The organism is Nakamurella aerolata, assembly GCF_013002705.1.
In the GTDB taxonomy this organism is placed as follows: domain Bacteria; phylum Actinomycetota; class Actinomycetes; order Mycobacteriales; family Nakamurellaceae; genus Nakamurella; species Nakamurella aerolata.
On the sequence record NZ_JABEND010000001.1, the window covers coordinates 634386 to 689612 of the forward strand.

General features: G+C 69.7%; 58 protein-coding genes, 1 other RNA gene and 2 riboswitches (2 of these 61 running past the window's edge). Of the genes, 26 read left to right on the forward strand and 33 right to left on the reverse strand.

What is annotated here, in order from left to right:
* The 9 genes from HKD39_RS02720 to HKD39_RS02760 all read right to left on the reverse strand — a co-directional run.
* On the reverse strand, window positions 1-201 hold the start of the coding sequence (locus tag HKD39_RS02720) for an ROK family protein (RefSeq protein WP_212753799.1). Its footprint begins 771 nt before the window's first position; only the first 201 of its 972 coding nucleotides appear in the window; it begins with the start codon at window positions 199-201; its stop codon lies beyond the left edge, outside the window.
* Complete coding sequence (locus HKD39_RS02725) at window positions 198-506, reverse strand: hypothetical protein (RefSeq protein WP_171197815.1); 309 nt, start codon at window positions 504-506, stop codon at window positions 198-200. The genes HKD39_RS02720 and HKD39_RS02725 overlap by 4 nt, the downstream gene beginning before the upstream one ends.
* On the reverse strand, window positions 503-1681 hold the full coding sequence (locus tag HKD39_RS02730; protein WP_171198253.1) for an ArsA family ATPase: 1179 nt from the start codon (window positions 1679-1681) through the stop codon (window positions 503-505). Before HKD39_RS02730 ends, HKD39_RS02725 begins: the two co-directional genes overlap by 4 nt.
* The gene (locus HKD39_RS02735; protein WP_171198254.1) at window positions 1678-2124 is read right to left on the reverse strand and encodes an SRPBCC family protein; all 447 of its coding nucleotides are present in this window, start codon (window positions 2122-2124) and stop codon (window positions 1678-1680) included. The genes HKD39_RS02730 and HKD39_RS02735 overlap by 4 nt, the downstream gene beginning before the upstream one ends.
* Window positions 2125-2143: 19 nt before the next feature.
* Window positions 2144-2974: a metallophosphoesterase family protein gene (locus HKD39_RS02740; RefSeq protein ID WP_171198255.1), complete on the reverse strand. Its 831-nt coding sequence runs from the start codon at window positions 2972-2974 to the stop codon at window positions 2144-2146.
* Between the two features lie 30 nt (window positions 2975-3004).
* On the reverse strand, window positions 3005-4129 hold the full coding sequence (locus HKD39_RS02745) for a glycosyltransferase family 4 protein (protein ID WP_171198256.1): 1125 nt from the start codon (window positions 4127-4129) through the stop codon (window positions 3005-3007).
* Window positions 4130-4174: 45 nt separating this feature from the next.
* Window positions 4175-5752: an NlpC/P60 family protein gene (locus tag HKD39_RS20250; protein ID WP_171198257.1), complete on the reverse strand. Its 1578-nt coding sequence runs from the start codon at window positions 5750-5752 to the stop codon at window positions 4175-4177.
* 91 nt (window positions 5753-5843) lie between these two features.
* On the reverse strand, window positions 5844-7235 hold the full coding sequence (locus tag HKD39_RS02755) for a C40 family peptidase (RefSeq protein ID WP_171198258.1): 1392 nt from the start codon (window positions 7233-7235) through the stop codon (window positions 5844-5846).
* 12 nt (window positions 7236-7247) lie between these two features.
* Window positions 7248-7391, reverse strand: a riboswitch (cyclic di-AMP (ydaO/yuaA leader).
* 297 nt (window positions 7392-7688) lie between these two features.
* Window positions 7689-9059, reverse strand: coding sequence for an NYN domain-containing protein (locus tag HKD39_RS02760; protein WP_171198259.1), 1371 nt, complete (start codon window positions 9057-9059; stop codon window positions 7689-7691).
* A gap of 65 nt (window positions 9060-9124) precedes the next feature.
* On the opposite strand from HKD39_RS02760, the gene HKD39_RS02765 reads away from it, so the two are divergent.
* Window positions 9125-10906, forward strand: a complete 1782-nt coding sequence (locus HKD39_RS02765; protein WP_343074538.1) for a DEDD exonuclease domain-containing protein — start codon at window positions 9125-9127, stop codon at window positions 10904-10906.
* Window positions 10907-11010: 104 nt separating this feature from the next.
* Window positions 11011-11577 carry a VOC family protein gene (locus tag HKD39_RS02770; RefSeq protein ID WP_171198260.1) on the forward strand — a complete coding sequence of 189 codons (567 nt, stop codon included), beginning with the start codon at window positions 11011-11013 and terminating at the stop codon, window positions 11575-11577.
* Here HKD39_RS02770 and HKD39_RS02775 read toward each other — a convergent pair.
* Entirely contained in the window at window positions 11564-12352 is a 789-nt protein-coding gene (locus tag HKD39_RS02775) for an amidohydrolase family protein (RefSeq protein ID WP_171198261.1), read from the reverse strand. The genes HKD39_RS02770 and HKD39_RS02775 overlap by 14 nt on opposite strands.
* A 76-nt stretch (window positions 12353-12428) precedes the next feature.
* Here HKD39_RS02775 and HKD39_RS02780 point away from each other — a divergent pair, with 76 nt between their 5' ends.
* On the forward strand, window positions 12429-12710 hold the full coding sequence (locus tag HKD39_RS02780; protein ID WP_171198262.1) for an Lrp/AsnC family transcriptional regulator: 282 nt from the start codon (window positions 12429-12431) through the stop codon (window positions 12708-12710).
* A gap of 49 nt (window positions 12711-12759) precedes the next feature.
* Here HKD39_RS02780 and trpD read toward each other — a convergent pair whose 3' ends face one another.
* Both trpD and HKD39_RS02790 read right to left on the reverse strand, forming a co-directional pair.
* Window positions 12760-13854, reverse strand: a complete 1095-nt coding sequence (gene trpD, locus HKD39_RS02785) for an anthranilate phosphoribosyltransferase (protein WP_171198263.1) — start codon at window positions 13852-13854, stop codon at window positions 12760-12762.
* Complete coding sequence (locus tag HKD39_RS02790) at window positions 13854-14285, reverse strand: response regulator (RefSeq protein ID WP_171198264.1); 432 nt, start codon at window positions 14283-14285, stop codon at window positions 13854-13856. The genes trpD and HKD39_RS02790 overlap by 1 nt, the downstream gene beginning before the upstream one ends.
* Window positions 14286-14427: 142 nt before the next feature.
* On the opposite strand from HKD39_RS02790, the gene ctaE reads away from it, so the two are divergent.
* The 5 genes from ctaE to HKD39_RS02815 all read left to right on the forward strand — a co-directional run bounded on the left by ctaE (window position 14428) and on the right by HKD39_RS02815 (window position 19599).
* Window positions 14428-15060 (forward strand): aa3-type cytochrome oxidase subunit III, encoded by a 633-nt coding sequence (gene ctaE, locus HKD39_RS02795; RefSeq protein WP_343074539.1) that lies wholly within the window; start codon window positions 14428-14430, stop codon window positions 15058-15060.
* Between the two features lie 29 nt (window positions 15061-15089).
* Window positions 15090-15929 carry a cytochrome bc1 complex diheme cytochrome c subunit gene (gene qcrC, locus HKD39_RS02800; RefSeq protein WP_171198265.1) on the forward strand — a complete coding sequence of 280 codons (840 nt, stop codon included), beginning with the start codon at window positions 15090-15092 and terminating at the stop codon, window positions 15927-15929.
* The gene (gene qcrA / locus HKD39_RS02805; protein ID WP_171198266.1) at window positions 15926-17035 is read left to right on the forward strand and encodes a cytochrome bc1 complex Rieske iron-sulfur subunit; all 1110 of its coding nucleotides are present in this window, start codon (window positions 15926-15928) and stop codon (window positions 17033-17035) included. The genes qcrC and qcrA overlap by 4 nt, the downstream gene beginning before the upstream one ends.
* Complete coding sequence (qcrB, locus tag HKD39_RS02810; protein ID WP_171198267.1) at window positions 17035-18666, forward strand: cytochrome bc1 complex cytochrome b subunit; 1632 nt, start codon at window positions 17035-17037, stop codon at window positions 18664-18666. Before qcrA ends, qcrB begins: the two co-directional genes overlap by 1 nt.
* Window positions 18667-18795: 129 nt before the next feature.
* On the forward strand, window positions 18796-19599 hold the full coding sequence (locus tag HKD39_RS02815) for a hypothetical protein (protein ID WP_171198268.1): 804 nt from the start codon (window positions 18796-18798) through the stop codon (window positions 19597-19599).
* Here the strand turns inward: HKD39_RS02815 and pnuC are convergent.
* Together pnuC and HKD39_RS02825 are read right to left on the reverse strand one after the other, a co-directional pair.
* On the reverse strand, window positions 19559-20332 hold the full coding sequence (gene pnuC, locus HKD39_RS02820; protein ID WP_171198269.1) for a nicotinamide riboside transporter PnuC: 774 nt from the start codon (window positions 20330-20332) through the stop codon (window positions 19559-19561). The two genes, HKD39_RS02815 and pnuC, sit on opposite strands and share 41 nt — an antisense overlap.
* 98 nt (window positions 20333-20430) lie before the next feature.
* A riboswitch (FMN riboswitch) is annotated at window positions 20431-20574 on the reverse strand.
* Window positions 20575-20597: 23 nt separating this feature from the next.
* Complete coding sequence (locus HKD39_RS02825; RefSeq protein ID WP_171198270.1) at window positions 20598-21476, reverse strand: LysR substrate-binding domain-containing protein; 879 nt, start codon at window positions 21474-21476, stop codon at window positions 20598-20600.
* Between the two features lie 94 nt (window positions 21477-21570).
* Here HKD39_RS02825 and HKD39_RS02830 point away from each other — a divergent pair, with 94 nt between their 5' ends.
* The gene (locus HKD39_RS02830; RefSeq protein ID WP_171198271.1) at window positions 21571-22800 is read left to right on the forward strand and encodes an MFS transporter; all 1230 of its coding nucleotides are present in this window, start codon (window positions 21571-21573) and stop codon (window positions 22798-22800) included.
* A gap of 7 nt (window positions 22801-22807) precedes the next feature.
* On the opposite strand, the gene HKD39_RS02835 is transcribed toward HKD39_RS02830, so the two are convergent.
* From HKD39_RS02835 to ctaC, 3 genes are all read right to left on the reverse strand, one after another.
* Complete coding sequence (locus HKD39_RS02835) at window positions 22808-23206, reverse strand: VOC family protein (protein WP_212753800.1); 399 nt, start codon at window positions 23204-23206, stop codon at window positions 22808-22810.
* Between the two features lie 3 nt (window positions 23207-23209).
* Window positions 23210-23611, reverse strand: a complete 402-nt coding sequence (gene ctaF, locus HKD39_RS02840) for an aa3-type cytochrome oxidase subunit IV (RefSeq protein WP_171198436.1) — start codon at window positions 23609-23611, stop codon at window positions 23210-23212.
* A gap of 76 nt (window positions 23612-23687) precedes the next feature.
* On the reverse strand, window positions 23688-24770 hold the full coding sequence (ctaC, locus tag HKD39_RS02845) for an aa3-type cytochrome oxidase subunit II (protein WP_343074540.1): 1083 nt from the start codon (window positions 24768-24770) through the stop codon (window positions 23688-23690).
* Window positions 24771-24925: 155 nt separating this feature from the next.
* Between ctaC and asnB the strand changes: the two genes are divergently transcribed.
* The gene (gene asnB / locus HKD39_RS02850) at window positions 24926-26896 is read left to right on the forward strand and encodes an asparagine synthase (glutamine-hydrolyzing) (protein ID WP_425488406.1); all 1971 of its coding nucleotides are present in this window, start codon (window positions 24926-24928) and stop codon (window positions 26894-26896) included.
* A 3-nt stretch (window positions 26897-26899) separates the two neighbouring features.
* Here the strand turns inward: asnB and HKD39_RS02855 are convergent, their stop codons facing one another.
* Both HKD39_RS02855 and HKD39_RS02860 read right to left on the reverse strand, forming a co-directional pair.
* A complete protein-coding gene (locus HKD39_RS02855) occupies window positions 26900-27916 on the reverse strand; it encodes a PfkB family carbohydrate kinase (protein ID WP_171198273.1) in 1017 nt (338 codons plus the stop codon).
* 82 nt (window positions 27917-27998) lie between these two features.
* Complete coding sequence (locus HKD39_RS02860; RefSeq protein WP_171198274.1) at window positions 27999-28358, reverse strand: HesB/IscA family protein; 360 nt, start codon at window positions 28356-28358, stop codon at window positions 27999-28001.
* A 201-nt stretch (window positions 28359-28559) separates the two neighbouring features.
* On the opposite strand from HKD39_RS02860, the gene HKD39_RS02865 reads away from it, so the two are divergent.
* Together HKD39_RS02865 and HKD39_RS02870 are read left to right on the forward strand one after the other, a co-directional pair.
* On the forward strand, window positions 28560-29237 hold the full coding sequence (locus tag HKD39_RS02865; RefSeq protein WP_171198275.1) for a DUF3043 domain-containing protein: 678 nt from the start codon (window positions 28560-28562) through the stop codon (window positions 29235-29237).
* 7 nt (window positions 29238-29244) lie between these two features.
* The gene (locus HKD39_RS02870) at window positions 29245-29796 is read left to right on the forward strand and encodes a TetR/AcrR family transcriptional regulator (RefSeq protein ID WP_171198276.1); all 552 of its coding nucleotides are present in this window, start codon (window positions 29245-29247) and stop codon (window positions 29794-29796) included.
* Between the two features lie 17 nt (window positions 29797-29813).
* Here the strand turns inward: HKD39_RS02870 and gltX are convergent, their stop codons facing one another.
* Genes gltX through HKD39_RS02885 form a run of 3 tightly spaced genes read right to left on the reverse strand, consistent with a single transcriptional unit; the run spans window position 29814 to window position 32897 of the window.
* Window positions 29814-31385, reverse strand: a complete 1572-nt coding sequence (gene gltX / locus HKD39_RS02875; protein ID WP_171198277.1) for a glutamate--tRNA ligase — start codon at window positions 31383-31385, stop codon at window positions 29814-29816.
* Between the two features lie 12 nt (window positions 31386-31397).
* The gene (locus HKD39_RS02880) at window positions 31398-32657 is read right to left on the reverse strand and encodes a citrate/2-methylcitrate synthase (RefSeq protein WP_171198278.1); all 1260 of its coding nucleotides are present in this window, start codon (window positions 32655-32657) and stop codon (window positions 31398-31400) included.
* A gap of 48 nt (window positions 32658-32705) precedes the next feature.
* On the reverse strand, window positions 32706-32897 hold the full coding sequence (locus tag HKD39_RS02885) for a hypothetical protein (protein ID WP_171198279.1): 192 nt from the start codon (window positions 32895-32897) through the stop codon (window positions 32706-32708).
* Between the two features lie 93 nt (window positions 32898-32990).
* On the opposite strand from HKD39_RS02885, the gene HKD39_RS02890 reads away from it, so the two are divergent.
* The 4 genes from HKD39_RS02890 to HKD39_RS02905 are packed head-to-tail and all read left to right on the forward strand — an operon-like array spanning window position 32991 to window position 36513.
* Entirely contained in the window at window positions 32991-33890 is a 900-nt protein-coding gene (locus HKD39_RS02890) for a LysR family transcriptional regulator (RefSeq protein ID WP_171198280.1), read from the forward strand.
* Window positions 33891-33895: 5 nt separating this feature from the next.
* Entirely contained in the window at window positions 33896-35080 is a 1185-nt protein-coding gene (locus HKD39_RS02895) for a citrate synthase (protein ID WP_171198281.1), read from the forward strand.
* 15 nt (window positions 35081-35095) lie between these two features.
* On the forward strand, window positions 35096-35449 hold the full coding sequence (locus HKD39_RS02900) for an ArsR/SmtB family transcription factor (protein ID WP_171198282.1): 354 nt from the start codon (window positions 35096-35098) through the stop codon (window positions 35447-35449).
* The gene (locus tag HKD39_RS02905; RefSeq protein ID WP_171198283.1) at window positions 35446-36513 is read left to right on the forward strand and encodes a cation diffusion facilitator family transporter; all 1068 of its coding nucleotides are present in this window, start codon (window positions 35446-35448) and stop codon (window positions 36511-36513) included. The genes HKD39_RS02900 and HKD39_RS02905 overlap by 4 nt, the downstream gene beginning before the upstream one ends.
* Window positions 36514-36535: 22 nt before the next feature.
* On the opposite strand, the gene HKD39_RS02910 is transcribed toward HKD39_RS02905, so the two are convergent.
* A complete protein-coding gene (locus HKD39_RS02910) occupies window positions 36536-38065 on the reverse strand; it encodes an HNH endonuclease (RefSeq protein WP_171198284.1) in 1530 nt (509 codons plus the stop codon).
* A gap of 220 nt (window positions 38066-38285) precedes the next feature.
* On the opposite strand from HKD39_RS02910, the gene HKD39_RS02915 reads away from it, so the two are divergent.
* Entirely contained in the window at window positions 38286-38579 is a 294-nt protein-coding gene (locus tag HKD39_RS02915) for a hypothetical protein (RefSeq protein ID WP_171198285.1), read from the forward strand.
* A 12-nt stretch (window positions 38580-38591) separates the two neighbouring features.
* Here the strand turns inward: HKD39_RS02915 and HKD39_RS02920 are convergent, their stop codons facing one another.
* On the reverse strand, window positions 38592-39071 hold the full coding sequence (locus HKD39_RS02920; protein WP_171198286.1) for a GNAT family N-acetyltransferase: 480 nt from the start codon (window positions 39069-39071) through the stop codon (window positions 38592-38594).
* A 430-nt stretch (window positions 39072-39501) separates the two neighbouring features.
* Between HKD39_RS02920 and HKD39_RS02925 the strand changes: the two genes are divergently transcribed.
* Together HKD39_RS02925 and HKD39_RS02930 are read left to right on the forward strand one after the other, a co-directional pair.
* A complete protein-coding gene (locus tag HKD39_RS02925; RefSeq protein WP_171198287.1) occupies window positions 39502-39909 on the forward strand; it encodes a YciI family protein in 408 nt (135 codons plus the stop codon).
* Window positions 39910-39913: 4 nt separating this feature from the next.
* The gene (locus HKD39_RS02930; protein ID WP_171198288.1) at window positions 39914-41110 is read left to right on the forward strand and encodes an RNA polymerase sigma factor; all 1197 of its coding nucleotides are present in this window, start codon (window positions 39914-39916) and stop codon (window positions 41108-41110) included.
* Here HKD39_RS02930 and HKD39_RS02935 read toward each other — a convergent pair.
* Together HKD39_RS02935 and glnA are read right to left on the reverse strand one after the other, a co-directional pair.
* Window positions 41077-41451 (reverse strand): MGMT family protein, encoded by a 375-nt coding sequence (locus HKD39_RS02935; RefSeq protein ID WP_171198289.1) that lies wholly within the window; start codon window positions 41449-41451, stop codon window positions 41077-41079. The genes HKD39_RS02930 and HKD39_RS02935 overlap by 34 nt on opposite strands.
* A 6-nt stretch (window positions 41452-41457) precedes the next feature.
* Complete coding sequence (gene glnA, locus HKD39_RS02940; RefSeq protein WP_171198290.1) at window positions 41458-42798, reverse strand: type I glutamate--ammonia ligase; 1341 nt, start codon at window positions 42796-42798, stop codon at window positions 41458-41460.
* Window positions 42799-42861: 63 nt separating this feature from the next.
* Between glnA and HKD39_RS02945 the strand changes: the two genes are divergently transcribed.
* The 3 genes from HKD39_RS02945 to HKD39_RS02955 are packed head-to-tail and all read left to right on the forward strand — an operon-like array spanning window position 42862 to window position 46076.
* Window positions 42862-43938: an alpha/beta hydrolase gene (locus tag HKD39_RS02945; RefSeq protein ID WP_171198291.1), complete on the forward strand. Its 1077-nt coding sequence runs from the start codon at window positions 42862-42864 to the stop codon at window positions 43936-43938.
* A complete protein-coding gene (locus HKD39_RS02950; RefSeq protein ID WP_171198292.1) occupies window positions 43935-44684 on the forward strand; it encodes an esterase family protein in 750 nt (249 codons plus the stop codon). The genes HKD39_RS02945 and HKD39_RS02950 overlap by 4 nt, the downstream gene beginning before the upstream one ends.
* 51 nt (window positions 44685-44735) lie before the next feature.
* Window positions 44736-46076 carry an ATP-grasp domain-containing protein gene (locus HKD39_RS02955; RefSeq protein ID WP_212753801.1) on the forward strand — a complete coding sequence of 447 codons (1341 nt, stop codon included), beginning with the start codon at window positions 44736-44738 and terminating at the stop codon, window positions 46074-46076.
* Here HKD39_RS02955 and HKD39_RS02960 read toward each other — a convergent pair.
* Genes HKD39_RS02960 through HKD39_RS02970 form a run of 3 tightly spaced genes read right to left on the reverse strand, consistent with a single transcriptional unit; the run spans window position 46031 to window position 49407 of the window.
* On the reverse strand, window positions 46031-47665 hold the full coding sequence (locus HKD39_RS02960) for an alpha/beta hydrolase (protein WP_171198293.1): 1635 nt from the start codon (window positions 47663-47665) through the stop codon (window positions 46031-46033). The two genes, HKD39_RS02955 and HKD39_RS02960, sit on opposite strands and share 46 nt — an antisense overlap.
* 29 nt (window positions 47666-47694) lie before the next feature.
* Window positions 47695-47937 carry a hypothetical protein gene (locus tag HKD39_RS02965; RefSeq protein ID WP_171198294.1) on the reverse strand — a complete coding sequence of 81 codons (243 nt, stop codon included), beginning with the start codon at window positions 47935-47937 and terminating at the stop codon, window positions 47695-47697.
* A 33-nt stretch (window positions 47938-47970) separates the two neighbouring features.
* On the reverse strand, window positions 47971-49407 hold the full coding sequence (locus HKD39_RS02970; RefSeq protein WP_171198295.1) for an RNB domain-containing ribonuclease: 1437 nt from the start codon (window positions 49405-49407) through the stop codon (window positions 47971-47973).
* Between the two features lie 51 nt (window positions 49408-49458).
* On the opposite strand from HKD39_RS02970, the gene rnpB reads away from it, so the two are divergent.
* Window positions 49459-49859, forward strand: an RNA gene (rnpB, locus tag HKD39_RS02975) — RNase P RNA component class A.
* A 27-nt stretch (window positions 49860-49886) separates the two neighbouring features.
* Here the strand turns inward: rnpB and HKD39_RS02980 are convergent.
* Complete coding sequence (locus tag HKD39_RS02980; protein WP_171198296.1) at window positions 49887-50615, reverse strand: CT398-like coiled coil hairpin domain-containing protein; 729 nt, start codon at window positions 50613-50615, stop codon at window positions 49887-49889.
* Window positions 50616-50696: 81 nt separating this feature from the next.
* On the opposite strand from HKD39_RS02980, the gene HKD39_RS02985 reads away from it, so the two are divergent.
* The 3 genes from HKD39_RS02985 to HKD39_RS02995 are packed head-to-tail and all read left to right on the forward strand — an operon-like array spanning window position 50697 to window position 53259.
* On the forward strand, window positions 50697-51221 hold the full coding sequence (locus HKD39_RS02985; RefSeq protein ID WP_343074541.1) for a low molecular weight protein-tyrosine-phosphatase: 525 nt from the start codon (window positions 50697-50699) through the stop codon (window positions 51219-51221).
* 17 nt (window positions 51222-51238) lie between these two features.
* Entirely contained in the window at window positions 51239-52108 is an 870-nt protein-coding gene (locus HKD39_RS02990; protein ID WP_171198297.1) for an SURF1 family cytochrome oxidase biogenesis protein, read from the forward strand.
* Window positions 52108-53259, forward strand: coding sequence for a glycoside hydrolase family 76 protein (locus HKD39_RS02995; RefSeq protein WP_171198298.1), 1152 nt, complete (start codon window positions 52108-52110; stop codon window positions 53257-53259). Before HKD39_RS02990 ends, HKD39_RS02995 begins: the two co-directional genes overlap by 1 nt.
* A gap of 8 nt (window positions 53260-53267) precedes the next feature.
* Here HKD39_RS02995 and HKD39_RS03000 read toward each other — a convergent pair whose 3' ends face one another.
* The 3 genes from HKD39_RS03000 to HKD39_RS03010 form a co-directional block, all read right to left on the reverse strand.
* Window positions 53268-53831, reverse strand: coding sequence for a hypothetical protein (locus HKD39_RS03000; RefSeq protein ID WP_171198299.1), 564 nt, complete (start codon window positions 53829-53831; stop codon window positions 53268-53270).
* 34 nt (window positions 53832-53865) lie between these two features.
* On the reverse strand, window positions 53866-54510 hold the full coding sequence (locus HKD39_RS03005) for a prepilin peptidase (RefSeq protein WP_171198300.1): 645 nt from the start codon (window positions 54508-54510) through the stop codon (window positions 53866-53868).
* Window positions 54511-54573: 63 nt separating this feature from the next.
* Window positions 54574-55227, reverse strand: the 3' portion of a protein-coding gene (locus HKD39_RS03010; RefSeq protein WP_171198301.1) for a shikimate dehydrogenase. 201 nt of this gene lie beyond the right edge of the window; the window shows 654 of its 855 coding nt (coding positions 202-855); its start codon lies beyond the right edge, outside the window; its stop codon occupies window positions 54574-54576.

Consider the following 55227-nt stretch of genomic DNA (forward strand, 5'->3'; position numbering starts at 1 on the left):
GCCCACCGCCTGCACCGGATGCGACGCCCGCAGTTGCTGCACCAGGTCGACCAGCAGCTCTTCGGTTGCCTGCGTTGTACGCGGGGTCGGCGCCCTGACCGCGGTCAGTACCTGACCTTCGGTATCGACCACCGCCGCCCGCACCGAGGTGCCGCCGATATCGATGCCGACGGTGAGCTCAGCAGACTCGTTGCCGCTCAACTGATGTCGATCCGCTCGGGACGGTTGCCGCGGCGTTCCGGCGGTGCCGCCGGCGCGTCTGCCGGCGGTGCCGCCGACGGGTCCGCGGGGGCGGCGGCGCCGGTATCGGAGGTGTCGGCCGGGGCCGGAAGAAGCGTGCGAATGCCGTCAAGCAGGGCCAGCGCGCCCGACCAGAGGCCGTCAAGGGGGTCGGGCCGATCGTCCTCGGCGAGCTGCCGACCGCGGCGCTGCGCCCGCGTGACGCCCACCCGCGCGGCGTCCAGCAGCCGTGCCAGTTCGGTGCGCACCTCGAGTCGCTCGCTCATCCCCCAGCCTCGCCGGTCGCACCGTTGCCATTACCGTTGCCGCTAGCGCTGGTGATGTGGCCATCGTCACCGGCGAGCAGCGCCTGCGGCCACTTCGCGGGGTCGGGCGCGAAGCGCACCAGCAGTCCGGCGTCGGTGTGCTGAGCGCCGAGCACCGTGCAGCGGGTCAGCACCGAAGGCAATTCCACCCGGCGAGTATGCCCGACCACGGTGAGCAGAATGTCGTCGCCGGACCGGGACAGCGCGAGTTCGTCCTTGCCGGCACCCGGCAGGCCGATGGTCCACCACCATTCGCCGTCCGGCCCGCGAGCCGGCTCCGCCTCCGGCCCCGGCGGAGCATCGCCGGCACCGGACGGCTGTTGGCCATCGGTGCCGGACAGCAGCGGCGGGCAGGACGCGGCCAGCGCCGCCAGGGCGGCCCCGACCGGCTCGGTGGGCTGCCGGGGGATGCTGACGCGCCGGGCCGGCTGCCCGTACATGGCCGCCAGCAACTCCAACCGGCGGGTCAGCCGGTCCCGCAGCGGCGAACTCCCGGCGACCAGCAGCAGCCGGCACAGCCGTGGGTCGGTGAGGGCGGCATGCACGGCCAGCAGCCGGCCGATCAGCCGGTCGGCGGCGCTGGCGGCACGGGCACCTGTACCGCCGCGACGCAACGACCGCAGCAGCCGCAGCGGCGCCGGCAACAGCCGGTCGGCGAGCAACGCGAGCGTCTCCGGCAGCTGCAGCAGTTCCGGCAGCCGGCTGCCGGCATCCATTACAACGGCCGCGCCCTGATCGGTGCCGGCCGCGTCCAGTCGGCGCACCTCGTCGGCGACGGCCAGCAGCAGCGCCACCTCGGCGGCGCCGGGCAGCGCCGCCAGTTCGGACGCATCCACCGCGGCAGCCTGGTCGGCTGCGCCACCGGCCGTCAGGGAACCGAGCAGGTCGGCCAGCGATTCGCCGTCGGCCGCGGCGACCGGCTGCACCTCGTGCAGGCGCACCCCGGCGGCTTCATCGGGCAGGTCGCCGAGAATGTCGGCGGCCAGCGGATCGGCGGACACCAGCACCACCTCGCGGTGCTGCCCACCGGCCAGCTGCAGGGCGGTGAGCGCCGCCGTTGTGGTGCTGCCGCTGCCGCCGGGCCCCGCCACCAGCACCAGTCGCGGCTCCGCCGGCGTCGGCGCGGCAGCGCTCATGCCCGGCCGGGCGTCTCGACGCGCTTGCGCAACTCCTTCAACGCGGTGTCCATGATCACGCGTTCGGCGTTGCGCTTGAGCGGTCCGATCAGCGGAATGCTCAGCTGCACCGTGAGCCGGTAGGTGACGAGGGTGTCTGTTCCGTTGTCCTGCAACGTGTACGACCCGTTCTGCGCCTTCTGCAGCTTGCCCCGCACCAGCGTCCAGCTGACCGAGCGGCCATCGGCGGCCCAGTCGTACTCCAGCTCGTAGGTGTCCTTGATCATCCCGGCGTCCATCACGAACTCGACGCGCCGCGGACGAGCGCCGTCACCCGGGTCGGTGACCGTCACCTGCTTCACCGCTGGAGTCCACTCCGGGTAGGCCGCAACGTCGGCGATCGCGTCCATGATGGTGTCGGCGCTGGCGGCCATCGACAGGGATTTTTCGGAGCTGTCCGGCATGCAGCGAAGGTTACCGCCGTCAGCCGATGGTGATCCGGTACGGGTGCGGCCGGCGGGCGAAGTGCCCGACGTTGACGCACTGGGTGCGGCCGCGCGCCTGTCGCGGCGACAGTGGCTGATGCACGTGGCCGGACACCGCAAGCAGCGGTTGATGGCTGTCGATGGATTCCAGCAGGCCGGGCCCGTAGGCCTCAAGGCGCGCCGTCACCCGGTCGTAGCGCAGCATCGCGAGCCGCGGCGGCAGATGGCTGCACAGCACGTCCACCGCGCCCAGCCCGGCCACCGCGGCCGCGTACTCGTGCCGGTCGCGGACGTACGGCCGCCACGCCACGGCCCCGCCGGGCGCTGCGACAGCGGCCGAGGCGGATTCGGCCGCCGGCCGGGCCCGCCGCACTCCCCCGCCGACGAAGCCGAACCGCAGCCCGCCGAGCTCGACGACGGCGCCGTCGCTGGTGGCCAGCTCGGCACCGGCGACCCGGTCCCAGCTGGCGGCGACATCGACATTCCCCAGTATCAGCAAGGGTTTTCGGTCGGCCAGCTCCAGCGCTCCGCGCATCGCCAGGTAGCGCTCGTGCACCACATCGGACAGGGTGCCGACCGGGTCGGCGACGCTGTGCCAGAGCGCGGCGTTGTACCGGTTCAGCTCGTCGAAGTTGTTGGCCGCCCTGAGTTCACCGAACCGCCTCACCCGCTCGGCGCCGAAGACGGTGCCCAGAATGCCGGCACCGGGGTTGTGGTAGTCGACGTAGTCCAGCAGGTCACCGAGCACCACCAGCTGTTCGCTGCGCCGTGCGACATCGGCAAGGGCATCGACGTTGCCGTGGATGTCCGAGACGAAGTCGACCTGCACCCGCCAAGGTTAGCCGGGCCCGGTTGCGGGTCAGTCAGCGAGCAGTTGCGCCAGCCGGTCGGCCGATCCCTGCCAGGTCCAGTCGGTGCGCACCCAGCGCAGGCCGGCATCGCCGTAGCGGCGGCGCAACGCCGGCTCACCGAGCAGGCGGGTGCAGGCTGACGTCAGCGCGTCAAGGTCGCGACCCGCGACCACCAGCCCAGTTGTCTTGTCCCGCACCGCTTCCGGCGCGCCGCCGGAGTCGCCGGCGATCACCGGAAGACCGCATGCCGAGGCTTCGAGGTAGACGATGCCGAGGCCCTCGACGTCGAGGCCCTTGCCGCGGGTGCGGCTGGGCATCGCGAACACGTCACCGGCGTTGAAGTGGTCGGCGAGCTCGGCCGATGGCACCGCCCCGGTGAGGATCACCCGGTGGGCGACCCGATGCTGCCCGACCAGCGCCTGCAGCCGGTTGCGGTCTTTACCGCCGCCGACGATCAGCAACCTGGCTTCCGGGATCCGGCGCAGCACCTCTGGCCATGCCCTGACCAGTTGATCCTGTCCCTTGCGGGGCACCAGCCGCGACACGCACACAACGGTGGGATGCTCGGCAAGTTGGTAACGCTGGCGGATGCGTTGCCGCGCAACCGGATCGGGCCGAAACCTGCGAGTGTCGACCCCAGGGCGCAGTTCTTCCATCGCGGCTCTTGGCCCGAACGCCGTGGCGAACCTGCGCCTGGCGTACTTGCTCACATAGGTCAGGACGTCGACCTCATTGCCGATGCGGCGCAACAGTTGCCGGGCCGCCGGCAGCATCGACCACCCCACCTCGTGCCCGTGGGTGCTCGCCAGCGCCAGCACCGGGGCGTGCCGCCGCAGCGAGGGCGTCAGCAGCGCGAGCGGCGCCGCGGCGCCGAACCAGACCGCTTGTGCCGCTGTGGTATCCATCAGCTCAAGGGCGCGGCGCCTGACGGCCGGCCCCGGCAGCATCAGCGACGTCGGGTGCCGGTACACCGGGAACGGTTGTTCCGCGTCGAACTCGGCGGCACCGTCCCAGGCGGGCGCGTAGACGGCCAGCGCGCCGGCCGGCAGCCGGATCGCCAGCTCGTGCAGGTACGACTGGATGCCGCCGGCCCGCGGCGGAAAGTCGTTGGTGACCAGCAGGGTGCGGCGCATGGTGGGCGAGCCTAGCTGGCCCGTCCTGAACTGATCGTGGTGCGGTCAGCCCGGCCGGTGCGCGGTGGCGTCCGGCTTGTAGTACATCGCCTGAACCCGGACCGGGACGCCGGTCTGGGAGGCGTTCACGATCTGGTCGTTACCCACGTAGATGAAGACGTGATGCACCGGGGTGCCGTAGGTGACCAGGTCGCCGGGCTGCAGGTCGGACAACGGAACTTCCGGCAGGGTGGCTTGGCCACCGCTGGTGCGCGGAATGGTGACGCCGGCCTGCGCCCACGCCCACGACGTCAGACCGGAACAGTCGAACGAGCTCGGCCCGGCCGCGCCGTACACGTACGGCATGCCGACCCGCGACAGTGCGGCCTCGACCGCAATCTGGGCCTTGCCGCTCGCCGGCGCGGCAACGGGCGCCTGCTCGGTGGTCTGCTCCTCGGAGGTCTGTTCTTCGGTGGTCTGCTGCTCGGTGGTCTGCTGCTCGGTGGTCTGCTGCTCGGTGGTCTGCTCCTGAGCCGCCGTGCTCGGGGCCTCGGGCGCGGCGGCAGCCTGCTGCTGACCTCCGCCGGCCGGCTGCTCGGTGGTCTGATCCTGCGCGGCCTGGTTGGCCGCCTGCTGCTCGGCCTGGGCCTGAGCGGCGGCGGAAGCTTCAGAAGCCGCTGAAGCCTCCGAGGCCGAAGACGCCGATGCCTCGGACTGCCGGCTCTGCTCGGCTGCGCGCTCGGCGGCCTGCCGCCTGCGCTCGGCCTCTTGGGCGGCCAGCGCCTCCTGGCGCTCCTTCTCCGACAACGACTTGTAGAGCTTTTCCAACTCGGCGGCCTGCGTGCGCAGCGCCGATTCCCGTTGCTGGGCAGCGACTCTGGCCTGCTTGGCGGCGGAAGCGGCGGTGTCCGCCTCCTTCTTGGCCTGTTCGGCCTGCCGCAGCGCCGCAGCCGAGCGGCCCTGTGCGGCCTCGGCGTCGGCGGCTGAGGTCTTGGCGGTGCCGGCGGCGTCGGCGGCGGCGACACTGGCCCGCTTGGCGCTGTCAAGGGTCTGCTGCGACTGGTCGGCCACCACGTTGAGCTGGGCGGCCTTGTCCAGGAAGTCGTCCGGCGACTGCGCGGTGAGCAGCGCCGACATCGAGCCGAGCCGGGCACCGCGGAAGCTCGCCGACGCGAACTTCTCCACCTTGGTCTGCCACTGCTGGTTGACGGCGGCGGCCTGCTGCGAACGCTGCTGCGCTGTCTTCGCGGCGGCGTCTGCCTTTGCACTCTCGGCCGCCGCCTTGCTGGCCACCGACCGCTTGGTCTGCACCGCCTTGGCGGCGGCGGAGGCCTTCGCGCCGGCGGCCGCTTCGGCCTCCTTGGCCTGCAGCGACTGCTCGTTGAGCATGTCGGCCTTCTCGCCGGCGTCCAGCCAGGCCTGCTTGGCGTCAGCGGCGGTGTCCGGGGTGTCGCCGTTGAGGTCGGTGGGGGTGGCCGGCAGTGCAGCCGGCGTCGCCGGTCGCAAGACCGGCGCGGCAGCCGGGTGCGGTGCCGTCGGCTGCGCCGTTGCCGGCGCGGCCACCGCGGTGAAGGCCAGCGCCGGCACGCTCAGTGCCGCGACAGCGGAGATCAGACGGGCGTGCTTACGGTGTTGCTTGGCCACGCGGGCCACCTTCCTTAACTGGCTGGCTTGGGCGCGGGAGATGTTGCGCTGCAGCCGGATTCGGCGGTGCGGGTAGCGGACAAAGGACGGCTCAGCCAACCACTCGGTGGCCGGTCGGATTGTTTTTGTTGTAGTACATGCTCATCACCATGACCGGCTTCGACGAGGTCGATGCGTTCACGATCTGGCCGTTGCCGATGTACAGCGCGACGTGGCTCACCGGGCTGTAATAGGTGATCAGGTCACCCGGCTGCAGCTCACTGAGCGGCACTTCTTGCAGCGTCGCCTGGTCGGCGGAGGTACGCGGAATGGTGACACCGGCCTGTGCCCAGGCCCATGAGGTCAACCCGGAGCAGTCGAACGCGTCCGGCCCGGCTGCACCCCAGACGTAGGGAACACCGACCTTGGACAGCGCCGCCTCTACGGCGATCTTGGCCTTCCCGCTGGCGGGTGCGGATGCCGACGGCGTGTCCGGAGCCGCGGCTGCCTCGGCGCCGGCAGCACCCTCGGGCGCCAGGCTGCGACCGCGCGCCGCCAGCGACTGTCGCTCGGCGGCGACAGCAGCTTCAGCCTCAGCCTGCTGCGCGGCCAGGGCCTGCTGCCGCTCCTGTTCGGTCAGGCTGTTGTACAGGCCCTTCAGGCGAGCGGCCTCGGTCTTCAGATCCTGCTGCCGCTGCTTCACCGTGGCCGAGGCCTCAACGGCCTTCCGCAACGCATCGTCGGCGCCCCGCTTGGCCTGCTGGGCATTGGTCAGGGCCGTTGATGCCTTGGCCGCCACCGTCTTTGCCTTCTGTTGCGCCGCCTGCGCCCGCTGCGCCGCGGCGGCGGCGACGGTCTTGGCTTCAGCCGCCTTGTCCAGCACCTGTTGAGTCTCGCCGGCCACCACGTTCAGCTGAGAGGCGGTCTCCAGGAACTGGTCGGGCGAGTTGGAACTGAGCAGCGCAGAAAGCGATCCCAGCCGGGCACCACGGAAGCTGGCCGCTGCGAACTGTTGTGCCTTGGCGCGGTAGCCGGCCTCGTCGTCGGCGGCGACCCGGTACTCGGCCTGCGCCGCATCGGCCTCCGTCGACGCGGCGGCGCTTTCCTTCGCCGCCGCGGATGCGACAGCCTTGCGGTCGGCTGCGGTCTTGGCGGCGGCGGTGGCTTTGGATTTGGCCGCCTTTTGCTTCTCCTGCGCCTGCAAGACCAGTTCGTTGAGCGCACCGGCTTTCTCTTCAGCGGCCAGCCATGCTTTTTTGGCGTCGGCCGAGGAGTCGGGGTCGGCTGGGTTGGCCCGGTGACCGGGAGCGAGCGGCGCCGCGACGGCCCCTGCGGTCGGTACAGCGCGGGCCGGGCTGGCGAGTACCGGCAGCGTCAGCGCGCACGCGGCGGCGACCGAGGCCAGGCCGAGTCGTTTGATGACGCTGGGGTGCTTGACGAGGCTGCGGTGCTTGGTGGTGCTCTGCTCGGTGGTGCTGAGGGGTGACGTGCTGTGCTGCGCCAAGGCTCGGCGTGCCCTTTCTTCCCTTGCCGCCTACCGAGTTAGCTGACGGGTTCGGGCAAGGAAGTGCCCTCCCTCCACAAACGAAGGATTCACCCCAGATAACCGTGGGTCCCCGGCTCGACCACCCCGAAAAGGTCGACTCGGCGGTGACCTTCCTGATGCGGCGGGCGCCGGTTCAGCTGAGAAGGTCTCGATCAGGTTACGAGATGGCTACGGTCTGAGTCCAGCCAGGACTTCACCCGGTCGTGTTACCCCCATCACCCGCCGTACTGCCCGGTTTATGCAGGTCAGCGTCATACGCCTGACCTGACCCCACTTTGAGTATCGCCACTCCCGTCCCATGGGCCACAGAAATCACACTATGCACACCTGTGACTTCTGTTTGTTTTGTCACAAGAGACCCACTACGTCACTCCCGTCACAAGCGCGGGCGAACACAGCAGGAACCATCAGTCAGCCAAGCGGGTGCACAACGCGCAACAGCAGCTCGGACGGCACCACCTGGGCACCGGCGGCCGCAACGTCATCGGCGATGGCCCGATCGGAGGTGACCACCAACAGCGTGCGGCCGACGGGCTCGGCGGCGACCAGCCGCCGGATCACGTCGTCGGCGATCACCTCCGGCGGCGAGAAAAGCACCCTGATCTTGCGCCCGGCCGGCGGCGGGGTACGTACCGCGGCGCCGTCGAACACCACGGTGATCTCGGCGGAGGTGCGGGCGGCGAGCGCCGACAGCGACCGGATCAGCCGGTCACGCTGATCGGTCAGGGTCAGCTGCGGGTATCCGGTCTTGGTGACGTTGTAGCCGTCGACGATCAGGTGGGCACCGGGAACGGCCAGCAACTCGCTGACCTGTTCCACCCGGCTGACCGGCGCGGCCGGGCGGTGCCCGGCGCGCAGCTCGGCCGCCACCCGATCCCCCGGCAGTTCGCCGCCGGATTGCAGCGACCACTCGCGGCGCAGTCCGGTCACCGACTGCGCCAGGGCGGTAAGCAACAGCTCGATCCGGCGATCGGCCGCCCCGCGCTCCCGCTGCTGAGCCTCCCGCCCGGTGACTGTGGCGGTGTGCATGGCCTCGTTGCGCCGGTTCAGCATCGCGACCCGATCTTCCAGCCTTGCCACCTCGGCCTGCTGGCGGTCCCGCTGCTGGGCCGCGGTGTGCCGAAGCTCCTGCAGCTCGGCGCGGGCCGCCTCGGCCTCGTCCCTGGCCTGACGCAGCCGCACCCCCTGCTCCCGCAACCGCCCTTGCAGGTTCTGCGCCTGCGCCGCCAGTCGCGCCAGCTCGGCCGCAGAACCGTTGCTGCTGTTGGCATCCGGCCGGATGCCGGCGGACCCACCGGCCGCACTCTCCCCCGCCAGCCGCCCGGCCAACGCGTCGATCTCGCGCTCCAGCTCCGTGATCCGGCGACGGGCCGCAGCCAACGAATGCTGGTCCCGCAGCCTGCGCAGCGCCGCCTGCGGTACCTCAGCGCCGGCAAGGTAGGCCAGTGCCACAGCGGTGACGTCGTCCGCCTCGTCGGCGGCGGGACTGTCGGTGAGGGCGACAGGGGTGTCGGCGGCAGGGCGGTAGGCGCCAGGGCTGTCGGCGGCGGACGGTCCGGCGAGGTCGCGCACGGCGGTGGCCACCAGCGCGCGGAACCCGGCATCGGACTCCACCGCAGCAGCCAGCACCGCCGCGCCGCTGCGGGCTCGCTTGGCCGGAGCGAACCTCGCGACAGCGGCCACCGCGGCCGGGAGCTGCTCGATCGGCGCCGCGGCAACCGCCACCGCCGCGGCCGCGATCACCCGCGTCCGCACCGCCTCGGGAAGTTCGGCCAGATGCACCGCCCAATCATCCAGCACCGCGCGGCCGGCCCTGACTGTCGGAGGCGGCTCCTAGGGTCCGAGCTGTGACCTCCGTTGCGCCTGAGATTGCTGGGACTCGTGTTCCCACGCTACAGCCGAGCTTCGACGAGCTTTCGGAACCGCTGCGCGAGACCACTTTTGTGGTGGTCGACCTTGAGACAACGGGCGGGTCGGCGCGCACCGAACGGATCACCGAGATCGGCGCGGTCAAGGTCCGCGGCGGTCAGGTGCTCGGCGAGTTCGCAACCCTGGTCGATCCCGGCCGGTCCATCCCACCGAACATCACCATCCTCACCGGAATCACCAACGCCATGGTGGTCGGAGCTCCGCGCATCGACTCGGTGCTGCCCAGCTTTCTGGAGTTCTCCCGCAACTGCGTGCTGGTGGCCCACAACGCCGGGTTCGACATGGGCTTTCTGCGGGCGGCTTGTCAACGGCTGGGGCTGCCGTGGCCGGCCCCGCGGGTGATCGACACGGTGCGGCTGGCCAGGAGCGCGCTCAGCAAGGACGAGGCACCCAGCGTCCGGCTCGGTGCGCTGGCGCCGCTGTTGGGTGCCACCGTGAGGCCCGACCACCGCGCGCTGACCGACGCGAGGGCCACCGTCGACGTGCTGCACGCGCTGTTCGAGCGGCTCGGTGCCGTCGGCGTCCAGTCGATGGACGAGCTGGTGCACGCCCAGCGCCGGGTGTCAACCGCACAACGCCGCAAACGTCATCTGGCGCAAGGGCTTCCGGCGGCGCCAGGTGTCTACCTTTTCCGCGGCGCGAAGGACGAGGTGCTCTACGTCGGCACCTCGAAGAACCTGCGGCAGCGGGTGCGCAGCTACTTCGGCCGAAGCGAGCAGCGGCGGCGTATCCGGCACATGGTGACGCTGGCCGAGCGGGTCGATCATGTGGTCTGCGCGCACAGTCTTGAGGCGCAGGTGCGCGAGCAGCGGCTGATCGCGGCGCACCAGCCGCGGTACAACCGCCGGTCCAAGCAGCCGCATCGGGGCTGGTGGGTGGTGCTCACCAGCGAGGCCTTTCCTCGGCTTTCGGTGGTACCGGCGCAGTCGCCGCAGTTGGGCCGTACCGCAAACCCGTTGGGCCCCTTCTGGTCTCGGGCGGCGGCACTGGAGGCGGTGGACGCGTTGCACTCCGCGGTGCGGATCAGGCGGTGCACCCAGCGGATCCGCCGCCACGATCCGGATGGCACCGCCTGCGCGCTGGCCGAACTGGGCAAGTGTGGCGCGCCGTGCGCCGGGCTGGAGTCGGTCACCGACTACGCAGCCCACGTCATGCAGGTCACCGGCATGGTCGCCGGCAGCAACGACGACGTGCTGACCGGGCTGCATCAGCGGGTGGTGCAACTCGGTAGCGCCGGCCGCTTCGACGACGCCGCTACCGCGCGAGATCGGTTGGCAGCCTTGGCCTCCGTGCTGCATCGCGGTCAGCGGTTGGCCGCGCTGTGCGGCATCGCCGAGCTGGTCGCGGCCCGGCCGGACGGATCGGGCGGTTGGGAGTTCAGCGTCATCCGGCACGGCCGGCTCGCTGGGGCGGGAGTGGCGCGCCGGGGCGTCGCGCCGATGCCGATCGTGCACCTGCTGCAGGCTTCCGCCGAGACCGTGCGGCCGGCGGCGGGTCCGCTGCCCGCGGCCTCGGCCGAAGAGACCAGCACCATCCTTGCCTGGTTGGATCAGCCCGGCACCCGGCTGGTGTCCAGCACGCAGCCGTGGTCGCTGCCGGCCAGGGCGGCCGGCCGGTGGCAGCCGTTCGTCGACGCCGCGGCCGTCGCCAGGGGCAGTCTGAGCGGCGCCGACCTGCGCCGGCACGCCGTCACCGGCTGATTCCGGCGGCACCGATGAGTTCCCGGCGCGGCCGCGGTCTGAGTGGAGACAGCCGGCGAACCGCCGAATTGACGACCGCCGCAGCAAAGATCAAGGAGCAGATCATGACCACGTCAGCCTCAACCACACCCACATCGGCACCAGCATCCGCTGCCACATCCACGAAGCCGAAACTGGTGCCCTGCTTGTGGTTCAACATGAACGCCGAAGAGGCGGTGCAGTTCTACGCCGGGATCATCCCCGACACCAAGGTGATCGCCACCAGCTACTACACCGACAACATGCCGCTGCCGGACGGGACCGTGCTCACTGTTGAGTTCGAATTGGCCGGGCAGCGGTACACCGCTCTGAACGGTGGCGATCAGTTCCCCTTCACCGAGGCGATTTCACTGCAGCTGTACGTCGACGATCAGGCCGAGCTGGATCGGTACTGGGCGGCGCTCACCGCCGACGGCGGCAGCGAGGGACCGTGCGGCTGGCTGAAGGACAAGTACGGGCTCAGCTGGCAGATTGTGCCGACGGCCATCGAGCAGTGGATCAACGATCCCGATCGGGAGCGCGCCGCCGCCGTCGCCGGCGCACTGATGAAGATGCACAAGATCGATATCGCCGCCCTGCAGGCCGCGGCCGACAATGCCTCAGCGGCCTCAGCGCCGGTCAGCTCAGCCTGAACAGGGCCGCAGCGTTGTCGTGCAGCACCGCTCGCCGCACCGCCGACCCGGCACCGGACGCGGCCGCTTCGACGGTGGCCAGTGCCGCGGCCGGCACACCGTACGGGGTGTTGCTGCCGAACAGGCAGCGCTCGGGCAACTCACGGATCGCGGCGGCGACCACGAACGCCTGGAGCGCGCTGGAAAGGTCGAGGTACAGGTTCGGCTGCGCGCAGGCCAGCTCGACCGCAAGCATGGCGTGCAGCCCGCCGAATGCGCCGACGATCAGTGGCACCGTCCGGTACCGCTTGGCCAACGCGGCATAGCCGGCCAGGTCTGCCGCGGTGTTGGGCCAGAAACCATGCACCAGAACGGGTATGCCGCCGTGGTCGGCGGCCAGCGCCAGCACCGGCGCGATCGCGTCGGCACCGTCCGGTGATGGGGTGAGCTCGCCGATCCCGACGTAGCCGGGCTGGCGCAGCTGGGCTTCGACCACGTCGGCGAGTTCCGCCGGCGGCAACCACAGCGGCGCCGCGGCCAACGCCCTGGTGCGCGCCGGCCAGGCCTCGACGGCGCCGGCCAGCTCGGCGGCCGCGGCCTGGAACGAGCCGGCGGCCGGGTCACCGGCCACCACCTGCTGCAGCCGGCCGAACTCCGCCTGTACCTCGGCGGTGGTGCCGGTTCGTTCCGGATGCACCCTGGTGCTGGCGAGGACGGTCAGCTCGATGCCGAGCTCGGCGTCGGCCGTCAGCCTGCGGTCAAGATCGTCGGTGACGTGGGCGTGGATATCGATCACGTCTGCGCACGCTAAAGCTGTGCGCTGGTGTCAAGGTCAAGTCACGGCCTGCGACCAGACCATTAAGCTGAGCGCCATGGTGACCGCGATTGTCTTGATCTCAGCCAGCGCCGAGGCGATTCCGCAGACCGCGCAGGCGATCGCTGATCTGGACGGCGTGCAGGAGGTGTTCTCCTGCGCCGGCGACGTCGACCTGATCGCGATCGTCAAGGCGACCGATCACGAGGGCATCGCCGACATCGTGCCCAATCACATCTCCAGGGTGCCCGGCGTCGAACGCACCGTCACTCACATCGCGTTCCGCTCGTACTCCACCCGCGACACCGACGACGCCTTCTCCATCGGCATGAGTTCCTGATAACCCGGTAGCGCCGGACCAGAGCGGGACGAGAGCCGCCTGGCGAAATCTATTGCTGCGCAGCCAGTTCCGTCGACCGGGCGGCCCAGTCGGCGGCCAACCGCTGCGCGGCGCCGGAGTCGATGGCTGCCGCCGCCCGCTCCAGCTCGGCGGCCATCACGGTGTGCAACGACGCCGAGAGCTCAGCGGCGTCCGCTGGTCCGATCACATCAGACAGTCCGGCATGCGCGGCCAGCGCGGCGGCCGCGTTCAGCAGCACCGCGTCCCGCACCGCGCCGGGCTTGCCGGCCAGCAGGTCCTGCGCGACGGCCAGATTGACGGCCACCTCGCCACCGACCAGATCGGCCGGATCGGCGGCCGGGATATCCAGCCGCTCCGGGTCAAGGGTGGTGCGGACGACCTTCCCGCCGGAGACCACCCAGATGGTCGAGGTGGTGGTGGTGGTCAGCTCGTCCAGGCCGTCGTCGCCGCGGAAGAGCAGCACATCGCCGCCGCGGCCGGCGAACACCTCGGCCATGATCGGCGCCATCACCGCCGAGCCGCAGCCGATGGCACCGGAGACGGTGTGCGCGGGGTTGGTCAGCGGGCCGAGAAAGTTGAAGACAGTGGGGATGCCCATCTCGCGACGAGGGGCACCGGCGTGCCGGAACGAGGGATGGAACACCGGGGCGAAACAGAACCCGATGCCGAGCTCGGTCACCGTGGTCTGCACTCCGGCAGGGCCGAGGTGCAGCGCCACCCCCATGGCCTCCAGCAGGTCGGCGGAACCGCACTTGCTGGACGCCGCCCGGTTGCCGTGCTTGACCACCGGTGCGCCGGCGGCGGCGATCACCACAGCGGCCATGGTGGAGATGTTGACGGTGTTGCTGCGGTCGCCGCCGGTACCGACGATGTCGACGCTGCGGCCCTGGCTGCGCATCGGCACCGCGTGCGAGAGCATCGAGTCGGCGAGGCCGGCCACCTCGGCGGCGGTTTCGCCCTTGGCGCGCAGCGCCACCGCGAACGCCGCCAGCTGGGCTGGGGTCGCATCGCCGGCCATCAACTGATCCATCACCCAGCCGGTGTCGGCGGCGGCGAGATCGTCGCCGTCGAGCAACCGGGTGAGCAGCGCCGGCCAGGAGCGCTGGTCGTCTGTCGGCCGCATCAGCCGGTGAGTTCGGCCGCGACGGGCGCCTGCTCGGAGCCCAGCCGGCGCAGCAGCGTTGCCGCCGCCTCGGCGGCCGTCACCGGGTCGGGCGGCGACAGCAGCACCTCGTCGGCCCTGGCCCAGGTGGCCAGCCAGCGATCGGCGGCCCTGCCGACCAGCAGCATCACCGGCGGAACCACAATGTCGTCAGGCAGTTCCTGGTGCAGTTGGCGGCAGATGCCGATACCGCCCACCGGCTGCGCCTCGCCGTCAAGCACCAGCAGATCCGCCGCCTGCGAATCGACGGCGAGCAGCACCTCGGGAAGCGTCGAGCACTCCAAGAAATCGACCAGCCCGACGTCAGCGGCCGGTCGCCGGCCGATCGCCGCGACGATGGCAGCCCGGGTCTGCGCATTGCTGGAGTAGACCAGGATCACCGGGTTTGCCATCTCGCACCATCCTCGTCACGCGCCGAACGTTCGCCAGCTCGAATGGTAGTCGGGGCCGCTTCGCCGCAGGCAGGGCCTTTCGCTCGGCGCGGCGCGGGTACCCGCGCACACATGACTTCCCCAGACAGGCCATAATCCTCGTGTGACGACTGCGACCTCTCCCGCCGGCGCACCGATCCCTGGATCACCTGGGTCGTTCAGCGCCCGCATCCACACCCTGAACCGGCCGAACATGGTCAGCGTCGGCACCATCGTCTGGCTGGCCAGCGAGTTGATGTTCTTCGCGGGTCTTTTCGCGATCTACTTCACCGCCCGCGCCACCTCGACCACCGGCTGGCCGCAGGAGCCGACCGAGCTCGACGTCCCGTACGCACTGGTGTTCACCACGATCCTGATCCTGTCGTCGGTCACCTGCCAGCTCGGCGTGTGGGCCGCTGAACGCGGTGACGTGGTGGGGTTGCGCCGCTGGTACCTGATCACCTTCGTGATGGGTCTGATCTTCGTGCTCGGCCAGGCCAACGAGTACCGCACTCTGGTGTCAGAGGGCACCACCATGGCGAGTTCGCCGTACGGCACGGTGTTCTTCCTGACCACCGGTTTCCACGGGCTGCACGTGATCGGCGGGCTGATCGCCTTCCTGATCCTGATGGCCCGCACCCGGCTGTCCAAGTTCACGCCGGCGCAGGCCACCGCGGCGATCGTGGTGTCCTACTACTGGCACTTCGTCGACGTGGTGTGGATCGGGCTGTTCTTCACCATCTACATCGTCCGGTGACGAGGCGTCCACCGTTGAAAGGCACAGGCATGAGCCAACCCGAGAGCGACGGCCCGAGCGCCGGCAAGCAGCGCGGTACCCGGTTGCGCAAGGGCAGCAAGCTGTTTCGGCGTACCTCAGGTGCACTGGCGCTGCTGGTGGCGCTGTTCACCGTCGGCCTGCTGTACGCAGCACTGTCCCCCAGCAACGCGCCGGCCCAGGCCGCCCAGGCCGCCAGCCAGAGCGAGATCGATGCCGGCAAGGCGCTGTACCAGAACTCGTGCATCAGCTGCCACGGCGCGAATCTGCAGGGCGTGCAGGACCGCGGCCCCTCGCTGATCGGCGTCGGCTCGGCCGCCGCCTACTTCCAGCTGGCCACCGGCCGCATGCCGGCCACCGAGAACGGCGCGCAGATGGCCCGCAAGGCGCCGGTCTTCTCCGAGCAGCAGATCAAGCAGCTCGAGGCCTACATCCAGGCCAACGGCGGCGGCCCCGAGACGCCGACAGGGGACCTGCGGAACATGAACGACCTCGCCAAGGGCGGCGAGCTGTTCCGGCTGAACTGCGCGTCCTGCCACAACTTCACCGGTCAGGGCGGAGCCCTGTCCCAAGGCAAGTTCGCCCCGCCGCTGGGTGCGGCCACCGACCTGGACATCTACACGGCGATGCAGTCCGGCCCGGAGAACATGCCCAAGTTCTCCGACGGTCAGCTCACCCCGGACGAGAAGAAGGCGATCATCGCGTTCGTCCAGACCGTCAACAAGGAGCAGATCGACCCCGGCGGGTTCCCGCTCGGCGGATTCGGTCCGGCGCCCGAGGGTCTGATCGCCTTCGTGGTCGGCATGGTGGCGATCGTCGGCGTCACGCTCTGGATGGGATCGCGGGCATGAGCGGGCAGGGTCAGGTTCCCGCGCCGAGCGACGAGCAGCTGCGGTCGATGAACCGTGAGCAGCTCGGCCGGCTCGGCACCCAGCTCGACGACGTTCAGCTGGTGGAGTGGGGCGAGCGTTACATCCCCGGCTCCCCCGCCGACAAGCGGGCCGAACGCAAGGTGGCGCGCTGGTTCCTGCTGGCCGCGCTGTTCGGCCTCGCGTTCGTCGTCGTGTTCATCTGGTGGCCGGCGACGTACCGCACCGCGGCGTCCGGCGAACAGCTGATGTATGCGCTCTATACCCCGATGATCGGCCTGACGCTCGGCCTTTCGATCCTGTGCTTCGGCATCGGCATCATTGCCATCGCGCGGCGCATCGCACCGCACGAGGTGGCCGTGCAGCAGCGGCACGAGGGCATGTCCGCCGAGGTGGACCGGCAGACCCTCGCCGCCGAGGTGATGGACACCCTGGACAAATCAGGGGTGAAGCGACGCGGCATGCTGAAGGGCACGCTGGCCCTCGGCGGCGCCGGCCTCGGGCTGGCCGCTGTTGTGCCGATCCTCGGCGGCCTGATCAAGAACCCATGGGCCAAGGGTCCGAAGAGCGACCTGTGGGTCACCGGCTGGGCGCCGGTCAACGGCGAGCGGGTGCGGCTCACTCAGGTCGACGGCACCCCGGTGCGCCCGTCCGACATGGCCGCCGGCAGCATGATGACGGTGTTCCCCGGGCTGCCCGGCGGCGCCAAGATGTCCGACTCGGCCGTCATGCTGATCCGGCTGCGACCCAATGACGTGGTCAGGGTGCGCGCCGGCCAGCAGGGCTGGCAGTACGGCGACTACTACGCCTTCTCCAAGATCTGCACCCACGTCGGTTGCCCGACGTCGCTGTACGAGCAGCAGACCGGCCGCATCCTGTGTCCGTGTCACCAGTCGCAGTTCGACGTCTACGACGGTTGCCGCCCGGTGTTCGGGCCGGCCACCCGGCCGTTGCCACAGCTGCCGATCACCGTCGACGACGAGGGATTCTTCATCGCCGTCAGCGATTTCCATGAAGCGGTCGGCCCCGGATTCTGGGAGAACGGCAAGCAGCCGCAGTGGAAGTCAGAGCCGAAGGAGGAAGCCTGATGAGCCGGCTGACCACGGCGACCGCGCAACCGGGCGGCGGCATGCTGGCCAAGCAGCTCGACGAGGCGGACATCCGCTACCACGGCGCCCGGCCGCTGCGTACCGCGCTGAACAAGGTCTTCCCGACGCACTGGTCGTTCATGCTGGGCGAGGCCGCGCTGTACTCGTTCATCGTGTTGTTGCTGTCCGGGGTGTACCTGACGCTGTTCTTCAACCCGTCGATGGGCGAGACGGTCTATCACGGCTCGTACGACGTGCTGCGCGGGGTGCCGATGTCGGAGGCCTACGCCTCCACCCTGAACATCTCGTTCGAGGTACGCGGCGGGCTGCTGATCCGGCAGATCCACCACTGGGCGGCCCTGCTGTTCATGGCTTCGATGATGCTGCACATGATGCGCATCTTCTTCACCGGCGCCTTCCGCAAGCCGCGCGAGGGCAACTGGGTGATCGGTGTGCTGCTGCTGGTGCTCGGCATGGCCGAGGGCTTCCTGGGCTACTCGCTGCCGGACGACCTGCTGTCCGGCACCGGCCTGCGGGCGGTGTCGGCGTTCATCCTGTCCATCCCGGTGATCGGCACCTGGACGCACTGGGCGATCTTCGGCGGTGACTATCCGGGCACCGAGATCATCCCGCGCTTCTACTCGCTGCACATCCTGCTGATCCCGGCCATCCTGCTGGCGCTCATTGCGGTGCACGTCGGCTTCGTGTGGTTCCAGAAGCACACCCAGTTCCCTGGGCCGAGGGCCACCGAGAAGAACGTGGTCGGCGTGCGGGTGCTGCCGACCTTCGCCGCCAAGGGCGGTGGCTTCTTCGCTGTCGTCTTCGGCATCATCGCGGTGATGGGTGGCATCTTCCAGATCAATCCGGTCTGGAACCTCGGCCCGTACAACCCCTCACAGGTCTCTGCCGGTATCCAGCCCGACTTCTACATGGGCTTCCTGGACGGCATGGCGCGTGTTTGGCCGCCGTGGGAAGTGCGAAACCTGTTCGGGCACTACATGATTCCCGCGGTGTTCTTCCCGACCATCCTGGGTGCCACGCTGCTGATGATCCTGGTGATCAGCTATCCGTTCATCGAGCGGCGGTTCACCAAGGACAAGGCGACGCACAACCTGCTGCAGCGCCCGCGTGACGTCCCGGTCCGCACCGGCATCGGGGTGGCATTCCTGACCTTCTACATCATCAACCTGATCAACGGCGCCAACGACATCTTCGCGTTGAAGCTGGACATCTCGTTGAACGTAATGACGTGGATCGGCCGGATCGGCACCTTCGTGTTCCCGCTGATCGCCTACGTCGTTGCCTACCGGATCTGTCTCGGTCTGCAACACTCCGACCGGGCGGTGCTGGAGCACGGCATCGAGACCGGCATCATCAAGCGGCTGCCGTCCGGCGAGTTCATCGAGGTGCACCAGCCGCTCGGCCCGGTCGACAGCCACGGCCATCCGGTGCCGCTGGACTACCAGGGTGCTCCGGTGCCGAAGCGGATGAACCAGCTCGGCTACGCCGGCGAGGCGGTGGTCGGTGTGCTCACCGCCAAGGACACCTCCGGCGAGGTGCACCATGAGGCGGACGACCCCGACGACGGCGACTCCCCCGTCACCGGCGGCGAGCCGGACATCAGGCGCTGATACTGCGACGGGAACGGGCGGGCAGCCAATCGGCTGCCCGCCCGTCCTGGGTTCGGGCGGAACCCGCCGGCGGCGGCGAAGGTCGTATCAGCTGAACGAGGCTGCTGACCCGGGGGGATCATGAGATCGGTGCGATTAACGGCGCTCGTCGCCGCAGCGGCGATGTTGCTCGGCGGTTGCAGCACCACGGTCGATGGCGGCGCTGACAGCAGCGGCGGCGCCGGCGGCTCGGCACCCAGCGCCGGCCTGCCGGACGGCGACGCCGGCGAACGTCTCGACGCGGTGCTGGCGGGCCTGCGTCGCGGGTCCGACGCTGTGACGACGTTCCAGGTGGTCGAAGTACCGAAGGATCCGGGCGCGGTCGACACCGAAACATCCATGATCAGGCGCGTCGAGGGTGGCTACGAGTACCACAAGCTGACCGAGCGCACGCCGGCCCCGGGAGCGGCCGCACCGAGCAGGGCGGGAAGCCGGAGCGACGAGCGTCCCGACGAAGAGATCGTCGTCGACGGCCAGGTGTATGCGCGGTCGAAGGCGGCCGAGCTTGAACTCGGTGCGCCGCAAGGTGTCTGGTTCCGCGCCACCACGGACTCTTCCAGCGCCGTGCTGTCGGCGCTCGCCACCCTGGTCGCATCGAAGGAGACCGACCCGCTCTCCGAGTTCAGCACCGACCTGACCGACCTCGCGAACATCACCACCGCCGTCGATGAACTCGCACCGAGGCAGCTGGACGGCGCTACGGTCCGCGGGTACCGGCTCAGCTATCAGGACGGCTTCGTGAAGCAGCCGACCGAGTTCTGGGTGGACGACCAGTGGCGGCTGGTCCGCGCACGCGGCGGCACCCTCGGCGACTCCGAGCGACGCTTCTCGAAGTTCAACCAGCCGGTCGAGATCAAGGCACCCGCCGCTTCCGAGGTGTACCAGGTGAAGTGATGGCGGAGGGCTCGCTGACCCGGTCCCCCGGCGTGTCGCCCGCGCCATCGTCAACGGAATCCTCCGGCCCGAACTCGCAGGCGGCCTCCATCGGTGACGAGACGGTTTGGGCGCTGCGCCGGCTCCAGTCGCGGATGCCGATCAGCACCATCACGAAGAAGATGGCGTAGACGATGCCGGAGAAGTACAGGCCGGAGTGCCAGGCCAGCGGCACCCCGACGATGTCCACTCCGATCCACACGAACCAGAACTCGACGTAGCGGCGGGCCTGGGCGTACATGGCGATCACGGTGCCGACGAAGATCCAGGCGTCGCAGAGCACCATCCACCACGGCGCGCCCGGGTAGAACGAGGCGTTGGTGGCCTTCAGCAATGCCCCGACGGCGCCGGTGCCGACCACCATCGCGGCCAGCAGCGCAATCCGCTGCGGCCAGCCGGCCCAGCGCACCGTGATGGTGCCCTGTTGGTGCTTGTTCTGATTCCAGCGCGCCCAGCCCAAGCACGCGGCCAGGATGATCAGCACCTGCCGTGCGGCGTTACCGCCGAGGTGGACGGAGATGCTGGCCAACAGCAGCAGTACCGAGCCGAGAATCTGCACCGGCCACGCCGAGATCTTGCGGCGCAGCGCCAGCACCACGGTGGCCAGCGCGAAGATGTTGCCGAAGAAGTCGGACCATTTGATGCGCAACCCGAACAGGTGGAACGTCGAGTCGAGCCACGTGAAAATCTGCACTTGCTTGTCTCCCGGTCACGATGCCACGTGACCCGGGGTGCGCAGCGACACGCCGGACCCGTTGCCGCAGCGGCACAATCGGGTTCCACCGTCGTCGCCTCGTGCGCCTCCCATCCGGACTTTCACCGTCGGCTCTGGATTTTCACCAGATCAACCGCCGCGCTCGCCCGGTCGCCGGACGATCGTGGCGGGTCGCGGGCTTTCACCGCCGGCTCGGATTTTCACCGACCCCGGAGCACGATGTACTTGCTGTACAGAACAGAAGCTACACCCGCCGCAGCAACTCATCCACCAGCGCGTCCCTGACGGGTTGCCCACGTCCGGCAGCCGTCACCACGAACAGCTCCCAGCGCAGCTTCGGGGTGGCCGGCACGGCGACCACATCGGCGCGCCCCGGCGATACCAGCATCGGGACCACAGCGACGCCGAGCCCGGCGGCGACAAAGTCCGGCACCGTCGCGAGATCGGGCACCTCGACCGCGACGTGCCGCCGGAGCCCGCGCCGGCGCAGCCAGCCGTCGAGCAGCACCCTGGTGCCGAAACCCCGCGGCAGCTCGACGAACGGCTCGTCGACCAATTCGGTGATCGGCACGCTGGCCCGGTCGGCGAGCCGGTGCTCCGGCGGCAACAGCACCGTGAACGGTTCTTCGATGAGGCGATGTTTGCGCAGCCCGCGCATGGCGGCGGCCGGCAGACCCCCGGAGAAGCCGAGGTCCAAGCGTCCGGCCCGGACGCCGGCGACCACATCGGTCGAGCCACGCGGCAGCGTCTGCAGCCACAGTTCCACCTGCGGGTGTTGACGCCGGAAAGCACCGAGAAGGCTTGGCAGCTCCAGTCTTTCCAGATTGGTCAACAACCCGATCCGGAGCCGGTCGCGTAGTGGCACCCCCGGGTCGTTGCCCAGACTGCGCAGCTCGTCGACGTCGGCGAGGAGGCGGCGGGCCACCGGAAGCAACTCGCGCCCGGCGGCGGTCAGCTCGACGCTGCGGGTGCTCCGGACGAACAGCGACCGGCCGACCTCGCGTTCGACGGTCTTGATCGCGGCGGACACCGTGGACTGCACCATGTGCAGCCGCTGCGCCGCCCTGGTGAAGCTGAGCTCCTCCGCCACCGCGACGAAGCTGAGCAGGTGGTTGGTCTCCACCGGTTCATGCTGTCACGAATTATTCGGCGCTATCGATCAATACGTCCAGAATTGTTCGTTGGACACGTTCCCCAGGCCGGGCCAGGATGGTGCCATGACCGCTGATCTTGCCGCGCGCCCGCACCGGGTTCGCGGGCCGCTCAAGGCGGCCGGGCACGGCACCGGGTTCTGGCTGCTGGCCGGGTCTTTCGCGGTGGTGATGGCCTTCACCACCCTGCCAACCCCGATGTACCGGCTGTACCAGGAGCGCGACCACTTCCCCACCTTCATGATCACGCTGATCTTCGCCGCCTACGGCTTCGGCGTGATGGCTGGGTTGTATCTCGCCGGGCACCTGTCCGACTACCTGGGCCGGCGGCGGGTGATCGTCGCGTCGGTGCTGTTGCAGCTGGTGGCGACGGCGATCTTCCTGTTCAGCAAGGACACCGCTGCGCTGCTGGTCGCCAGGTTCATCTGCGGGGTCGGCATCGGTGCGCTCACCTCGACCGCCACCGCGCAGCTCACCGAGTTGCGGTCAACCGCCGCCCCTGGCGAGCCGCCGCGGTTCGCCGCGACGGTCGCGACGGTGGTGAACATGGGTGGGCTGTCGCTCGGGCCGCTGGTCGGCGGGGTGCTCACCCAGTGGCTGCCCAGCCCGCTCACCCTGCCGTTCGCTGTTTTCGGGGTGCTGCTGCTGGCGGTTGTTCTGGTGGTGCTGGTGGTGCCGGAGACGGTGGAACGCAGCAAGCGGCGGTACCGTCCGCAGCGGGTGGCCGTTGCGCCGCACCATCGCGGCGAGTTCGTCGCGGCCGCGCTGGCCGCCGCCGCTGCCTTCAGCGTGATGGGCTTCTTCACCGCGCTCACCGCCACGCTGCTCGGCGGCGTGATGCACATCGATTCCCGATTCGCCATCGGGGTGACGGTGTTCGCGCTGATGGCGTCCTGCGCGGCCAGCCAGGTGCTGTTCGCCAGGATGGCGCCGCGACCCAAGATCCGTTGGGGCATGGCGCTGATGACGGCCGGGCTGGTGCTGGTGGCCCTCGGTGGGCTGACGGCGAGCTTCGCGGTGTTCGTGGTGTCGGCCGTTGTCGCCGGGGCCGGCGTGGGCCTGGTGTTCACCTCGGCCATCGCCGCCGCCGGACGGATGGCCGACCCTGGGCGTCGCGGTGAGACCATCGCCGGGATGTTTCTGGCCGCCTACGCCGGCATCACGGTGCCGGTGATCGCCGCCGGTGTCGCGCTCAGCTGGGTGCCGCCGGTGACGGTGCTGGTGGTCTTTGCCGGCGTCGTCGAGGTGTGCGTGCTGGCCGGCACCGCGCAGATGCTGCGGCACACCACGAACTGAATCCGGGTTACTCGTTGACCCACAGGCAGAACGGGTGCCCGGCGGGGTCGAGCATCACCCGCACGTCGTCCTGGGGTTGGAAGTCGGCGAGCCGGGCGCCAAGCGCGGTGGCGTCGGCGACCGCGGCGGCGACGTCGTCCACCGCGATGTCAAGATGGAACTGCATCGGCACATCGTCGGGGTTCTCGGCGGGCCAGACCGGCGGCCGGTAGTTCTCCTCCAGCTGGAACGAGAGGTAGCCGGTCTGTCCCTGCGGTGGCCGCAGGCTGATCCAGGTGTCGTCGAGTTTCTCGGGCAGTTCCCAGCCCAGCAGGCCGGCGTAGAACCTGGCGAGGGTCTTCGGGTCGTCGCTGTCCAGCACCGCGCTCCAGCTGGCGTCGCGGCCGCGCCCGGCGATGCCAGCCAACGGTCAGTGCCCCGCGGGCCTGCGGTGGTACTCGAAGAGCATGCCGCAGACGCTCATCAGCAGCAGCCCTGTCCCGATGATCACCAGCCAGACCAGCCAGAAGGCGACCGCGATGGCGGTCAGCGCTGCAGCCGCGGCCACCGTCACCGGCCAGTACGAGCCCGGCGAGAAGAAGCCGAGCTCGCCGGCGCCCTCGGAGATCTCGGCGTCGCGGTCCTCCGGCCGCGGGCCGTCCAACCGGCGTCCGGCGAACGCGATGAACGAGCCGATGATCAGCGTCAGCCCGCCGGTGAGGATCAGCGCGACAAGGCCGACCACCTCACCCCTGGCGAAGATGCCGTAGATGATCGCCGCCAGCCAGAAGAACGCGGTGAGGCCGAGGAACATCACGACCTCGACGTGCATGCCACGGGCCTCGGACTTGCCGTTGCCGGTGCCGTGCTCGTCGCTGCGGCGGTCGGTGCCGGTGGGATGAGACATCTCAGTTACCCCCGGGCTCTGAGGCGACCTTGGCCTGCCGGTTGGTGTCGAACGGGTAGGTGGTGGTGGCCCGCGGGGCGCACAGCTGGCCACAGGCCGGGATCTGCTTGCCGACCTCGGACAGCGCCTCCGCCGAGTTGTACGGCGTGTTGGTGGCCGGGTTCACCGTGCTGCGCAACCGCAGGTAGGCGTCGTACACGTTCTGCGGCACACCGCGCACCTCGAAGTTCATCGCGGAGTGGTAGGTGCCGCAGAGCTCGGCGCAGCGGCCCACGAAGGCCCCCTGCCGGTCGATGGTCACCTGGAAGGTGTTGTCCGACTGGTTGGCTTCCGGATCCGGGAAAACGTCCCGCTTGAACAGGAAGTCGGGCACCCAGAAGGAGTGCACGACGTCGCGGCTGCGCAGGTTGAACTGGATGGTCTTGTTCACCGGCAGCACCAGCACCGGGATGTCTTCACTGGTGCCGATGGTGTGCACCTGGGCCGGGTTGTACCAGCTGGTGTCGTCCAGCGGACCCCGAACGTTCTCCCGCGGTTCGCCCGCAGCACCTTCAGCCCCCGCAGCGCCCTCGGCATCCTCAGCTCCCTCGGCGGCACCGGAAGCGGCCGGCTGCTCCTGCTGGGCCGCGCCCGGCACCGTGGTGCCGGCGTAGCCGAAGTCCCAGTTCCACTTGAACGCGGTCACGTCGATGGTGACGTCGGGGTTCGGGTCTTTGGCCAGCACCCGGTTCTCGACCGTGACGGTGAAGTAGAACAGCACCGCGATCAGCACGAACGGGATCGCCGTGCAGACCAGCTCGAACGGCAGGTTCTCTTTGGTCTGCTTGGGGTACGGCGGCGAGTTCTTGCGCTTGCGGTAGGCGATGAACGCCCAGAACATGGCCGCCCAGACGATGATGCCGACCACCAGCGAGGCGATGAACGCCCCTGACCAGAAGTACTGCATGTGCCGGCCTTCGGGGGTGACCCCTTCCGGCCAGCCGAAGCGCGGCAGGTCGGCCATCGAACAGCCGCTGAGCATGGTCGCGGCGACGACCAGACCGCCGGCGAGGCCGACGCGTCGCAGAGTGCTGGACCGTGCCACCAGACCGCCTTCCGTGAATCATCACATCGCTTGCCAGCGCGTCGATCCAGCGGGTTGAGCCGGGCCGGACGCTTGCTGGCGCGCTCTGAGATTACTGCACCGGCACACCAGCGGCGGCACCGGGGAGCTGCGTGGCGTCAGCAATACTGGGGCGCGTGTGTGGACTGATGGGTTTCGTATTGACCACCCCCGACGGACGGATCGGTGACGGGCCGGTGGATCGGGTCGCCGAGGTGGCCGCCGGGATGCCGCTGTGCCGGCACCGCGGGCCGGACGAGCCGGGCACCTGGCACGACGACAGGGTGGTGTTCGGCTTCAACCGGCTGGCGACCATCGACATCGAGCATTCCCAGCAGCCGCTGCGCTGGGGTCCGCCGGATGACCCTGAGCGCTACGCGATGGTGTTCAACGGCGAGATCTACAACTATCTCGAGTTGCGCGCCGGCCTGACGGAGGAGTTCGGCGCCGAGTTCCGCACCGAAGGTGACGGCGAGTCGATCGTCGCCGGCTACCACTACTACGGGCCGAGCTGGGTGTCGCGGCTGCGCGGCATGTTCGCCTTCCTCATCTGGGACACCCGCGAGCAGGTGTTGTTCGGCGCCCGCGACCCGTTCGGCATCAAACCGCTGTACACCGCCGAGCTGGCCGACGGCATCGGGTTCGCGTCGGAGGCCAAGAGCCTGCGGGCGCTGCTGCCGCACCCTGACCCCGCCGTCAGCTCGGCCGACGGCACCGCCCCCGCCGTTGTCGACAAGACCGCGCTGCAGCACTACCTGGTGCTGCAGTACGTGCCGGAACCCGAGTCGATGGACGCGCAGCTGCGCCGGGTCGAGTCGGGCACCTCGTTCACCGTCGCCGCCGACGGCACCATGACCACCCAGCGCTACTTCCATCCGATCTTCGCCCCCCGCCCGGTGACGTCGGAGGCCAGCAAACGCGCGCTGTACCAACAGATCGCCGACGTGATGGACGATTCGGTCGGCAAGCACATGCGGGCCGACGTCACCGTCGGGTCGTTCCTGTCCGGCGGGATCGACTCCACCGCGATCGCGGCGCTGGCCAAGCGGTACAACCCGAACCTGCTGACCTTCACCACCGGGTTCGAGCGGCAGGGCTACTCCGAGGTCGACGTGGCGGCCGAGTCGGCCGCGGCGATCGGGGTGGAGCACATCGTCCGGCTGGTCAGCGAGGAAGACCTCACCAGCACGCTGCCGCTGATCGTCTGGTACCTGGACGACCCGGTGGCCGACCCAGCTTTGGTGCCGCTGTACTTCGTGGCGAAAGAGGCCCGCAAGCACGTCAAGGTGGTGCTGTCCGGCGAGGGCGCGGACGAGTTGTTCGGTGGCTACAACATCTACCGGGAGCCGTCGTCGCTGCGCCGCATCACCGGGCTGCCCGGCGGGCTGCGCAAGGGGCTGGCCGCGGTGGGACGCGTTCTGCCGCAAGGCTTCCGCGGCAAAGACCTGCTGCGCCGCGGCTCACTGGATCTGGAGCAGCGGTACTACGGCAACGCCAGGATCTTCCGGGAGGAGCAGCTGTCCGGATTGCTGCGCAGCTACTCCCCCGACGTCTCGTTCGCCGACGTCACCGACCAGGTGTACGCCCAGTCCACCGGGGTCGACCCGGTGTCGCGGATGCAGCACGTCGACCTGTTCACCTGGCTGCGCGGCGACATCCTGGTCAAGGCCGACAAGATGACCATGGCCAACGCGCTCGAGCTGCGGGTGCCGTTCCTTGACAAGGAGGTGTTCGAGGTCGCCCGGCACATCCCCGAATCGGAAAAGGTGACCCCGAAGACCACCAAGCTGGCGCTGCGCAAGGCCATGGAGCTGGTCGTCCCGCCGCACGTCCTCAATCGCCGCAAACTCGGCTTCCCGGTGCCGATCCGGCACTTCCTGGCCGGCAACTCCTACGAGTGGGCCAGGGGCATCATCACCTCGGCGCAGACCGAGCAGTACATCGATCCGGCCGCGGTGCTGGCCCTGCTGGACGCGCACAAGGCCGGCACGGCCGATTATTCACGGCAGATCTGGACGGTGCTGGTGTTCATGCTGTGGCACGAGATCTTCGTCACCGGAAGCGTGAAACCCGAAGTGCCGCACCCGATCTACCCGGTGCGGCTCTAGCGGTCAGCCGGCCTGCGTCCAGCCGACGGCAGCGGCGATCTCGGCGGCGGCATCGGCGCCGTAGGCATCAGTGAGCCGCTCGACGGCGGTGGCCGGCACCAGCTGGTACTCCTGGGTGCCCTTGGTCTCGAGAACAAGGGTGGCCAGCAGCGAGCCGAGCTGGGCCGAGCGTTCGATGCTGAGCCCCTTCTCCCGTCCCGAGAGGAAACCGGAACGGAAGGCGTCGCCGACGCCGGTCGGGTCGACCTTGCCGTGCTCGGGCACGACGGACACCGACAGCAGCCCGCCCGGCACCTGGGAATCGTCCTGCGCGGTGGCGATCTCGACACCCTTGGCGCCGTGGGTGGTGACCCGGTAGCGCACCTGCTGCAGGATCTCCTCGTCGGACAGCCCGGTCTTGTTCTTCAGCAGCCCGAGCTCGTAGTCGTTGGTGAACAGGTACTCGGCGCCGTTGATCAGCTCACGGGCCTGTTCGTCGCTGATGCGGGCGAGCTGCTGCGACGGGTCGGCGCCGAACGGGTAACCGCGCTCGCGGCACTCCTTGGCGTGCCGGACCATCGCGTCGGGGTCGCCGGCGGAGATCATCACAAGGCCGATCGCGTCCGGACCGCCCACCGCGTCGACCACAGGGCGCAGTTCGATGTCACGGGCCCTTGACATGGCGCCGGCGTAGAACGAGCCGATCTGGTTCATCGCATCGTCGGTGATCCCGACGAAACGGGCGGTCTGCACGTCGTCGTGGCGGGCGACGTAATCGCAGTTCACGCCGTGGTCGCAGAGCCACGACTGGTAGGCGTCGAAATCCGCGCCGACGGCGTCCAGCAGCACCGGCGCGGCGCCCAACTGGCCCATGCCGAAGGCGATGTTGCCGGCCACCCCGCCGCGCAGCACCACAAGGTCATCCACCAGGAACGACAACGAGATGCGCTCCAGCTGGTCCGGCAGCAGCGAGTCGGTGAACTTGCCGGGGAAGTGCATCAAATGGTCGGTGGCGATGGACCCGGTGACGATGTTCGGCACGTACTACTCCCGCTGCTGGTCGGTAAGGGACGGTCGCGGCGGCTGAGCACGAACCGCGACGCAGCGACCTTACCGGCTTAGATCAGTGGAAGCTGTCGCCGCAGGCGCAGGAGTTCTGGGCGTTCGGGTTCTCGATGGTGAAACCCTGCTTCTCGATGCTGTCGACGAAGTCGATGGTGGCACCGTCGAGGTAGGGCTTGCTCATCTTGTCCACCGACAGCTTGACGCCGCCGAACTCGACAACGGCGTCGCCGTCGAGGGTGCGGTCGTCGAAGAACAGCTCGTAGCGCAGCCCGGAGCAGCCGCCCGGCTGCACCGCGATGCGCAGCACCATTTTGGGGGTGCCGTCGCGGTCGAGCAGGGCCTTGGCCTTCTCGGCGGCCGGATCGGTGAGCGTCACACCGTGGGCGCGCTGCTCGGTGGCGGTGTCAGGTGACGTCATGGGGAATCCTCCGCACTAGCAAATTTGCACGTTCTGTATCTGAACTGTCTTTGATCTTGGTTTGATCTTGCGCTACTTCGATGATGCCACGGTTCGCCGCCGGTGCCGGTGCTCGACAGCTTGACCGTCAACAGGTTCAGCGCCGGGTCCACCGGTTTATTCCCGGATCCGGCCGGGAACGGCCTCGACTACCCTGGATCCGTGAGTTTCCTGCGTCGAAGCGCCACCAAACCCGCCGCTGACGGCCCGGCCGACGGTTCTGCTGACGGCTCGGCCGAGGCCGCCGCCGATAGCGCGGCGCCGCGGCGCCCCGGGCAGAGTGCCCCGAAGGGACGCCCGACGCCGAAGCGCAGGGAGGCGGAGGGCGCACGGCGCGGGCCGGTCGCTCCCCCGCCGATGACGCAGCGGGAAGCGGTGAAGCGCTCCAAGGAGGCCACCAAGTCGCTCACCAAGGACGAGCGCAAGGCGCTGACCCGGGAACGCCGGGAGCGGATGATGCGCGGCGACAACGACTACCTGATGGCGCGCGACAAGGGCGAGATCAGGGCCTGGGTGCGCGACGTGGTCGACACCAGGCGGAACCTGGCCGGGCTGTTGATGCCGCTGGCGATCCTGTCGTTCGTCGTGCTGCTGATCCCCAACCCTTACGTCACCACGTACGGCCCGATGATCCTGCTGGTGGCGATCCTGGCGGCGGTGGTCGACGGGGCGATTCTCGGCCGCAAACTCGGCCGCGACGTGAAAGCCGAGTTCCCCAACGGCGACGGCACCACCAACCGCACCTCCGGCCGGGCGCTGGGCTTCTACGCCTTCAACCGCGCGGTGATGCCGCGGCGGTGGCGGGTGCCCAAGCCACGAGTCTCGCGCGACGGCAGCTGAGCTGACCTTGCGCAGCGGACTCAGCCGCCGCGACGAGATCGTGCTGGTGGCTGGAGAGTTGTTCGCCGCCAACGGTTTCGCTGCCGTCGGCATGGACGACATCGGCGCCGCGGCCGGGGTCACCGGACCGGCCATCTACCGGCACTTCCCGTCGAAGGCTGCGGTGCTGGTCGCGGTGGTCGACCGGATCATCGACGCCGTCACCGCGGTGGACGACGCTGCCGGTGACCCACCGCAGCAGCTCGCTGCTGCGGTCCGCAGCTATGCCGCCGGCGTCACCGCCTTCCGCGGGCAGATGGCGGTGTTCGTCCGGGAGGTGCACCACCTGCCACCGGAGTACCGGGACGCCCTGCAGGCACGGCAACGCCGGGTGGTGCACCGCTGGCGCAGCTTGACCAGCGCGGTGCATCCGGAGTGGGAGGCCGAGCGGGTGCGCACCGCCGTGCACGCCACCTTCGGGCTGCTCAACTCGGTCGGCACGTTCGCTTCACCGCTGCCGGACGCCGAATTGGCCGAGCAGCTCACCGCGCTTGCGCTGCGGGCACTCGCGGTGCACTGACTGAACTCTCAGAGCTCTCAGAGTGAGCCGGCCAGTCGCCGCAGCCGCCGCAGCGATTCGTCCTTGCCGAGAATCTCCAGCGATTCGAACAGCGGCGGCGAGATGCGCTGGCCCGAGGTGGCCACCCTGATGGGGGTGAAACCCACCTTGGGCTTGAGCTCGAGCCCTTCGATGACGGTCTGCCGGATGCTGGCCTCGAGGTTCTCCGCAGTCCACTCGTCCAGCGCGGCGAGGGCGTCGGTGACGGCGGAAAGTACTTGCGGCGCAGAGTCTTTGAGCTGAGCCTTGGCGTCGTCGGCGATCGGCAGCTGCTCGGCGTCCGAGAAGAACGGCCGCACGTAGTCGGTGGCCTCGGTGAGCTTGGTCATCCTGGTCTGGATCAGCGGGGCCAGCGCTGCCAGCCGCTCCCTGATCGGCTCGGAGACCTGGCGTTCGCTGTCGATATCAGGCCCGAATGCCTTGTCCGCCAACAGGTACGGCAGCACGGCCTGGACAAAATCGGCGGTGCTCAGCTCGCGGATGTAGACGCCGTTGAGCCAGTCCAGCTTCTTCATGTCGAAGATCGGCCCAACGGTGGAGATCTTGCCGAAGTCGAAGTCTTCGGCGAACTCCTCGAAGCTGCGCACCTCGCGCTCGGTGACGACGTTCTCACCGTTCGGCCCGGCTGCGGTGTCGATGATCGGCGGGTAGCCGAGCAGCGACAGGAAGTTCACCAGAGCCTGCGGCAGGTAACCCTGTTCGCGGAACCACAGCAGCCTGGCCGCTGGGTTCTTGCGCTTGGAGATCTTGCTGCGGTCGGCGTTGCGCAGCAGCGGCATGTGCGCGAACTGCGGTGTCGGCCAGCCCAGGAACCGGTACAGCAGCAGGTGTTTCGGGGTGGACGAGATCCATTCCTCGCCGCGCACCACGTGGGTGATGCCCATCAGGTGGTCGTCCACCACCACCGCGAGGTGGTAGGTCGGGAAGCCGTCGGCCTTGAGGATCACCTGATCGTCGGGGAACGGTGCGTTGACCTCGCCGCGGATCACGTCGGCGAACCGGGTGGGGGCGTCTTCCGGCACCAGCATGCGGACCACCGGGTTCGGGGTGAAGCCTGGCAGGGTGGCCCGTTCGGCTTCGGTCTTGCCGTAGCAGAGCCTGTCGTATCCGGTGGGGCGGTTGGCTTTTCGCTGCGATTCGCGCATCAGCGCGAGCCGCTCCGGTGTGCACCAGCAGTAGTAGGCGTGCCCGTCGGCGATCAGCTGCTCGACGAACGGCCGGTAGGTGTCCAGCCGCTCGGACTGCCGGTACGGCTCGCACGGGCCGCCGATGTCCGGGCCCTCGTCCCAGTTCAGGCCGAGCCAGTGCAAGGTGTCGAACAGTTGCTGCTCGCTGCCCTCGGTGTAGCGATTCTGGTCGGTGTCCTCCAACCGGAACAGGAACTTCCCGCCCTGGTTCCGGGCGAATGCCAGGTTGAACAACGCCATGTATGCGGTGCCGACATGCGGATCGCCGGTGGGTGAGGGCGCCACCCGCACCCTGACCGTTCCTGGCAGGTCGGCAGGCACGGTCGGCAGGGTGACTGAGTCGCGTTCGGGGCTGTGTGTCATAGCCCCCTGATCCTATTTCAGCGGCGGCTGCGTCAATGCCGGCACCGGTTGCGGCGGCGCAGCGCCGACGTAGGCGGCGGACGGGCGGATGATCTTGCGGTCGCTGGCCTGCTCAAGAATGTGCGCGCTCCACCCCACCACCCGGCTGACCGCGAACGTCGGGGTGAACAACTCCCGCGGGATGCCGCACTGCTCCATCACCACACCGGCGTAGAACTCGACGTTGGTGCCCAGCGGCCGGTCGGGCTTGAGTTCGCGCAGGGTGGCCAGCACCTGCCGTTCGACGGCGACGGCCCGCTCGGCCAGCTCCGGATCGAACCCGGCGGCGGCCAGCTCCTGCGCGATGTCGCGGAGCATCGCGGCGCGCGGGTCTTCGGTGCGGTAGACCGGATGTCCGAAGCCCATGATCCGGTCGCCGGCCGCGACCTTCTCGCGTACCCAATCCGCGGTCCGGGCCGGGTCGCCGATCTCGTCGAGGCTGTCCAGCGCCCGATCGGGAGCGCCGCCGTGCAGCGGACCGGAGAAGGTACCGATCGCGGCGCACACCGCCGAGTACAGGTCGGCCCCGGACGAGGCGACCGTGCGGGCGGTGAAGGTGGACGCGTTGAAGCCGTGGTCGGCCGTGCTGGCCAGATAGGCGTCGATGGCGCCAACGAGGCGAGGGTCGGTCGGGTCGGACGCCGTCGAGACTTGAGCAAGCCAATACCGGGCGGTTGCGCCTGGACCCGGTTCGATAGTGGCGCCCCGTTCATTGGCTACGTCACTGCCCACGTCGTTGCCAACGTCGCTGCCCACGTCGGTGCCTGCCCCGTTGCCCACTCCGGTGCGGAACCGGTGCAGCGCAGCAAGAATCACCGGCGTCACCGCACAGACCCGTTGTGCGGCGGCCATCCGCTGCGCCGGGTCGGAGTCCCACAACGGAGCCGCGTCGTCCAGCTGCGCCAACAGCGACAGCGCGGTGCGCAGCGCGGCCAGCGGGTGTGCTTTGCGTCCCGCTCGACCGATGGCCGGTAGCAGCTGCTGCAGCTGGGCGGGCAGTTGCGCCGGTGCAGCGGGCGATTCCGAGCCGTTGGGCAGCCGGCCGTTGAACATCAGGTACCTGACGTCTTCGAAGCCGCGACTGCGGGCCAGCTCGACGGCCGAGTACGGACCGAAGTGGTAGAAGCCTTCGTCGCCGCGCACGTCGCCGATGGTGGTGGCGGCGACGCGGACCCCGGCGAGCCCGGGTGGCACGTCAAGTGTTGCAGCGGTTTTCGCGGCGGGAGCTGTCATGGCTGCCCACGCTGCACCCCGCTCGAGCGGCGGTCAATGTTGACCCGATCAACCCCGCGACGGCGACGTCATCGCACCCCGATGCCGCAGCGCCGCGAACGCGGCGGCGAGTCGATGCTGGCGCGGCGCCGGCGGTTCGAAGCGGAACCGGTCGGCCGCGGCGAGGTCGGAGCGGAGCCGGGCGGCGTCCCTGTCGTTGTCACTGGTTTCGAAGTCGCTGGTCATGAAGTCGCTGGTCATGAACTCAACGGTGCGCCCGCCAACTCTCAAGCACAAGCGAATGTTTCTTCACAACTATTCGGCTTTGCTTACCTATCGGCTAGGCTGTGGCGCATGTTCGACGTGAATCGGCTGCGGGTGTTCCGGGCGGTGATCGCGGCCGGCTCGGTGAGCGCAGCTGCCGAGCGGATGGGCTACACGCCGAGCGCGGTGAGCCAGCAGATCGCCGTGCTGCAAAGGGAAACCGGCCTCACCCTGTTCGAGAAGTCGGGTCGCGGCATCGTCCCGACACCGGTCGGGCGGCAGCTCGCCACCCGCAGCGACGAGCTGATGTCGACGCTGGCCAAGCTGGATCTCGAGGTGGACGATCTGCGGGCCGGCCGCACCGGCAGCCTGACCATCGGCAGTTTCGGTTCGGCGGCGGAGCAGTGGCTGCCCTCGGTGGTGGCGACAGTGCTGGGTGAGTTCACCGACACCAAGCTGTCGGTGGTGCTGACCGATCCCCCGGTGTCCGGGGTGCGCCCGGACATCGACCTGGTGACGGAGGACCCGGCGGACCCGCCCACCGAGCGCGCCGACGCCGACCGGATCGAGTTGATCACCGAGCCGTACGTCGTTGTGCTCCCGCGGGAGCATCCGTTGGCGGACCGGCCGAGCGTTCGGGTGGCCGAGCTCGCCGAGCACCGCTGGATCAGCGATGACGTCGGCGAGGGTGCCTGCTCGCGGATCACCCGCAGGGCCTGGCGATCGGCGGGGTTCACCCCGCGGGCGGTGGTGCAGGCTGCCGACCATCACGGGGCGATCGCCTTCGCCGCTGCCGGCGTCGGCGTCAGCGTGATGCCCAGCCTGGCCGCCTGCGGCCTGCCGGAGACCGTGGTCAGCCGGCCGCTCACCGACCCGACGCCGGAGCGGCGGATCGTGGCGATCGTCAGACACCAGAACAGTTCTCATCCGGCGGTGGCCAGGGTGATGCAGCTGCTGAAGGGCGCGGTGGCTGCCGCGGTCGCGGCCTGAGCGGCATGCCAGGTGTGCCGCCGCAGGCGCTGCTGTCCACGGCCCAGGTGGCGCGGGTGCTCGGTATCAAGCCGCAGAGCGTTTACGCCTACGCCAGCCGCGGCCGGCTGCATCCGGTGCGGGTGCAAGGACGGCGCGGTTCGTTCTACGCCGCGGATGAGGTCGGCGCGGTCCGCGACAGTGGCCGCAGTCCCGATACCGGTCTGGCGGAACGCATTCAGACCTCGATCAGCCTGATCGAAAGCGACCGGTTGAGCTATCGCGGGCACGATGCGATCCGGCTGGCCGGCACCGAAACCTTCGAGGGCGTCTGCGGTTTGCTGTGGCAGGCGCCTGGCGCCGACTTCCCGACGGCAGCGATTCCGGAGCTCGTCGGGCTGCCGTCCGCGGCCCGCGGCATCGACCGGATCCGGTTGGGTGTCGGCCTGGACGCTGCGACGCCGGCGACGCCCGGCGGCGGCGGCCAGCCTGCGGAGATCGGCGCGGCCCGCTCGGCGATGGCGGCGGCGGTGCAGGCACTGGCGCCGGGGGCGCCGCTGTCCGGCGCACTCGCGCGACGGTTGTGGATCGCGTTGTCCGGCAAGCGGTTCGACCGGGTCAAGGCCGGGCTGCTGGAGCAGACACTGATCGTGCTGGCCGACCATGAGCTGGCCGGGTCCACCACGACGGCCCGGGTGGCGGCGAGCACAAGGGCAAACATCCATGGCGTGCTGTTGGCTGCGTTGGGCGCGCTGGACAGTCCGCTGCACGGCGGCGCGTCCACCGTGGTGCGACGGTTGGTGACCGCGGCCAACGTCGATGCCGGCGCCGTGTTGGCGGAGTACGCCGGCAGTCCGCGGGCCGCACCGGGTTTCGGGCATCTGGTGTACGTCGAGTCCGACCCGCGCGCCGAATTCCTGCTGCGGCAGGCGAATACGGCGCTTGCCGGCAGCAGCCGCCGGATCGATGCCGTGTTGCGCTCGGCCAACCAACTGGTCGAAATCTGGGGTGAGCGGCGCGGCTGGTTCCCCAACGTTGACTTTGCGCTCGCGGTGCTGACCGAGGCGCTGGCGCTGCCGGTGGACGCCGGCGAGACGATCTTCGCGATCGCCCGCATGTCCGGTTGGACGGCACACGCGCTGGAGGAGTACGCCGAGCCGCCGATGCGCTTCCGGCTGCGCGCGGTTTATGTCGGTGAGCGGTCCCGGTAGGTTTACTATTTGCGCATGCACGCAAACACTCACCCGCCGGCGTGGCCCGACGAGGTGGTGACTCTGGCCGTCGAGGTTCTGCGTCTGCTCGCGGACCCGACGCGATTGCAGTTGTCCGGTCTGTTGCTCGACGCGGAACGCTCGGTATCGGAACTTGCCGGGGCTATCGGCAAGCCGGTTCCCGCGGTGTCCCAACATCTGGCCAAGCTCCGCATGGCCCGGCTGGTGACCACCCGCAAGCAGGGCACGTCGGTGCTCTATCGGGTCGAGAACGGGCACGTGCGGCAACTGGTGCTGGACACCATCGGTCATGTCGAGCACCTGCTCGACGACGTGCCGGCCCATCACCGCGTGCAGGCGATCTCGTGAGCCGGCACGACCGTGATCACCAGCACGGCCATGACGATCCGTACGTCCCCGGGCACGTGCACACCGACGGACATGAGCATGCACACGGACATGAGCACGGCGGCGGGTGGTGGTCACGCGTCCGCCATGCCGCCTCGGAGTTGGTCGGCGGGCACTCACACGATGCCGCCGATCAGGTGGATGCGGCGCTCGAGGCTGATGCGCGTGGTCGGCGGGCGCTGTGGATCAGCCTGGGGGCATTGGCGCTCACCGCGCTGCTGCAGGGCATCGTCGTGTTGTTCACCGGATCTGTGGCGTTGCTCGGCGACACGATGCACAACGTGGCCGACGCTGCCACCGCGATACCGCTGCTGATCGCGTTCTGGTTGGCAAAGCGTCCACCGAACGACCGCTACACCTACGGCTATGGGCGTGCGGAAGACCTTGCCGGATTGTTCGTCGTTGCAATGATCACGCTGTCGAGCGTGCTGGCCGCCTGGCAGGCGATCGACCGGCTGATCAACCCGCATCAGGTGTCGTATCTGTGGGCGGTGGCGATCGCCGGGGTGATCGGCTTCGCCGGCAACGAGTTGGTCGCCCGTTACCGCATCAGGGTAGGACGGCAGATCGGGTCGGCGGCTCTGGTGGCCGATGGACTGCATGCCCGCACGGACGGATTCACCTCGCTGGCGGTCGTGCTCGGTGCCGGCGGGGTCGCGGTTGGCCTCCCGTGGGCCGACCCGGTGATCGGTCTGTTGATCGCGATCGCCATTCTCGGGGTGCTTCGCTCGGCGGTGAAGCAGGTGGGCGCTCGGCTGATGGACGCGGTGAGCCCACAACTGGTCGCGACTGCCCGCGCAGTCATCACGGGAACCGATGGGGTGCAAGGGGTCAGGACGCTCCGGTTACGGTGGATGGGGCACACCCTGCACGCCGAAGCCGATGTCCTCATCGCCGCCGATCTGCCCGCCGTGACCGGCCACGAGATCGCTCATCGCGCCGAACACGAGCTGATGCACCATGTGCCGAGGCTGACCACTGCCACCATCCACGTCAGCCCAGCCGGGGCTCACGCCGCCGCCTGAACGCCGCCTGAACGCGGGTGGTTCACCGAACGAATCGCGGCTGCTGGTGTGCAGTGATGTACGCCGGTGGGTAGTGGATGTGGACGCGCAGCAGCGGCACCGGTTCGGTGCGCGCCGACGGCCCGTTGGTGCGGGGTGGCGACGTGCGGTACACGTGCCCGGTGGGCGTGCAGACGTAGCTGCCGTCGGTTTCCTGCCAGGAGTGCCAGCCCGGAAGCTCCTTGAGATAGTTGCCGCGGGCGCAGAGACCTTGGCCGTTGTTCGCGGTGGTCGGGCCGCCCCGGGCGTACGGTTCGATGTGGTCGGCGTGCCGGATGGGCGCGTCGCAGAAGGGTTGTCGGCATTCTCGGTCGCGCGCGACGATCAGGTCGCGGAGCAGGCCGGTGAACTCTCGTGGTGCCTTCCGGCGCTTCTCGACAGCGACCGCGACACCGGTGATCGGGTCGGTGAGCAGCCTGCGCACCCAGAGATGCTCTGCGGCGCCGGCGATCTCGCGAGCCAGGTCGCCTGGAATGGGGCCGTGTCCGTCGAGCCAGCCGGCGCCGTTGTCGGCGCCCAGCAGGGTTTCGGTGGACATGGTGAGGTTCAGCAGGACGGCCGGGCAAGCACCGGCGTCGGTATCGGCAGCGGCCGTGGCGGCGGTGACGTCTTCATCAGATCCACTGGGGGGCACCGGTTTTGCGTCGGCCGGTACTGGTTCTGCGTCGGCCGGCGAGGCGTTGCCTACCGACTGCACGAAAAGATCGGCCATCAGCTGGTCTTTGGTGCGGGTATCGCCGGCGGCCCTGGCTTGCTCGGCGGCGGCGGCCAGCCGGGCGTGGGTGGCGACGCCGTCGGCCACCGGCAGCAGCGCGGAGACCATCGTCATGGTGTCGGGCATCGGGCGGATGGTGACCCGCCGGTCGGCCTCGGCCCGGCCGCGACGATCTGTTGCCCCTTGCGGGTCGAGTTCGTAAACCGCTTGCCGGACACCGCGTTCGGTCTGCCGGAGATTCCAGCCGGGGAGCGCTTCGCTGAAGCCGACGTCTGCCAAGGCGGCCAGCCCGTCCTCGAGGTGTGAGGTCTGCGTGACCACGATCTGACACTGCCGCCACGACACCGCGCCGGAGCGAAGCCGGCCGTAGACCCGCGGAAAGCGCTGCCGCAGGCTGGATGCGACCGCCAGATCACGACTGGCGGCTACCGGAGAGATACGGCGGGCATAGGCAAGTTGCTCGGCGGTCCCCCGGCCGAGGTCGCGGGTTCGAACCCCGGCGGCCAGCTGACGTTGACGTTCGGCGTTGGCGAACTCGAGCGATTCGGCCGCGATCGCCCCGGACAGCTGCGCAGTCAGCCGTTCCATGAGCTGGATGCGGTCGATGGTGCGGGCGGGTTCTTCCGCTGCTCCGGTGGCAGCGCCGCCGCGCTCGGCCGACTCACTCAGAACGTCGGAGAGCTTGGCAAGTAGCCAGTCCATCCGGTCGTGATCGGACACCTCGAGCGCAAGCAGTTGGCGCGCGACGGAATCGACCGGGCCACTGCCCTGTCCCCCACCGCTCACCCCTTGTGCCATACCTCAGTCTAGCTCTGCTTTCCCGCTCTAGCAAGACTCCACAGCATCTTTCTCGAACGTTTTTTCGAGCGCGGGAGCGGCCCGGTGTCTAGGCGGCTGCGTCCCGACCTCGTTCGCCACGCCAAAACCCCCAGGGAGACCTAGGGTTCACATACTGGCCGATGCGGCCGGCAACGCTGGAACCGTCGCGGGTGCGCTGGGGCTCGCCGCGGCTGGGTTCGTGCTGATCGGAGCCTTCCTGCCCTATGTAACCGCTGGCGAGAGTCGCTCACTGTCAGTAAATCTATGGGACGTGCTGAGCAGCAGTGATGTCGCCGGCGGTGGTCTGCGCGGAGCAGTGCTGGCCTTTCATGACCTGACCAGGGATCTTTCGCTCCTGGACGATTCAGGTTTTGCCGGGAGCGGGCATTGGGTAGATGTCGCAGGGATCGGCAGTTACCTGGTGGCGCTCGGATCCGTGCTGGCTGTGGCCGGTGGGATCTTCGCGGCAACCAGCCAGCCCGCAACCCGGTGAAGCGTCGCAGCGTTAGCGCACCCGCCATTCGGCAAAGCGTTCGCGTTCGCGATAGCCGATGCGGCGGTAGATGGCGTTGGAGGGCGCGTAGTCGGCGTCGGTGAAGAGCACCACGGTGTCGGCACCCGCCTGTTGCGCAGCGGCGCTGGCTGCCGCGGTGACAGCCATGCCGAAATGCCTGCCGCGGAACGGTTCTGCGGTGTACACCGGCCCAACGCGACTCATCCCGTCGATCACCTGAGTGTGCCGCGCCCATGCAACGGTTTCATCGCCGACGGTCCAAAGCAGCTGGCGCGCGCCGAGCGCGTGGCCGCGGCGGGCCGCCGCAGGATCGAAATCGACTGGTACAGCGCCGGTCTCGGTGGCGAACCTGGGTACCCATTCTGCCAGGAGGGCCAGGTCGGCCCGATCGGCGAGGTCAGCCTCGCGGGCCCGGCCGGCGACGCGGCCCGGTGGCACCAGCTCGCCGAGTTCGTACAGCAGCATGGACATCTCCGGCCCAGCGCTGCCGCCACCTCGGACACCGCGTCCGGCGCCACCTCGGCGACCAGCTGGGTGAGCAGCGGCTGCTCCCCGCGGGGCGGCGACTGCAGCGCGGCGCCGACGCAGCGGTCACCGGCGAACGCCAGCACCGTCAATGCTTGCTCCGCCGCGGGTTCGGTCCGAAGATTGTCCAGCACCGTGCTCACGATCGTCGCCCGCGCCCGGTCGGCTGCCGCCAGCTCGGCACGGCGGAACGACCCGACAGGGCATCCGGCAGCTGGCGAATCGACAACCCGACGCTCACCCGAGCAGCATGCCATCGCGGGCCACCAGAGTCCCCCGAAATTTCTTTGCCGAGCGATGTCGAGAACAGCGGGGCGGCTTCGTCCCTGGGGTGCATGCGGCCAGAATGGGCCGCACCACATCCGAGGAGTTCATCATGGCCAAGTACCTGCTGCTCAAGCACTACCGCGGCGCCCCGAAGGGCGTCAACGACGTCCCGATGGAGCAGTGGACGCCCGACGAGGTGACGGCCCACCTCAAGTACATGCAGGATTTTGCCAAGCGACTGGAAGCCACCGGAGAGTTCGTCGACGGGCAGGCGCTCGCCCCCGAAGGCACTTTCGTCCGCTACGACGGTGAGGGCCGGCCGCCCATCACCGACGGGCCGTTCGCCGAGACCAAAGACCTGATCGCCGGCTGGATGACCATCGACGTGGACAGCTACCAGCGGGCGGTCGAGCTGGCCGGCGAGCTGTCGGCGGCGCCCGGCGCCGGCGGCAAGCCCATTCACGAATGGTTGGAGCTGCGGCCCTTCCTCGCCGAGCCGCCCACCGTCACCGAGTAGCTCGATGACCACCGCTCCGGATGCCGCTCAGCTGCGGGCGCTGATCCCAGCGGTGCTCGGGGTTCTGGTCCGCCGCGGAGCCGATTTCACGGCGGCCGAGGACGCCGTGCAGGAGGCGCTGCTGCAGGCGCTGCAGCGCTGGCCGGACGAGCCACCCCGCGATGCCAAGGGCTGGCTGGTCACCGCCGCATGGCGAAAGTTTTTGGACGCCAACCGTTCCGAGTCGGCGCGGCGGGCCAGGGAGCACGCCGTCAGCAGCCAGCCGCCGGCACCGGAGATCACCGGAGCCGACGATTCGCTGTGGCTGTACTTCCTGTGCGCCCACCCCTCGCTGACGCCGGCATCGGCGGTGGCGCTCACCCTGCGCGCCGTCGGCGGGCTCACCACCAAGCAGATCGCCAGCGCCTACCTGGTGCCGGAAGCCACCATGGCGCAACGGATCAGCCGGGCCAAGCGCACCGTCGCCGGCGCCCGCTTGGACCGTCCCGGTGACGTCGGGACGGTGCTGCGGGTGCTCTACCTGGTGTTCAACGAGGGCTATTCCGGCGATGTCGATCTGGCCGCGGAGGCGATCCAGCTGACCCGCCGGCTGGCCGGCGTGGTGGATCACCCCGAGGTCGCCGGGCTGCTGGCGCTGATGCTGCTGCATCACGCCCGCCGGCCGGCCCGCACTGGCCCGAGCGGCGAGCTGATCCCGCTCGCCGAGCAGGACCGGACCCGTTGGGACACAGCGGCTATCGCCGACGGCATCGGCATCCTGCAGACGGCCCTGGCGCGGCACCGGCCGGGAGAGTTCCAGGCCCAGGCCGCCATCGCCGCCCTGCACGCCGACGCACCCACCGCCGCCGAAACGGACTGGCCGCAGATTGTCCAGTGGTACGACGAGCTGGCCACGCTCACCGACAACCCGGTGGTGCTGCTGAACCGGGCGGTCGCCGTCGGCGAGGCCGACGGACCACGGGCGGGGCTGGCCGAACTCGCCCACCTTGACCCGGCGCTCCCCAGATACCAGGCCGTACAAGCACATCTGACCGAGCGAACCGGCGACCACGCCGGCGCCGCCGAGCTGTACACAAAAGCCGCCGGGCGCGCCGACAACCGCGCCGAGCGCGACCATCTCACCAGGCAGGCGGCCCGGCTGAACACCGCGGTGAGGTCTGCAGGCGCTCAACCGCTGACGCCCGGCAGCGGCCCGAGCTGACGCTCGGCGGCATCGGCCAGGGCGGCCAGATCGGCCCGGTGCCTGGTGATCCTGGCGCCGTTCCCGTTGGCCTTCTCGGCGATGTGCTCTGCGTACCAACGGGTTCGGGCCCTGCTGAGCAGCCGATCCGGCAACCCACCGGTGCTGGACGTCACCCGCCACCACGGCAGCGGTGCGGCGTCCGGACCGGCGGTGTCGAGATCGTCACACAACGACATGGCCCGGCCCACCAGCCGCGGGTTGACCTGCAACATGCCGGCGATGTCGCCGTAGCTGACCACCCGGCCGGTGGGGACCAGCCTGGCGATGGCATAGACCCGGCGGCACAGCTCGATGTTCACCGGCGGCTACAGCGACAGATACCGCTTGAGCTCGTACGGAGTCACCTGCCGGCGGTACGCCTCCCACTCGGCCTTCTTGTTCCGCAGGAAGTAGTCGAAAACGTGCTCCCCCAAGGCTTCCGCCACCAACTCGGAGTTCTCCATGGCGTTCAGCGCTGCCTCGAGCGAGCCGGGCAACTTGGTGTAGCCGAGCGCGCGGCGCTCCGCGTCCGACACCAGCGCGATGTCTTCGCTGGTGGCCGGCGGCAGCTCGTAGCCGTCCCTGATGCCGCGCAGGCCGGCGGCGATCACCACCGCGAACAACAAGTACGGGTTGGTCCCCGAGTCCGGCAGCCGGAACTCGATGCGCTGCGACGCCGACCGGCCCGGCGAGTAGTTCGGCACCCGCACCAGCGCCGACCGGTTGGCCTGCCCCCACGACACCAGCGTCGGGGCTTCCTCGCCGATCACCAACCGCTTGTACGAGTTCACCCACTGGCACGACACCGCGGTGATCTCCGGCGCGTGCCGCAGCACCCCGGCGAGGAAAGCCTTACCGGTGGCGGACATCTGGTATTCGTCGTCGGCGTCGTAGAAGGCGTTGCTCTCCCCCTCGAACAGCGAGAAGTGAGTGTGCATCGCCGATCCCGGCTGGTCGGGGAACGGTTTGGGCATGAAAGAGGCCCGCACCCCCTGGGTGAGCGCCACCTCCTTCACCACATATCGAAAACTCATGATGTTGTCTGCCATGGTGAGCGCATCCGCGTAGCGCAGATCGATCTCCTGCTGACCGGGCGCGCCCTCGTGGTGGGAGAACTCCACCGAGATCCCCATGGCCTCAAGGGTGTCGATGGCGCGCCGCCGAAAGTGCGGCGCCGCATCGTGACTGGCCTGGTCGAAGAATCCGCCGCGGTCCGCCGGCTCCGGCTCCGAGCCGTCCTCAGGTAGATCTTTCAGCAGGAAGAACTCGATCTCGGGGTGCACGTAGCAGGTGAAGCCCATTCCGGCCGCCTCCTGCATCACCCGGCGCAGCACGTGCCGCGGATCGGCCCATGAGGGGGATCCGTCCGGCATGGCGATGTCACAGAACATCCGCGCCGAGTACGAGCGGCCCTCGTCCGCCTCCCACGGCAGCACCTGGAACGTGCTCGGATCGGGCTTGGCGATCATGTCCGACTCGTGCACCCTGGCGTAGCCCTCGATGGCTGACCCGTCGAAACCGATGCCGTTCGCGAACGCGCCCTCCAGCTCGGCCGGCGCCACCGCCACCGACTTCAGGTAGCCGAGCACGTCGGTGAACCACAGCCGCACGAAGCGGATGTCCCGTTCCTCGAGGGTGCGCAGGACGAACTGCTGCTGACGATCCATGACAACAGCGTAGAAGGCAGGCAGTGGCGCGGGTGTGCCACTACCCACCGGTAACCTGTCCCGATGCCAAGCGCCGATCTCACCAGCACCGCAGCGGCCCCCGAGGTGACCGCCGACGCGGTGCGCTGGTCGGTGCCCGCCGATCGGCTGCCCGACGGCACCACGGCGGTGTCGCTGCAACTGGACTGGCCGGCCGCCGGCAGCACGGAGTTCGAACGCACCGCCGCCGGCGACTTCACGCTGCAGCTGGCTCGTCCGCTGGCGCACCGGTTCGAGTACCAGCTGCGGGCCGTCACCGCCGACGGCGAGCACACCAGCACCGACCCGACCAACCCCCGCACCGTGCCTGGTCCCTTCGGCGACAAGTCGGAGATCCTGTTTCCCGACTACTCAGAGCCGGACTGGCTCGGCACCCCGGCCGACGGCAGCATCACCGCCGTCGACGATCCGCCGTCCGCGCTCGAGGTGCCGGTCCCGATCAGGGTGTACACCCCGGCCGGCATCGCCGACGACGCCGCGGTGCCGCTGCTGATCAGCCACGACGGCACCGACATGGCCGAGCGTGGTGGGCTGCTGAGTTGGGCGTCGGCGCAGGCGGCCGCCGGCCAGCCGCTGCGGGTGGCCCTGCTCGACCCACCGCACGGCTACCGGAACGCTTGGTACGCAGCGGATCCGGCCTACGCCGACCACCTGGCCGGGCAGATCGTGCCGGCCCTCATCGCGCAGTTCCCCACCACCGTGGTGATCGGGCTTGGCGCCAGTCTTGGTGCGCTGGCGATGATGTACACCCACCGCAGGCACCCGGACGCGTTCGCCGGGCTCGGCCTGCAGTCCGGTTCGTTCTTCACCTCGGAGCTCGATCCGCAGGAGTCGGACTGGCCCGAGTTCGACCAGGTGTGCGCAGCGGTCGACACCATCACCGCGGCGCTGCCACCCGAAGTACATCCGATTCCGATCTGGATGTCCGTCGGCGCCGTCGAGGAGAACCGCGCCAACAACGAGCAGCTGGCCGGGGCGCTGGCCTTCCAGGGGTATCCGGTCGACGCCGACATCGTGCCGGACGCGCATACCGTGATCGGTTGGCGCGACGCCTGGCAGCCGGGCCTCGCCGACCTGATTCGTGCCACCATGACCCGATGACGCACACCGAGTACCACCGGCTGCCGGCCCACCAACTGGGCTGGGCCGACGCCGAGGTGGTGGTGCACGGCCATTACGGCCGGCCGGTGCTGTGGTTCCCGTCGGAAGGCGGTTCGCCGCACGACTTCGCCGGCAACGGCATCCTCGATTCGGTGCGCGGCGCGGTCGACGACGGCCGCATCAAGGTCTACTGCGTCCCCTCCTACGACGCCACCTCATGGTCGGCCAACCACAAGCCGCTGGCCGACCGCGCCAGGGCGCATCTGGCCTACGACGACTGGGTGGTCTGGACGCTGGCCCCTGCCATCAGAGAACACAGCGGCCGACGCGCCGACATCGCCACCGCCGGCACCTCGATGGGCGCCTTCCACGCCGCGCTGTTCGCGCTGCGGCATCCGCACGTGTTTCCGCAGGCCGTCGCGATGTCCGGCAGCTACGACCCGCGCGGCTGGCACGCCTGGGGCGAGCCCTCCGACGAGGTGTACGCCTGCAACCCGATGCAGTTCGTGCCCGGCTGGTACGGCGAGCACCTCGACTGGGTGCGGCGCTCGGCGCGGCTGACCGTGGTGGTGGGTTCGGGACAGTGGGAGGACACCACCGGCGCCAACCACTCCACCCAGCTACTGGCGGAACAGTTGCGGGACAAGGGAATCCCCCACGATTTGTTCGTCTGGGGTCACGAATGGCCGCACGATTGGCCGAGTTGGCGGGCACAGTCGGCGATGTACCTGCCGGCGCTGGGCTGAGCCGGCGTCACGGTCCGTGCCGTCGTCGCCCGAATGTGTGAGGATCGGCAGATGACGGACAAGACCACGCACCTCATCGGGCTGCTGCTCGGTACCGAGGACGACTGGCCGCGGGCGTTCGAGACGCTGGTGCACCGGCTCGGTCCGGTGAACTACGGCGGCACCGAGCACCGGCTGACCACCGAGCGGCTCACCATCGAGCCGTTCGACCTGCGCGACCCGGTCCGGCAGGACGTGGTGATCGACCGGCTGGCCTGGTGGTACTTCCACCCGCGGGAGTGGCTGAAGAAGGCCGCGTTGGTGAACGGGACCTATCTGCTCAACAATCCGTTCACCTTCCAGGCCATGGAGAAGCACTCGGCCTACTGCGCAATGATCCGGCTCGGATTCGACATCCCCGACACCGTGCTGGTGCCGTACAAGAACCCGATCGACCACGAGAAGTGGACGTACACCGCGTCCACCTACAACCTGCCGTTCGACCTGGACGAGGTGGCCGAGCGGGTCGGCTACCCGATGTTCATGAAACCGTTCGACGGCGGCGCCTGGCGCGGGGTGTCCCGGATCGACGACCAAGCAGCGCTGCACAGCGCCTACGACTCCTCCGGCCAGATGCTGATGCACCTGCAGGCCGCCGTCAGCCCGTTCGACGTGTTCGCTCGGTCGCTCACCATCGGCCCGGAGACCCAGGTGATGAAGTTCCGTCCCGAGCTGCCGATGCACCACCGCTACGAGGTGGCGCACGATTTTCTCGAGCCGGAGGCCGGGCAGGAGATCCTCACGCTGTCCCGCACCATCAACGCGTTCTTCCGCTGGGAGTTCAACTCCTGCGAGACGCTGGTCACCGGGACAAGGGCACGGCCGATCGACTACGCCAACGCCTGCCCTGACATTGCGATCACCTCGCTGCACTACTACTTCCCCTGGGCCATCCAGAACCTGTTGTCCTGGAGCGCTTTCTGCGCCGTCACCGGCCGCCGGGCGCAGATCGACACCGCCACCACCACCTGGTTCGACGTTGCCGACAACCCGGATCTGAGCTGGCACGACAAGCTGGCCCGCTACGCGCAGCTGGCCGACGCGTACTTCCAGGCCGAGGAGTACCGGGAGTTCTGCGGCACAACGCTGGCCGCGCTACCTGAGCTGGTCCACGACTGGATCTCCGGGCCAGATTTCGACCAGTTGCTGGTCGAGACGGTGCAGACCACCTACCCGGCGCACGAGCACGAGCAGTTCATCGCGCATTTCCGCGGCCTGATGGGGATGTGGGTGGCCGACCAGGCCAACCAGAATCAGGGCAACCAGGGTCAGGTCAACCAGGATCAGGTCAACAGCAAGGACGCTGCTCAGCAGGTGGTGCCGGCCGGCGGCACCTTCAGCGACTCCAAGTAGGTGGTGCCGATGGTGTCGACGCAGGTCAGCCCGGCTCCGAGATAAGCGGTGTGCCGCTCGCCCTTGACGGTGAGCAGCGCGGCGTTCAACTGCTTGGCCAGATCCACCCCGGCCTGGTACGGCGTCGCCGGGTCGCCGAGGGTCGAAATCACCAGCAGGGTCGGCAGTCCGGTGATCTTCGGGGTGGACGGGGCCAGGGTCGGCTTGGCCGGCCAGTAGTCACAAACATCTTTGGTGACGGCCGGCGGATCACCGGAATCCATGAACGGCACCAGGTCTGCGCTCTCACTGTTGGCCTTCTCCACCTGCGCCGCGGTCGGGCGCGGGTTGTCCATGCAGCTGACGGCGACGAACGCGTCCTGCACGTTGCTGTAGCTGCCGTCGGCGGCGCGGCCGTCGTACATGTCGGCCAGTGCCATCAGCGCAGAGCCGTCGGCCTGCGCCAACTTGCCGAGGGCCTGCTCCAGCTGCGGCCACAACGTGTCCGAGTACAGCGCCTGGGCGGTGCCGGTGGTGGCGTCGTCGAAGGTGAGCACCCGACCGTCCGGCAGCGGCATCGGCTGGGTCAACAGCGGACGCACCAGCTGCTGGTATTTCTCGTTTGCCTTGGCCGGGTCGGTGCCGAGCGCGCAGTCGGGTTTCCTCGCGCAGGAAGCGGCGAACGCGTCGAAGGTCTTCTGGAACGATTTGCCCTGCTCGACGGCCTTCGTCACGGCGTCTTTGGACGGGTCGACGACGCCGTCCAAAATCATGGCACGGACGTTGGGAGTGAACTGCTGCGCGTACTCGGTGCCGAGCCTGGTGCCGTACGAGTACCCGACGTAGGTCAGTTTCGGCTCCCCCAGCAGCGCCCGCAGCACGTCCATATCCTTTGCCACGTCGACGGTTCCGATGTGCGCGAGAAAGGTTTTGCCGTCGATGCCCTGTTCCTTGCCGGTGCGATCGATGCACCGCTGCGCCACTTCTTGGGCGCTGGCGTTGATCTTCTCGACGCCCTCGCGGGTGTTGGTCCGCAGGTTGGCGGCCCGGTCGGCGTCCTTCTGCGCGTCGGTGCCGCAGTCGATGGTCGGCACCGATGCCCCGATCCCGCGCGGGTCGAAGCCGACAAGGTCGTAGTCCTCGTTCAGGTCGGCACCGACGCCGTAGGCATCGAACTGCGAGATGATGTCAAGTCCGGAGGCGCCGGGGCCGCCCGGGTTGAACACCACCGCGCCCTTGCGTGCACCGGTGGCCGGCGCCTTCATCACGGCGATCTGCGCGGTCTGCCCGTCCGGCTTGGTGTAGTCGATGGGCACCGTCATCCGCGCGCACTGCACCTCCGGCCGGGAGTACAGGCGCTCGTTCTCGCTGTTGTCGGTGTAATCCGCGCAACCGCTCCAGCGCAGTTGTTGCGTGTAAAACCGTTCCAGCCCTTGCGGTACCGGCACGGCACCCGTGGCCGGCTGATCGGCGGCGGTCGGCACCCCGGCAACGGTGCCGGAACAGCCGGCCAGCACCAGCACCAGCGCGAGCGCCGACAAGGCCCGTACCGTGGCCAGTAGCGGGCGGGACCGAGCCGGCGCACGCCGCGGCCGGGGGTGGGACGTCATGAGGTGATCATGGCATCGCCGGATGTGTGTCAGCTGCGCCCCTGATCCGCATCGGGTGACGGTCCGGCACCGCGTGATCCGTCCGCCCAGGCCTGGTCCTCGGCCTCCAGTTGCTGCTCGCGTTCCCGGACGCTGGCGAGCGCGGCTTCGGCGGCCTGCCTGGTCGGGTACGGGCCCAGGTGGTCGGTGCCCTTGCCCTCACCTTCCTGCTCGACCTTGCCGGTGACCACGTTGTAGTACCAGCGGGTGTTCTGGCCGATCTCGTCGCCCATTGCTGCCTCCTGAGGGGTTGGGTGTGGTGCCGGTCAGCTTGTCGTGACGGGCGTTGCGGTGTAGCCGCCATTGTCGTTGGCTTGCACCCGGACGTCGATCCGGCTGCCCTCGGTGAGTCCGGCCGCCGGTCCCTTGACGCTGACCGGCGGATCGTCCAGCGCAATCGTCGCCCGCGCCTTGCTCGGGTCGTCGTTGTCGTCGATCTGCACAACGACGCCGCTGAGCCGCTGCCCGACCCTGGACGCCAGCAGGAACGCCGACACCGCGCTCTCGCACCGCCGTTCCAGGTCGTGAGCGGTGCGGTCGGTGCGCTCCATGGTCTCGACCACCTCGGCCAACTGCTGCCGCACCCAGTCCGGGACCGGCTGCTTGGCGATGTGGGCGAGGCAGATCTCGGTGCCGTAGCGATCGCACAGCCGCCGCAGCGGAGCCGTCACGTGGGCGTACGGGGCGCCGACGCCGGCATGCCCGGAATCGGCGGGGGGCTGGCCGTCGAAGGCCGTGTAGCCGGCGCCGCGCAGCAACATCAGGGCGTCCTGCAAGAACGCCGCGTCGGCGGGCTTGGCGCCGTCCAGCCCGGCAATCACGTCGCCGGCAGGGGCGCCGTCCGGCCACGGGATGCCGAGCGCTGCGGTCTCCCTGCGCAACCGCTTGACGTCCTTGGCGGTGGGTGACGGCAGGGTCCGCAACAGGCCGAACCCGTTGTCCAGCATGATCTTTGCCGCGCACATCCCGGTCAGCAGGCTGATCTCGGCGTTCCACTGCTCCGCCGGCAGCACCGCCCGCAACTGCAGCGTCCACTCCCCGTCCTGGGTGCGCTCCACCTCGGCGTCCGGCAGGTCAAGGGTGATCGCGTGCCGCTGCCGCGCCAGCGCCAACCGCAGCGGGCCGACCTGCTCAAGCAGCGCGATGGAGGGGTGCATGGTCTTGGACTCGACGGTCTGCTGGACGGAGGCATAGTCCAGCTGTGCCACCGATTTCACCAGCGCGCGGCGCAGGTCGACCGACACCACGTCGCCGGTGGCATCCAGTTCGATGCTCCACAGCACCGCCGGACGCACCTGGTCGGCCAGCAGGCTGGCCGCGCCCTCCGACAGTTCCACCGGATGCAGCGGGGTGGCCAGGTCGGGGCTGTAGTAGGTCTGTCCGCGGCGCCGGCTCTCCAGGTCGATCGGCGAATCCGGGGTGACGAACCTGGCGACGTCGGCGATCGCGTACCGCACCAGGTAGCCGCCGCTGTCGGTGGCCGAGATGTGCAGCGCCTGGTCGAGATCTTTGGAGCCCGGCGGGTCGATGGTGACGAACGGGATGTCGGTCTGGTCGGGCAGATCGGCCGGGAGCGGCTGCTGTGCCAGCTGGACGGCCTGTTGCACCGCATCGGCCGGATAGTCCTGCGGGATCTGCAACTCACGCCTGATGTCCCCGAAATCGATCTTGGCGGCATCGGTGTTGATCTTCAGGTTCGGCACCGGCCCAGGTTAGCCGGTGGGCTGTCGGGCGCCGATAGACTGGCGGTGGATCAGGTGGTCCGGGCGGCCGCGTCGGCCGAGGCGTCAGGCACTGACGGCTCGGTCGCCGAGGAAAGTCCGGGCTCCGCAGGGCAGGGTGGTTGCTAACGGCAACCCGGCGTAAGCCGCGGGACAGTGCCACAGAGAACAGACCGCCACCGCTGTGCGGTGGTGAGGGTGAAACGGTGGTGTAAGAGACCACCAGCGCCGCGGGTGACCGCGGCGGCTAGGTAAACCCCACCCGGAGCAAGGTCACGAGCAGCCGGCTGGTCCGGTTGTGCGCGAACGTTTGAGGGCGGCCCGCCCGAGTTCGCGGGTAGACCGCTGGAGCACGTCGGCAACGGCGTGCCGAGATGGATGGTCGCCGCTGGCTTCGGCCAGCACAGAACCCGGCTTACAGGGCCACCTGATCCCCACCCGCGCTGATCCCTACCGCGCGTTCAGTCGCGGATCAGGATGGCCCCGCACTCGCTGCAACGCACCACGGCATCCGGTGCGGCAGAACGGATCTCGCCGAGCGCGACGGTGTCGAGGGTGAGCCGGCAGGCCTGGCACTGAGCGCCGATCAGCTTGGCGGCGCCGACCTTCCCCGTTGCCCGCACCCTGTCGTACACCGCGAGCAGTTCCGGCGGCACCTCGGCGACCTGCTCGGCGCGGGCGGCGTCCAGCCGGGCCAGTTCGTCGTCCAGATCGGCCTGTTGGTCGGTGAGCCGCACCCGCGCCGCGTCCACCTCGGCGGTGGCGGCGTCGTGCGCCTCGACCGCGTTGGCCAGCTTCTGGTCGGCCTGCTCGCGCTGTTCCATCAGCTCGAGGGCCTGGTCCTCCAGCACCCCTTGGCGACGCGCAAGCGTGTCGATCTCGTGCTGCAGGCTGGTGAGGTCCTTTGCCGGGCCGGCGCCGCTGGTCAGGCGCTGGGTGTCGCGGTCCGCCCTGGCGCGCACCTGGTCGATCTCGGCGTCGAGTTTGCTGCCCTGCCGCTGCAGGTCCGACACCTCGGTCTCGGCGATGATCCGGTCGGAGCGCAGCGCCGCGATGCGGCTGTCGCCCTCGGCGATCACCGCACGTTCCGGCAGGGTCTCGCGCCGGTGCCTGGCCGCGGCGATGGCCCGGTCCGATTCGGCGACATCCAACAGCCGGCGCTGCCGCTCCGGGTCTACCTGCAGGGCCACGCGCGCTCCAATCGTTCGGGGACACCACTGGTGGCAGCGACGGTACCCGGTGGCCGCCACCGGTCAGGGCACAATGTTCACGTGGCCGCTCCCGAATCCTCCTCCGAACCAGCCCCGGCCGCGCAGCGGCCGCTGCGCATCGCCGCGGTCTGCTCCGGCAACATCTGCCGCTCCCCGATCGCCGAGAAGGTGCTGCAGCGCGCGTTCACCGAAGCCGGCCTGGACGACGCGGTGCTGGTGGAGAGCTTCGGCACCGGATCGTGGCATGTCGGCCAGGGCGCAAACAGCAAGGCGGTCAAGGCATTGCGCCGGGCCGGCTATCCCACCGAGCACACCGCACGGCAGCTCACCGCCGACCAACTGGACGAGCTGGATCTGGTGGTGGTGGCCGACCGCGGCCACCTGCGCCAGGTGCAGGCGATGGCCGCCGACCCTTCCAGGGTGCGGTTGCTGCGCAGCTTCGACCCTGACGGCATCGACCGAGCCGACCAGGAGGTGCCCGACCCCTACTACGGCACCGACGCCGACTTCGACGAGGTGCTGGCGATGACGCTGGCGGCAGCCCCAGGGGTGGTCGAGGCGGTGCGCGCCGAGTTGGGCCGATGACGGAGGTGGCGCCCCCCGTGACGCGACCGCCGGCCGACCGCCGGGGCGGTGGCCGTTGGCGGTTCCTGCTGTCTCCCGGGTGGATCACCGCAGGGGTGCTCGCCGTCGGTTTCGCCATCGCCTGCTACACGGTGCTCGCGCCGTGGCAGTTCGGCCGCAACGCCGAACGCGCGGCCCAGAACAACGCCATCGCCGAGGCGGCCAACTCCCCGGTACAGCCCATCGACGCGGTGCTGCCGCCCGGGGGTAATACCGACGGCAAGGCGTGGCGCCAGGTCACCGCCACCGGCGAGTACCTGTCCGGCCTGCAGGTGGTGGTGCGGCTGCGGCAGAACTTTGCCGGCCAGCCGTCCTCGCAGGTCGTCACCCCGCTGCAGTTGTCGGACGGGTCGGTGGTGCTGGTCAACCGCGGCGACGTCGACGTGAACGCCCTGGCCGGCGGGGCCGCGCCACCACCGGCGCCCAGCGGCGAGGTCACGGTGACCGGCCGGCTGCAGGCCATGCAACCGGACCCGCTCGACCGCGCTCCCCAACGCATCGGCCAGCGCACCGAGGTGTACGGCATCGACCGGGCGAGCATGCCGCCGCTGCCGGGGCCGTTGCGCGACGGTGTGCTGCTGCTGATGCCGGGACAGCCGGGGGTGTTCACGCCGATCGAGGTACCGCAGCTGGACGCTGGTCCCTTCCTTGCCTATGCATGGCAATGGTTGATCTTCGGCACCATGGGGCTGCTGGCCTTCGGCTACTTCGCCGTCCGGGAGGCCACCGACCCGCGCGAGCCGGTCGACTCCGCGCCCGCCGCCGCCCCCCGTGCCGCACCGGACCGGGCGCCGGAACGCCGCCGGCGCGGATTCGACCGCAGCCAGCTCTACGACACCGACAGCTGATGCCGACACCGGACGGACCCAAGTGGGCCGAGCGCGCCGCGGCGATGGAGACCGCCGTTGTCGGGCGGCAGTTGCGCCGGCTGTGGGCGATACCGGCCACCAGACTCGGCGTCGTCGCCTGGCCGCCGACGCTGTCGCAACGGCTGTTCTGGCGGTGGCACTACTGGTGGCAGGCGCATCTGCTCGATTGCCTGACGGACGCCGAGATCCGCTCCCCCGACGCCCGCCGCCGGGCGCAGGCCCGGTCGTTGATCCGCGGGCACTGGCTGCGCAACGGCGGCCGCTGGGGCAACAACTACTACGACGACATCGCTTGGTGGGCCTTGGCTTTGCAGCGGGCAGCACCGCTGATCGGGCCGGGACGGCGCTTCTCCAGGGCAGCCGACAAGGCCGTGAAGGCGCTGTCCGCCCGGCTGGATGCCGCCTGGGACGATGCCGCAGGGGGCGGCATCCCGTGGCGGCGCGGCGATGTGTTCCACAACACCCCGGCGAACGGGCCGGCGGCGATCCTGTTGGCCCGCACCGGTTTTCTGCCGCGGGCCGCCGCGATCGCCGACTGGATCGACAGCCGGCTGCTGATCGCCGATACCGGCCTGATCGCCGACGGGCTGCTGCCGGCCCCTGAGACCGCCGAGGACCAGCGCGGCTACCGGGTCGACGACACCGTCTACACCTATTGCCAGGGCGTTGTTCTCGGCGCCGAGCTGGAGCTGGTATCGCGTAACGACGCCGCCCCGGAGCGCATCCACCGGCTGGTCGACGCCGTCGCCACCGAACTGGCCACCGACAACGTGATCCGCAGCGACGGCGGCGGCAACGGCGGGCTGTTCCCCGGCATCCTGGTGCGCTATCTGACCGACGTCGCCATTGAACTGCCCGTCCGCTCCCCCGCGGACGAACGCTGCACGGCGACGGCTCGCGAGCTGGTGCTGGCGTCGGCGCGGGCCTGCTGGGCCGGGGCCGCGCAGGCGCCGCACGGGCCGCTGGTGTCAGCGGACTGGGCGAAGCCGACAACGGTGCCGCGCCGCGGCGGCACCGGCAAGGTGCGGGGCAACGCGATGGTGGCCGCCAGCGTCGAGCCGCAGCGTGACCTGTCGGTGCAGCTGTCCGGCTGGATGCTGATGGAGTCGGCGGCGCGGCTCACCCGTTGACCACAGGCTCAGCGCTGGATGCCGGCGCTGCGCCGCGTCACCGGCGCCGGATCGGCCCGGCCGGACAGCAACCAGCCACCGGCGACCAGCATCAGCACGCCGCCGATCGCCGACACCACCGGCCCGGCACCGGCCGCGGCGTCGCCGGCGGCCAGCACCCCGGCGGCCGTCCCCGGCGCGAACGTCCGCCACAGGCCCCACCCGGCGGTCAGCACCCCGAGCAGCAGCAGCGGCAGCGACACCCAGCGCCACGGCCTGGACCCACGCACCCCGCCGGCCGCGGCCAGCACGATGCCGATGCCGAGCAGCACCGTGATGATGCCGGCGACCAGCCCGACCAGGCCGGGCCGGTAGCTGCCGACCCCGCCGATGGCGATCAGATCGTTCAGGTTGCTGCCGCCCAACTGACTGCCGGTGATCGAGCCCAAGCCGCTGATGCCGATCCGCCCGCCCTCGCCCGTCGTGCTGATCCACGGCAGCACCGCACCGACGATGGCCGCGGCCCCACCGAGCCCAGCGACGATCCCGGCGAACAGCGCCGGACTGCTGCGACGACGCTCGTTGTAGACCACGGCGCCACGGTACCGACCGAGCCTTGGCCGTCGGTCAGCTCAACACCAGCGCGAGCCAACTGCCGGCGATCAGGAACGGCCCGAAGGCGATGGCCGACCGCATCGTCCAATGCCGCAACGCGATGCCGGCCAGCGCCACCACGGCGGCGAGCACGAACCCGCAGGCCAGCGCGAGCACCAGCGTCGGCACCCCGACGTAGCCGGTGAGCAGCGCCAGCGACGCCACCAGCTTCACATCGCCCCAGCCCATCGCTGCGGGTGCGGCCAGCGCGAGCATGGCGAACAGGCCGCTGGTCACCACGGCACAGATCAAGCCTCGCAACACGTTTCCGGAATCGGCGTCGATCAAGGTTGCCAGCAGCACCAGCCCGGCGGAGCCCCCGATGCCGGGAACGGTGAGCGCATCCGGCAGCCGGTGGTGCCGCAGATCCACCGCAGCCAGCGCCGCGCCCCACCAGCTCAGCCAACACACCAGCAGCAGCCGACCCGGCTGGTCGATGGTCAACAGACAGCCGGCCCCCGCCAGCACCGCGGTCGCGGCCTCCAACGGCCAGGGCGGCAGCCTGGTGCCGCGGCGCAGCCGGGCCAGCAGTAGCCGCGACAGCCGGCCGGCGGCGGCACCCAGCACCACGGCCGCGCCCACCACCGCAGCCACTGCCGCAGCCGACCAGCCGTCCATGCCGGTCAGCGTGTCACGGATCGCCGATTCGGGTCGGGGCTGTGCACACCCGGCGCCGCCGCCTCAGACCGGCAGCGGCAGCGGCAGCCCGGTGGCGTCCAGCAGCGCCCGGCGCATCGCGGCGCGCGGTGCCGGTAACGAGGTGAACAGTTCGAACTGCCGGAAAGCCTGATGCAGCAGCATGTCGAGGCCGGTGACGGTGACCCGGCCGGCTGCGCCGGCGGCGGCCAGTCTGGTCGGCCACGGATGGTAGATGGCATCGAGCAGGGCCGGCACCGAGGCGAGCGGGCCGGCCAGCGGGTCGGCGGCACCGGCCGGCACCGTCGACACCGCCAGCTCGACATCGGCACCGCCGGCCGCCCGCACCGCCGCGGCGGTGAAGTCGGACTCCGCGACCGTGATGCCGGCCGAGCTGGCCTGCCGCACCACCTCGGCCCTCGACTCTGGTCGGCGTCCGGCCACCACCAGCCGGCGGGTGCCAAGCCGGGCCAGAGCTGCCACCACCGCCTTCGCGGTGCCGCCGCCGCCCAGCAGCAGCACCTCCGCCGGGGCGGTGATCCCGTGTGCGCGCAAGGCGCCGAGCACCCCGTCGACGTCGGTGTTGTCGGCCAGCCAGCCGCCGGACTCGGTGCGCACCAACGTGTTTGCCACGCCGAGCTGTTCGACCGTTGCGCTGCGCCGTTCGGCGACGGCCGCGGCTGCCGGCTTGCCCGGCAT

Bases quoted from the DNA above. Each gene is read 5' to 3' on its own strand.
- HKD39_RS02950 (WP_171198292.1), top strand. From the start codon at position 43,935: ATGACGCACACCGAGTACCACCGGCTGCCGGCCCACCAACTGGGCTGG.
- HKD39_RS02880 (WP_171198278.1), bottom strand. From the start codon at position 32,657: ATGACAGCTCCCGCCGCGAAAACCGCTGCAACACTTGACGTGCCACCC.
- HKD39_RS02920 (WP_171198286.1), bottom strand. From the start codon at position 39,071: ATGTCCATGCTGCTGTACGAACTCGGCGAGCTGGTGCCACCGGGCCGC.
- HKD39_RS02890 (WP_171198280.1), top strand. From the start codon at position 32,991: ATGTTCGACGTGAATCGGCTGCGGGTGTTCCGGGCGGTGATCGCGGCC.
- qcrC (WP_171198265.1), top strand. From the start codon at position 15,090: ATGAGCCAACCCGAGAGCGACGGCCCGAGCGCCGGCAAGCAGCGCGGT.
- HKD39_RS02960 (WP_171198293.1), bottom strand. From the start codon at position 47,665: ATGACGTCCCACCCCCGGCCGCGGCGTGCGCCGGCTCGGTCCCGCCCG.
- glnA (WP_171198290.1), bottom strand. From the start codon at position 42,798: ATGGATCGTCAGCAGCAGTTCGTCCTGCGCACCCTCGAGGAACGGGAC.
- gltX (WP_171198277.1), bottom strand. From the start codon at position 31,385: ATGACACACAGCCCCGAACGCGACTCAGTCACCCTGCCGACCGTGCCT.
- HKD39_RS02730 (WP_171198253.1), bottom strand. From the start codon at position 1,681: ATGAGCGCTGCCGCGCCGACGCCGGCGGAGCCGCGACTGGTGCTGGTG.
- qcrA (WP_171198266.1), top strand. From the start codon at position 15,926: ATGAGCGGGCAGGGTCAGGTTCCCGCGCCGAGCGACGAGCAGCTGCGG.
- HKD39_RS02830 (WP_171198271.1), top strand. From the start codon at position 21,571: ATGACCGCTGATCTTGCCGCGCGCCCGCACCGGGTTCGCGGGCCGCTC.
- HKD39_RS02745 (WP_171198256.1), bottom strand. From the start codon at position 4,129: ATGCGCCGCACCCTGCTGGTCACCAACGACTTTCCGCCGCGGGCCGGC.
- ctaF (WP_171198436.1), bottom strand. From the start codon at position 23,611: ATGCACGTCGAGGTCGTGATGTTCCTCGGCCTCACCGCGTTCTTCTGG.
- HKD39_RS02930 (WP_171198288.1), top strand. From the start codon at position 39,914: ATGACCACCGCTCCGGATGCCGCTCAGCTGCGGGCGCTGATCCCAGCG.
- HKD39_RS02770 (WP_171198260.1), top strand. From the start codon at position 11,011: ATGACCACGTCAGCCTCAACCACACCCACATCGGCACCAGCATCCGCT.
- HKD39_RS02860 (WP_171198274.1), bottom strand. From the start codon at position 28,358: ATGACGTCACCTGACACCGCCACCGAGCAGCGCGCCCACGGTGTGACG.
- trpD (WP_171198263.1), bottom strand. From the start codon at position 13,854: ATGCGGCCGACAGACGACCAGCGCTCCTGGCCGGCGCTGCTCACCCGG.
- HKD39_RS03005 (WP_171198300.1), bottom strand. From the start codon at position 54,510: ATGGACGGCTGGTCGGCTGCGGCAGTGGCTGCGGTGGTGGGCGCGGCC.
- HKD39_RS02895 (WP_171198281.1), top strand. From the start codon at position 33,896: ATGCCAGGTGTGCCGCCGCAGGCGCTGCTGTCCACGGCCCAGGTGGCG.
- qcrB (WP_171198267.1), top strand. From the start codon at position 17,035: ATGAGCCGGCTGACCACGGCGACCGCGCAACCGGGCGGCGGCATGCTG.
- HKD39_RS02965 (WP_171198294.1), bottom strand. From the start codon at position 47,937: ATGGGCGACGAGATCGGCCAGAACACCCGCTGGTACTACAACGTGGTC.
- HKD39_RS02955 (WP_212753801.1), top strand. From the start codon at position 44,736: ATGACGGACAAGACCACGCACCTCATCGGGCTGCTGCTCGGTACCGAG.
- HKD39_RS02790 (WP_171198264.1), bottom strand. From the start codon at position 14,285: ATGGCAAACCCGGTGATCCTGGTCTACTCCAGCAATGCGCAGACCCGG.
- HKD39_RS02735 (WP_171198254.1), bottom strand. From the start codon at position 2,124: ATGCCGGACAGCTCCGAAAAATCCCTGTCGATGGCCGCCAGCGCCGAC.
- HKD39_RS02910 (WP_171198284.1), bottom strand. From the start codon at position 38,065: ATGGCACAAGGGGTGAGCGGTGGGGGACAGGGCAGTGGCCCGGTCGAT.
- HKD39_RS02925 (WP_171198287.1), top strand. From the start codon at position 39,502: ATGGCCAAGTACCTGCTGCTCAAGCACTACCGCGGCGCCCCGAAGGGC.
- HKD39_RS02885 (WP_171198279.1), bottom strand. From the start codon at position 32,897: ATGACCAGCGACTTCATGACCAGCGACTTCGAAACCAGTGACAACGAC.
- HKD39_RS02725 (WP_171197815.1), bottom strand. From the start codon at position 506: ATGAGCGAGCGACTCGAGGTGCGCACCGAACTGGCACGGCTGCTGGAC.
- HKD39_RS02780 (WP_171198262.1), top strand. From the start codon at position 12,429: ATGGTGACCGCGATTGTCTTGATCTCAGCCAGCGCCGAGGCGATTCCG.
- HKD39_RS02945 (WP_171198291.1), top strand. From the start codon at position 42,862: ATGCCAAGCGCCGATCTCACCAGCACCGCAGCGGCCCCCGAGGTGACC.
- HKD39_RS02900 (WP_171198282.1), top strand. From the start codon at position 35,096: ATGCACGCAAACACTCACCCGCCGGCGTGGCCCGACGAGGTGGTGACT.
- HKD39_RS02995 (WP_171198298.1), top strand. From the start codon at position 52,108: ATGCCGACACCGGACGGACCCAAGTGGGCCGAGCGCGCCGCGGCGATG.